This window comes from Romboutsia hominis (assembly GCF_900002575.1).
GTDB lineage: Bacteria > Bacillota > Clostridia > Peptostreptococcales > Peptostreptococcaceae > Romboutsia_C > Romboutsia_C hominis.
Map to the genome: position 1 here is coordinate 1211101 of NZ_LN650648.1, position 57671 is coordinate 1268771.

Consider the following 57671-nt stretch of genomic DNA (forward strand, 5'->3'; position numbering starts at 1 on the left):
AAGTGATAAAGAGATAATAAAAACTAAAGGATGTAGTTATAAAAAAATAGATGAAGATATTTACCTTATACATTCAACTAATACTGATTTTAGTATAACAACAGGAGGTAAATAATATGAGGATATGTTTAATCGCAGAAGGAAGCTATCCATATGTAACAGGTGGAGTTTCAAGCTGGATTCAAATGCTAGTTAGTAGTATGAAAGAAATTGAATTTGTAATATATGCAATAAGTGCTAAAAATGATGAAGGTCTTACCTATAAGTATGAAATACCAGATAATGTTGTAGAAATTAAAGATATATACTTAGATATAGACGATAATAAAAAGGTTAAAAGTAAAGTAAAATTTAATCTTACAGATATAGAAAAAGAAGTTATAGGTAAGTTTATAGTAGGTGAATACTTTAACTGGAAAGATTTATTTGACTGCATAAATAGACTTAAAAATGTAAATACAGTGGATATATTAATGAGTGAAGATTTTTTTGATGTAGTAAGCGATATAGCAAGTAAATATTATCCACATATAATATTTAACCATTTCTTTTGGACTATAAGGTCTATGATGATGACTGTATTTGAAGTTCTAAAAAGTGATATACCAAAATGTGATATATATCATAGTGTATCTACTGGATATGCAGGATTAGTGGGAGCTTTAGGGAAATACTACAACAAAGATTCTAAGTTTATATTAACAGAACATGGAATATATACAAGAGAAAGAGAAGAAGAGATAATAAAGGCAGATTGGGTTAAAGGTTACTTTAAAGATAACTGGATAAGGTATTTTTACAATTTATCAAGAGCTGCGTATACTTACAGTGATGAGGTTTATAGTTTATTTGAAAAAAATAAAAAGCTTCAAATAGAATTAGGATGTGATAGGAATAAAATAAAAATTGTTCCAAATGGCGTAAAGCTTGATAGATTTAAAAATATAGATACTAAAAAAGATGATGAAAGTATTATATATATAGGTGCTATAGTAAGGGTAGTACCTATAAAGGATGTAAAAACTATAATACAAGCTTTTGTAAATGCAAATGAAGAAATGAAAAATATTAGGCTATATATTATAGGACCTATGGATGAAGATGAAGACTATACTAAAGAATGTATAGACTTAGTAGAATCGCTAGGTAATAAAAATATATTATTTACAGGAAGAGTAGATATATCAAAATATATAGGTAAAATGGACATGTTACTTCTTGGAAGTATAAGTGAAGGTCAGCCACTATCAGTACTTGAAGGTATGGCAGCTAAAAAGCCTTATATAACTACAGATGTAGGAGCATGTAAGGAGCTTTTATATGGAAATGATGATAACATAGGACACTGTGGAATAGTAGTACCTGTCATGGGATATTCTCAAATGGCAGATGCAATAATAAAGCTAGCAAAAGATGAAAAATTAAGAAAAGAAATGGGCGAAAATGGATATAAAAGAGTATCTACATATTATACGCAAGAACAGTTTATAGAAAACTATAGAAAAATATATGGAGAAATATAAATATGGCAGGAATTGGATTTGAACTTAAAAAGATAATAGACAAAGACGGATACTTTTCTAAAACTAGAACCTATTTTATGTCTTCTTTAATAACCATAGGTCCAATGATCATCTCAATATTGTCATTTTTAATTATGCAAGATATATTAAAAAAAGTTGGAGAAACCTACTTAAATATACAATTGTTTAGCTCTATAATAATATATGCATTTTTTATATCATATATATTATCTAATGGTATAAGTATGTTTATATCAAGATTTGTTTCAGATTGCATATATGAAAAAAAGATAGGATATATATTTGAATCTTTAATAGGAAGTATAATTATATATAGTATAAGTGCATTAATAATAACATCATTATTATTTATAAATTCGACTTTAGATATATATATAAAGTTGGCGACAGTTATGATAACCATAATAATAGGAATAATATGGATAGAAGTGGTATATCTATCAGCTGTAAAAGACTATTTAAAAATAGTTTTAGGGTTTGTAATAGGTATGTTAATTATAACTTTAGGAACAATATTTGGAATAAAGTTTATAAATATGCCTAAGTTATACATAGCACTTTTAGCTACTTTAATAGGGTATATATTTATATCTATAATGTTTATAGGGATAATTTATAGAGCATTTGGATTTGATAGTTTAAAATTATCAAGGTGCATGAAATTTATGGAGAGTTTAGACAAGTATTTTGAACTATTTTTAATAGGAATATTTTTAGCACTAGGTGCATATTCTCATAATCTTATAATTTGGATGACAGATAGCGCCACAGTAGTTGACAATACTTTTAGAGTAGCCTCATTTTATGATGTTCCTAGTTTTTATGCTTTTTTAAGTGTTATACCAGCAGTTGTAATATTTACTGTAAAAGTTGAAACTTTAATATATCCAAAGTATAAAGAATTTTATAACTTTGTAAGAGATACTGGAAGTATCAATGAAATAAAAAGAGCTAAAAAAGAATTGATAGATTGTGTAGTAATGCATATGACTCATATGATAGAGGTACAGTTTATAGGAAGCTTCGCATGTATAGTATTAGGATTTAAGCTACTTCCATATATGGGCTTTTTAAGTGACTCTATTGAGATATTTGGAATATTAACACTAGGAGCACTAGCATATATATGTATGAATTTTCTAATTATAATGTTACTTTATTTTGATGCAAGAAGTGAAAGTTTAAAAATAGCAACAGTATTTTTAATAACTACAATAGTATTATCAACAATTACTGTATTTATTGGGAAAGACTTTTATGGATATGGATTTTTCTTTTCAAGTATAATATCTATGGTATTTGCTTTTAATGAAATAAATAAATTCTTTAATAGGATAGAATATCATATATTCGCAGACCAACCAATGTTTAATATAAAGAAAAAGGGCATATTTAGTAGTATATATGGTCTATTTAATAAAAATAAAGTAGTATAAATAAAATAACCTATAAAGTGGGTAACATAAAGAATCCACTTTATAGGTTATTTTTATAAATATATATTATCTAAGTTTTAATATATTAATTAACAGTTATTTCTCCTAATTTAAAGTAATTAGGTATTATTTCATTATTATTAGCAAATTTAATACTAGGTTTATTATTAGATGGATCTAATATAGATAAAGCTATATTATAATTTCCACTAGATATATGTGAAGGTAATTTTATAGACGTATTAAAGTTTATATTTCCAGGTAACCAAGTTGTGATATCTTCATCAATATTTAAACTATAAATAATATTATTATTTTTGTCTATTAATGAAATATTTACAGGCCATTTATAATAAAAAGGAGCCACACCTTCATTTTTTATATTAATATTAAGTTTAAGATTATCATTAGGATTTAAGTTATTATTAAATTTTACAGTATCTATAACATATCTATACCCTAAGGTTTTTAGTACTTTATCAAAATTATACTGAAATTTCCCTTTTTTATCAGCAGGACAGTTAGGGCCTATATAGGTTATATGAGTATCTTGTATTTGCTTTATAGTATTATCTATAGAAAAATCTTTTAAAAAATTCATTCCAGAGTTACCACTTGCAAATTCACCACCAGAAGGTGCATTTTTCCAAAAATCTTTCATAGAAGGTTGATCAACCTTTGTTAGCCAATCTGTATATCCATCATTTAGCCAAGATATAAATTCTTTTGTAGAATGTTTATTACCAAGCATATCATTAAATAATCCCATATTATTATCTCTAGCTACTTTGAATGGCCTTCTCATTAATAATTTTTTATTATCAAAGTATTTTACATAATGAGAAGCATAAATATTTGCTATTTCTTGTCTAGGAAATGGTATGAAAAAATCATTTGATTGATAAGTATGCCATTCTCCCCAATGACCTATACTACCTAGAGCTACAAATGCTATGTCAGAAGATTTATTGTATCTATTTGATAAAGCTTTTATGGCTTCTTCGTGATACTTGATTAATTTTTTATTTTCATAGTTTGGGCTAAATCCACTACCATAAGATATATTATACCAAGTACCGTCCTTATCAATTTCTTTATACAACCAGTTAGGGATATACATTTTGTTTTCACTGTTAGGTAAGTCCATAACTAGTCTTATTATTATTTTTACATCTTTGCTTTTCCAATAATCAAAGTTATATTTTTTTTCTATATAATCAAAATCGTATACTCCTTTTTTAGGTTCTAGTTCGCTAAAATATATATTTGCATAAACTAGTTTGTGTGGTTGAGTGTAATCTGTATATTGTGCATCAGGTGCCCATCCCATAAAAGGATTATTTAAAACTGCATCTGATTTAGGTGGAGTATATGTATTTTTAGTATTAGTTTTACAAGATACAGCAGTAGTTGATATAAGTATAAGTGACAATGATGTTAAAAGTGCTTTTATGCGTAGATTCATAATTTCCTCCAAATATTAGGTTCTATAGTTTATTATACCTAATATTTAATAAATTTAGGAATATAAAAATAAGAGTTAAATAGCTATAAATATAAAATATGTTGAAGTTTGTTAAAAAAAATACTATCATTAAATTAGCAGGATTTATAATATAAAGTCATAAGGGTTTTAATCTATAATAGATTTGTCTTTATGGCTTTTTGTATTAAAATTAATTTTTTGTTTATCAGAGGTGGAGTATGGAGAATTTAGAGTATTGGAAAAAGGAATGGATTAAAGTAGGTAAAGAATATATTTTAAACAAAAACACAGAAGATAAAAATATAAAGGTTTGGGATGAATCTTCAAAAAATTATGATGAAACAATTTGTAATAATAGAGTTAAGGATGTTATAGAAAATTTAAAATTAAAGGGATATATTAATGAAAATAGTGAGGTATTAGATATTGGCTGTGGTACAGGCTCATATTCTATAGAATTAAGTAAAATATGCAAAAAAGTATATGCACTTGATTATTCAGATTGTATGCTTAATATTTTAAAAGAAAAGATAAAAAGCAATAATATAGATAATATAGAAATTATTAAAGCTAATTGGAATGATATAAACTTAAACAAAGAGAATATGTATAAAAAATTTGACTTAGTAATAAGTAGCTTAAACCCAGGATGTTATAACCCAAATAGTTTATTAAAAATAAATGAAGCTTCAAACAAAAGTTGTTGTTATATAGCAACAGATGGAAAGTCAAAAGATGATGTTTTAGAAAAGGCAGATGAATTCATATTAGGAAAAAGGCTAGAATTTTGTGGAGTAAGTGATATTATATATCCATTTAATATATTATATTTTAGTGGTTATAGACCTAGTATTTTTTATACAGGTACTACTTGGAAATATAAAACAAGTTATGAAGGTTCAGTAAATAAATTAAAAAATAGATATAAAGATTACTTAGATAAGCATGAAATCATAGATAAAATAGAAAAATTTGTTAATAGAGAAATTAAAGATGGTACATTTTATCATGAAAGCAAAGTAACTTTAGGGGTTATTACTTGGGAAGTTATGTAAAAATATAAAAGAAAAATTAAATATCTAAATAATAATTACAAAATTTAGTATAATAGCAAATTTTAATTAGAAATTATAATTTTAGAAAAAAAATATAAAAAAACTAATAATATGTTTATGATGATATTTTATGGGTATCTATAAACTATCAACAAGAAAGTTGAACTTACATAAAATATTAGTCAGGAGATGTTAAAAATGACATTTAAATCAGAAGTAAAACATATTGAAGAAGAATTAAAAAAAGATGCTGAATGTTTAAAGTATGAACATGAAAGCAGAAAAGAGTTTAAAGAAGAAAAGCACGAAGCACATAAATTTGCAAAAGAATTAAAGCATCAAATGAAAGAAGAAGATAAAGAAGCAAAAAAAGAAGCAAAAGAAATAATAAGAGAAGTTAAAAAAGAAGAAAAAGAACTAGTAAAAGAAGTAAATAAAGAATTAAAAGATGAGCTATTATAATTAAATGGATAATATATAATGAGCAACTTCATATTAATTGAAGTTGCTCATTTTTTAGTATTAAGAATTATTTATGATAGAAAAATTTTGGACTTTTATTTATATAGTAAATTTATGTTATTTTACTTTTATTAAGTAGATGCATTTTATTAAATATAGATAATTAATAAAAAAATTATAATTTCGTAAAAAAGATAATAAATATAAAGCTTTAAAGGAAATTTATAGAAATATAAAGAATATATATAAAAAGTTTTAGTTATTAATATTAGATAATATGTAAATAATTAAATCATATAAATTTAAGAGGTGATAATATGAGCCATATAAGTGCTAAAAATGCTTATAAAAGCTTAGAGGAAAGATTAAATAAATTTCCGCAAGGGGTACCACCATCTAAAACACTTTATGACATATTAAAGGTACTATTTACAGAAAGGGAAGCAACTTTAGTAGCACAACTTCCAATAAGACCATTTAGAGTAAAAACAGCAGCTAAAATATGGAGTGTAAGTGATAGTGAAGCTTTAAAAATATTAGACTCACTTGCTGCAAAGGCAATACTTTTAGATCTAGAAGATGATAAAGGTAAAAAATATATTCTGCCACCTCCTATGGCAGGTTTTTTTGAGTTTGCACTAATGAGAACAAGAAATGATATAGACCAAAAACTTTTAGGTGAACTTTACTATCAATATATGAATGTAGAAGAAGATTTTATAAAAGATTTATTTTATTCGGCAGAAACTAAATTAGGAAGAGTTTATGTACAGGAAGAAGTTTTAACTAATGATGATGAAATAACTATACTTGATTATGAAAGAGCAACACATATAATAGAAACTGCAAGCCATATAGGGGTTAGTATGTGTTATTGTAGACATAAAATGGAACATGTAGGAAAGGCTTGTGATGCACCTATGGATATATGTATGACCTTTAATAATACTGCAAATTCTTTAATTAAAAATAACTTTGCAAGAAGAATAGATGTATCAGAGTGTAAGGAATTACTTCACCAAGCTTATGAAAGTAATTTAGTACAATGTGGAGAAAATGTACAAAAAGGAGTAAATTTTATATGCAATTGTTGTGGATGTTGCTGTGAAGCATTAGTTGCTGCAAGAGAGTATGGAAGTTTACAACCAGTAGCTACTAGTAGCTTTATACCGTATATAGATTATGATGAGTGTATAAACTGTAAAAAATGTCTAAATACTTGTCCTATATATTCAATAGTAGAAGTAAAAGATAAAGACAAAACTACTATAAAAATAGATGAGGATATATGTCTAGGATGTGGAGTGTGTGCAAGAAGCTGTCCTAAAAAATGTATACATCTAAAAAAGCGAAAAGAAAAAATAATAACTCCAGCATCATCAGCTCATAGAGTGGTACTTATGGCTATTGAAAAAGGACAATTACAAAATTTAATATTTGATAAAGGAGCGCTTCATAGTCACAGAGCTATGGCTTCAATACTTTCTAGTATACTTAAGCTATCTCCTATACATAAAGCTATGGCAAGTGATCAGATGAAATCTATATATTTAGATAGATTACTTAGAGTAAAAAAATAAAAATTATACTTAGTAATCTTAAGATTATTACTTAAAATAAAAGAAAAAATAGATATAATTATTATATAAATAAAAGGGTAAGGGGATAAGGTAAATGCAAAAATCAAAAGTATATTTTACTAATTTAAGAACAGACCAAAATACAAGTTTACTTATGAAATTAGAAAATCTTATAAAAAAAGCAGGGATAGAAAACATTGACTTTAATGGAAAATTTAGTGCTATTAAAATACATTTTGGAGAACCTGGAAATCTTGCATATTTAAGACCAAACTATTCTAAGGTAGTTGTAGATTTAATAAAGAAAAATGGAGGAAAGCCATTTTTAACAGATTGCAATACTTTATATGTAGGAAGAAGAAAAAATGCACTAGAACATTTAGATGCAGCATATGAAAATGGATACAATCCATTTACAACAGGATGTCATATAATAATAGGTGATGGGCTTAAAGGAACAGATGAAGTCAATGTTAAAATAGATAAAGAGTACATAAAAGAGGCAAAAATAGGTCAGGCAATAATGGATGCTGATATAATAATATCTATGAATCACTTTAAAGGTCATGAATCAACAGGATTTGGTGGTGCGCTTAAAAATATAGGTATGGGGTGTGGTTCTAGAGCAGGTAAAATGGAAATGCACTGTAGTGGTAAGCCTAAAATTAAAGAAATAAAATGTGTATCTTGTGGTGCCTGTAAAAAAGTATGTGCACATGATGCTATTAGTTTTAACGAAAGCAAAAAAGCAGCTATAAATCATGATAAATGTGTAGGATGTGGTAGATGTATAGGAAATTGTAATTTTGATGCAGTAGGTACTACAACATTTGAAGCTAATGATATATTAAATAAAAAGATAGCAGAGTATACTTATGCAGTACTTAAAGATAGACAACATTTTCATATAAGTTTTGTAATAGATGTAAGTCCTAATTGTGATTGTCATTTTGAAAATGATTTAGCTATAATACCTGATGTAGGTATATTTGCATCATTTGATCCAGTAGCACTTGATATGGCTTGTGTAGATATGGCAAATAAACAAAGTGTAATAAGTGGAAGTTATTTAGATGAGAAAAAACATAATACACACGATCATTTTATAAATACACACCCTGAAACTAATTGGGAAGTATGTGTTGACCATAGTGTAAGTCTTGGTATAGGAAATAAAGAATATGAATTAATAGAAGTATAAAACAATAAACTAGCTTAAAGTCTATACTAGATTTGAGCTAGTTTTTTATTTTATTAATTCTTATATATACAAAATAAATGATAAAATTAAATATTTTAAGATAATTATATAAAAAACTATTTACTCTAACATAATGTTATAGAATAGAATTTCATTAGGAGGTGTAAAAATGTATAAAATAAGTGAAGTATCAAAATTAACAGGCATAAGTGTAAGAATGTTACACCACTATGATAGTATAGGTATATTAAGTCCAAGTAGAGAAAATGAATCTAACTATAGATATTACAGTGAAGATGATATATTAAGACTTTATCAAATACTAGTATTTAAGGAATTAGACTTTAAATTAAGCGAAATAAAAAATATATTAGATGATAAAAATTTTGATATAGAAAATGCCTTAAGGGTACAAAGAAAACTTATAATGAAAAAGAAAGAAAGGCTAGAAAATATAATAGATTCTATTGATGAAACAATAAAAAATTTAGGAGAGAATAATATGAGTAAAAAGAATTTTAACGCTTTTAGTTATGATGATATTAAAAAGCATGAAGAAAAGTACAAAGAAGAGACAGAAAGAAGATATAAAGATAGTGATGCTTATAAAGAAAGTAGGGAAAAGACATCAAAGTATTCAAAAGAAGACTGGGAAAAAATAAGTGAAGAAGCTAATAATATATATATTGAGCTAGCAAATTTAATGGATAAAAATCCAGATGATGAAGAAGTTCAAGTATTAGTACAAAAATGGAGAGATCATATAAGCAATAATTACTATAACTGTACGGTAGAAATATTTAGAGGATTAGCTCTTATGTATGTAGCAGATGAAAGATTTACTAAAAATATAGATAAGTATAAAGAAGGGCTTGCTAAATTTTTAAGTGATGCTATGAATGTTTATTGTGATAATAAAAAGTAGTGATAATTTTAAAATACTAAAAATATTAATAAATAAAATGTTTGTTGACAAATAATGCATAAATATATACTATTTATATTGAAAAAAGAATTATTAAATTTAGAAATTAAGCCATGAAGGTTTACACGAATAATATAAGTGTATCTTCATGGTTTTTGTTTTTGGGGGAGAAAACTTATGAAAACTTGGGAAGAAGTAATCAAATTTCATGGACATGAATGTCCAGGGCTAGCTATAGGGTATTTAGCTTCTAAAGGAGCTAAAGAATACTTAGAATTAGAATTTTCTGAGGATGAAGAGATTGTTTGTATAGCTGAAAATGATGCATGTGGATTAGATGCAATACAATTAATGCTTGGATGTACTATAGGTAAGGGGAATTTACTTATAAGACTTAGAGGAAAAAGTGTTTATCATTTTTATAATAGAAAAAATAATAAATCTGTTAGAATGTCATTAAAAAACAAAAGTAAGAACTTATCAAGAGAGGAATATAAAAATTTTTTGATAAAGGCTGATCCAAAAGATTTATTTGAATTTAAACCAACTAATATAAAACTTCCAGAAAAGGCTAGATTATTTTTATCCGATACTTGTGAAATATGTAAAGAGAAATCATCGGAACAATTTATAAGACTTCAAGAGGGAAAGAAGGTTTGCTTAGATTGTTACAGTGATTATAAAAGATTTTTTTAGATATTACTAAGATGGAAATAATTTATCAAATGGAGGAGATATTCTATGAATCAAGTACAGTTTTTTGATAGTATAGCAAAAGATTGGGACAACATAATAGAAGTAAATGAATTAAAAATAAATACTCTTTTATCTAAGATAAATATTAAAGATAATCAAAGTATATTAGATGTAGGAACAGGAACTGGCGTATTAATACCTTTTTTAAAAAAATTAAATAAAACTGGATTTATAAAAGGTGTTGATATATCTATTCAAATGCTAGGTATAGCAAAAGAAAAGTTTAAGGATACTAAAAATTTATCTTTTGAGGTATTAAATGTTGAAAACGATAAGGTATATGAAAAGTTTGATAAAATAATTTTATATTCAATGTTTCCACATTTACAAAATAAAACGTTAACTATTAAGTCATTAGTAGAAAATAATTTAAAAGAAAATGGGCAACTTATGATAGCTCATTCTAATAGTAGAGAGTTTTTAAATAATATGCATAAAGAAAAAGATGAAACTGTTAAAAATGATAGGCTTATATGTGTTAAAAAACAAAAGTCATTATTTGAAGATGTAGGGTTAAATGTAAGTGAAGCTTTTGAAAATGATGAAATTTATTATTTAATAATAGATAAAAATTAATAATTTAACTTTTAGGGGGATATTTTTATGAAAACAAAAAAAATAATTTTATCGGGAATATTTATTGCATTTGGAATTATATTACCTATGTTTTTCCATACATTTAATATGGCAGGATCAATATTTTTACCAATGCATATACCAGTTTTAATAGGTGGATTTTTATTAGGACCACTTTATGGAGGATTAGTAGGATTATTGACACCTATATTAAGTGGGTTTATGACAGGTATGCCACCATTAGTTCCAGTTATGCCTATAATGGCTTTTGAATTATGTGCATACGGAGTTATAAGTGGATTTTTATTTGAAAAAACTAATAAAATATATATAAGTCTTATAGGTGCTATGATAGGTGGTAGATTATTTGCTGTTTTGGGGGCATTCATTGTTTCTTTAACTATAGCACCAAAAGTTAGTCCATTTATGTTTGTATTTGGAGATTTAGCTAAAGCTATTCCTGGAATGCTTATACAACTAATATTTATTCCAATTTTAATTAAGTTTACAACTAAAAATCCAGAGATAAAGAGAAGCTTAGCTTCTTAAAAATTATATAAGATAAAAAAATAGATTTTCAAAATATTAAAAATAAAAGAGTAGGTAAAAATTTACCTACTCTTTTATTTTATAAAATATAAAAATTTATATATATCTATTAATTTTGAATACTCTCACTACCAATATTTTTAATTTTACTTTCAGGCATTTCACTAGAAAAATTCCAAGGATCTCTTACGATTAATTTGTTTGCAAATGGTATGAAAGTTGAAAGTAGTGTTGAAACCAATAACAATTGACAGAACCAAACTAAAGGCATAACTTGCATAGGAGATACTTTTCCATTTGTGAAACTAGTTAAAATCAACATTTGAGCACCATAAGGTAAAAATCCTTGTAAAATAGAAGAAACAGTACTTAAAATAGCAGCGCTTCGTCTAGGGTCAACTTTGTATCTATAACAAAGCTTTTTAGCTACAGGTCCATTTATTATAATGGCAACTGTATTATTTGCAACAGCTATATCTGTTAAGGCAACCAAAACACCTATACCAATTTCTGCTGATTTTTTATCTTTAATAAACTTTTGAACAGCTACAAGAAGTGCCTCTATACCACCAGCATGAGTTACCATTTCGGCAAGACCACCTGTTAAAAGAGATAACAAGAAGATATCTGTCATATTTGTAAAACCTGTATAAATACTTTTTACAAAAGTTAATATTGTTAAATCCCCATAATACATTCCTATTGCTCCAGCTAAAAATATTCCCCCAGTTAAAACTAAAAATACATTCATTCCAGCAACTGCTAATACCAATACAAATAAATAAGGTAAAACTTTAACTAAGTTAAAATCATAAGCTTGAATTGTAGTAGGAACTTCTGGCTTACCAAATACAAATAGTAAAACAATTGTAATAATGGCAGGAACCAAACTTAAATAAAAGTTTATTCTAAACTTATCTTTCATATCACATCCTTGAGTTCTTGTAGAAGCTATTGTAGTATCTGAAATTATAGAAAGGTTATCTCCAAGCATGGCTCCACCTAAAACACAAGCCATTACAAGGGGAAGAGAAGCACCAGTTTTTTCAGCTACTGCAACTGCAATTGGACCAATTGCTGCAATACATCCTACTGAAGTACCTGTAGCAGTAGATATGAAACCAGAAATTAAAAATATACCAATTACGATAAATTGTGAAGGTATGTATGTTAAACCTAAGTTTACTGTTGAATCAACGCCTCCCATTTGTTGGCAGACACTAGCAAAGGCTCCAGCTAATAAATATATTACACACATTATTATAATGTTTGAGTTACCACAACCTTTAACGAAAATATCAAATTTTTCATCAATGGAACCTTTAATTAAGAAAAAAGCTGCTAAGACACCACAACTGACAGCTACTGGGGCTGGGAATTGATAAAAGGCCATTTCTACGCCTTGAGCTTGAAGAATTATACCACTTCCTAAATAAACTGCTATAAAAACTAAAAATGGAATTAAAGCTTTAAAACTCGGTTTGACTTTTTCTTCTTTTCTCATAAGAATTCTCCTTTTGAATTAAAATTGTGACAATTAAGACTTTAAAAAAATTGAACCTAGCTTAATTAAACTAGGTTCAATTTTAAAGCTTAAAGTAAATCTAAGGCTTGTTTTAAATCATCTATTATATCTTCAGGGTCTTCAAGACCTACAGAAATTCTTATTAATCCATCTGAGATTCCAGCTTCAGCTCTTTCCTCAGCTGTATAAGGAGAGTGAGTCATTGAAGCAGGATGTTGTATTAATGTCTCGCAATCACCTAAGCTAACTGCAAGAGTACATAATTCTAAAGAGTTAAGTAATTTTTTACCTGCCTCTAAGCCACCTTTAACTTCAAATGCTATCATACCACCTGGTAAATGCATTTGTTTTTTAGCTAATTCACGTTGAGGGAAGCTTTCAAGTCCAGGATAGTTAACTTTTACTACATTTTTATGTCCTTCTAGGAATTTAGCAACTTCTAGTGCATTTTTACTATGTTTATCCATTCTGATTTGTAAAGTTTTCATACCTCTTAATATTAAGTAAGCATCAAATGCGCTAAGTACAGCACCTGTCATATCTTTAACACCAAATAATCTTACTTGGTTTATAAAGTCTTGTTTACCAACAACAAAACCTGCTATAACGTCTCCATGTCCGTTTAAGTACTTAGTTGCAGAGTGAAGTACAACATCAGCTCCCCATTCTAGAGGTCTTTGTATGTAAGGTGTACAGAAAGTATTATCTACCATAACTATACAATCTTTCTTTTCATGAGCTATTTTAGCAACAGCTTCTATATCTATTAATTTTAAGTCTGGATTTGCTGGAGTTTCTAAATAAACAACTCTAGTATTTTCTTTCATAGCAGCTTTAACTTCTTCTAAATTAGTAGCATCTACAAAAGTTACTTCAACTCCATATCTTGTTAAGCCATGATTTAATAATGCAAATGTACATCCATATAATGTCTTAGACGCAACTACATGGTCTCCTGCTTTTAAGGCTGTCCATAATGCTGAAGATATAGCTCCTATTCCTGATGCAGTAGACATACAAGCCTCTGCGCCTTCTAGTAAAGCTACTTTTTCTTCTAATTGAGCATTAGTTGGATTTCCTAATCTTGAGTATATGTATCCACCTTCTTGAAGTGCAAATCTTCTTCCACCTTGTTCAGCACTATCAAATACAAATGTTGATGTTTGGCATATTGGTGTAGTTAATGCTCCAGATACAGGATCTTTATGATGTCCTCCATGTATCGCTTTTGTAGCAAATCTTTTGTTTTTTAAGTTTTCCATAGTAATTCTCCTCCTAGATTTTGATTAATATAGTAGTGTCTTACTTCATGAAAACGATTGCTGCTGTTTTCTTTTTTAATATAACACTATTGTAATTTATTGGCAAATTAAAAAATAGGTATGAAACTTAAAATAATAAAAATTTTTTAAACTTAATTTAGATAAATCTTGACTATAGATTATTTAGGCTTAAAAAAAAATTTATATATATAAATTTTACTTTATTTATTTAAAAATTAATATAAATTTTACTTTAGTTATTTAAAAATTATTCAAAAATTTAAAAATTATTTAAAAATTTAAAAATATATATTAAAAATATAACTATGATAAGCACATAAATAGTAAGCTGGAGAGATATTAAATGAAAAAAATTATAATAATATCATTTAGAAGATTAGAAAATATTGATAATTTAATTTATAATAATAATTGGACACAGTGCATAATATTGAGAAATAGGTTTAATTATGAAACATTTAAAACATCCACTCAAATAATAAAAGATGAATTAAATAAGATACATAAATTTATAGATATTCTGGACATGTTTATATTTATGACACTATCAAGTAGACACTCATAAAAAAAGCTTATGCGGCATGTGTTTCATATTCAATTGAACTCATGCCGCTATTTATTTGTTACTACTAAAAGTAGTTAGTCTTAAAAATATATGAGGGATATTAAAACATGTTTTCTATATTTTTAAGACTAAAGCAATAATAATTAATAAAAAACAAACTTATGTTCTATGAAAAGGCAAAAAAATAATTAATTACAGTATTGTTGTTATCTTATTACCAAAACTTATTTAATCTTTTTCTAAAATTATTAAGTTTAAGTTCAACAAACCTTTCAGGAACTTTTTCACAACTTGCTATAAATCCATTGTTTCTACCCATATATTTATAATATATATCATCACTTAGTAAAAGCTCAGAAGCTAAAGTATCAGCTTCTATTTCTAGAGTACCAAGTCTAAAATATGTATAAGTAGCTAAAAATAAAGTATTAGTAGTAGGATGAAGTATAGCATGTCCTAACTCATGAGCATAAACCTCACGACGAACTTCATCATTTAAATCAGGATGAATAAGAATGACTTTATCCCCATTAATCATGCCATAACATCCTTTTAATTTATTTATATCTGTATCATTAGGTAAAAAACCTAATTTAATCCCCATTGCATCTATAAGTTCTTTTGGATCAGAAGTATCATAACAGTATGTAATTCTTCTAATTGCCTCTCTTATATGATTTATATTCACTAAAAGTCCTCCCCCTTTATAATCAATATATAAGTTTACTTATCTTAAGCTATATGCTGGTTATATAATTAATAATGACTTTATTTAAGTAGGTATGTAGATATATACATACCCACTTAAAATTAATCATTATCTTTTTCTAGGGCCATTAACATACCAACCTTCATAGCTTTTAGTATGTGATCTATATCTTCTTTAGTAGCAGGTTTACCATAAAGCATTAAACCGTCTTGCTTTAACATTTCTTTAGTATTTTCATATATACTTTCAACGTTTTTGTTCATATCGTCTTTTAAAGTCTTATAATTTCTAATATCTGTTATACCAAGTAAATAGTCAGTAGATACTTCTAAAATTTCTGCTAACTTTGAAAGTGTAGCAGCTTTAGGTTCTCTAAGTCCATTTTCATATCTTGATAGAGTTGCTTCATTTATTTCAGCTTTTTCGCACAATTCCTTTTGATTCATACCTAAATAACGTCTTGCCTTTGTTATTCTTTCTCCGATGCTTTCCATTAATATCACCTCTAAAAATATTATAGTATATATTTACCAGTAAGGAAAGAAAAATTAACAAATGGTAAGATACAAATATATATTACCATAAAGTAATATATATTTACTAAATGGTAAAATAAAGCGTAAATTTATACAAATGGTAAAGTTTTTTCTTGACTATGGATATTACTTCCAGTTAATATTAAATTACAGAAAGGCAGTAAAGTTATGGAGGGGATAAAATTGAAATTAAGATTACTTAAATCAAAGAGGGTACTTAAGGGGTTATACCAATATGAGCTAGCAGAGAAGATGGGAATTTCTCATAAGACATACAACTTTAAGGAAAATGGCAAAATAGTGTTTACTGTTGAAGAGATATTAAAAGTAATTGAATGTTTGGATTTAACACTTGATGAAGCTAATGATATTTTTTTCTTTAATAAATTACCAAAAAGCTAAAAAATTTTTAAAATATGCTTATATAGAAAATAAGGGGGATACAGATGAATGATTTAAAGATTTTTTCAAATGAAGAATTTGGAGAAATAAATGTAGTAGTAATAAATAAAAAAGAATATTTTGAGGCTATACCAATAGCAAGGGCATTAGGATACTCAAATCAAAGAGATGCAATAATTAGATTATGCAAAAAAGAGGGTGTCGAGTTTTTAGACGTAGGGGTAAAATATGCACCACTTAGTATTGATAATGATATGTTTTTAGTAGATAATTCACTAGATACTATAGAAATTGAAGGAGAAAGTTTAAATTAAGGGGGGGATTTTATATGGCAATATTTAGACATGTAAGAACTGAATTTTGGAAAGATGAAAAAGTATTAGAAGAGATGACACCAGAGGACAAGCTATTTTTCTTATATATTTTAACTAATACAAACACAACACAAATAGGAATATATAAAATACCTAAAAAGCAAATAGCTTTTGAATTGGGGTACTCAGTAGAAAGTATAAATACACTTATAGATAGATTTGAAAATTACTACAAAATTATAAGATATAATCAACAAACACGTGAATTAGCCATAAGACGATGGGGAAAGTACAATTTAGTAAAAGGTGGAAAGCCAATAATAGACTGTGTAAAAAAAGAAGTCAAGGAAGTTAAGGATAAGAGCCTATTAGCTTATATAGCACAACATATAGATAAAGAAGAGATAAAAAGAGAGTTTGAAAATTATATAGACGATACGTGTAACGATTCGTTGGATAGTATATCTACCATAGGTGCGCAAAAAGAAAAAGAAAAAGAAAAAGAAAATAAAAAAGAAAAAGAAGAAGAAAAAGAAAATGAACACTTATCGTATTCTTCATCTTTAAGTAAGTTTAAAAAATTATATGAAGAAAATATAGGACTTATAAACGGTATAGTAGCACAGTGGTTAATAGATATTACAGAAACTATAGATTATGAATTATTTAAAAGAGCTATAGAGATTGCTACAGATAGAGGTAAATGTAACAAAGGATATGTAAATGGAATAATAAATCAATGGAATGATAACAACATAAAAAGTTATAGTGATTTATTAGCATATGAAAAAAGCTTAAAGAACAGGGGAGATAAATATGGAAAGGGTAGTAACAACTATAGAAACAATGAATATGCCATATGGTATGAAGGAGAGGATGAAGACATTTATAGAAAGCCAACACCAGAAGAAATTGCAGAAGTTGAACGAGAGTTTGGAAGGTTTAGAAGCTAAAGTTAGTGAGTATAGATGTAATAAGTGTAGAGATATGACATTTATTATAGATGAAGGTGTTGCAATTCCTTGTGCATGTAGGCAAGTAAGGATAGCTGAAGATATTTTAATAAAAAGTGGTATAAGTGAAGAGTTTAGAAACAAGAAATTTAGCAACTTTGTTTATGATATAGAAAAGCAAATTATATATGCTTATAAAAAAGCTTGTAATTATTCAAGAAACTTTAAAGATATTGAAAAGGATAGATATAACTCTATAATGTTTATGGGACAAGTTGGGTGTGGTAAAACCCATCTTTCCCTGGCTATAGCTAATGAGCTTATGGATGATGGGGTAGGTGTTGTGTATATGAGTTATAGAGAAGTTGTGACTAAACTTAAGCAAAATATTATGGATGAGGCTTATTATAATAGGGTGATGAACAGATATAAAAATGCTAGGGTGCTTTTGATTGATGATTTGTTTAAGGGCAGGATTAGTGATAGTGATGTTAATATTATCTTTGAGATTGTTAATCATAGGTATTTTAATAATTTGCCACTTATTGTTAGTTCGGAGAAGAGTGTTGAGGAACTTATAGGTATTGATGAGGCTATTGGTAGTAGGCTTATTGAAATGAGTAAAAATTATTTAGTAAAGATTATTGGAAAAAAATTAAATTTTAGAATATATGGAAAATAAAATTATAATTATAGGTTGAAATTTGTTATAATTAGAATTAGGATATATAGACTAAACATAAGGGGAGATTAAAATGAACGAAAAATTAAAGCAAGAAGTAATGGATGAATTTATAAATTTATTTAAAGAACTTGATAAAGGTGAAATGAAAAAAGTGATTGAATACATAGAAAAATTAATGGTAGGAGATCTAGCTGATTTAATAGAAAAAGGTAAAGAAGAAGGGATTCTCACAAAAGTAGAGATAGTAAATGCTTTTAAAAAAGCTAATCTTGATGAAGTACAAATGAACTACTTATATAATAGAATAGTTGATTTAGGAATAACAATAAGTGAATAATATATAAAACTTAAGGAATATAAAAAAGACAGGCTTTTGTTGCCTGTCTTTTGATTTATTAAGTCATTTTAAATATAAAAAGTACAAAGTAGATTTATATTAGTAGGATATTTAGAGCATTTCCTAAAATGGAATAATTATATATTTATTATAAAAATTATTTCATACCAATAATAGTTTTAGATAATTCATTAATACTATCAGATAGAACCTGAAGCTTTCCCTCAATCCTTACAAGTAAGTACATACTAAGGGCTATAGGAAAGCCAACAGAAGCTATAAGCGTTTGTAATTCAGAATTCACAAAAACACATCCCTTCAATAAATTAAAAGCTATGCTAAAAATAGCATAGCCTTATTAACTATAAAACCAAGTCGTATTCAGTAGTTCCAGTTTCAACAACCTTAGCTTCTACTAAAGATGCAAAGTTTTCTCCAGCTGGTTTAAATATATTTTTAGAAAGTATAGTAGTCATAGCTGTCTTTATCTCTGTTTCAGTTAAATTTTCCCTAGGGTCATCTACTGATATAGAAACCTTCTTTCCAGATGTTGTCATAAAACTCATTAACAATTTCTTTGAAACTTCCATAATACACCTCCATATAATTTAGATAAATTTAAGCAACGGATATACCTGAAGCGAGAGCGAAGGTATATCGTTGGCGCAGGAGCGAAGCGAATTCTTATTCTGATAATGTAGTATTGTCTATTATAGCTACTTCAAGTAGTGTATTGTTTTGAAGTGATGCTATAACAGCTCCAACAGCATATACATCATCATTTGTTGCTTCTGGATCTACATTAGAGTAAGTTCTACTTTTTACTTTTGTTTTTCCAGTTACATCATCAAGCCCACAGTCAAATCTTATTTTTAATCCTGATGGATTTTTAGTTGCAGTTACTGCCATAAGTATTCCTCCTTTATTTTTAGTAACGGGCCTGTTTTTTAGGCCGTTGACGCTATGAAATAGTTCGCCCACACAGTGGCTCAAGCATAGCGAATTTTTTAGTGAAGTTTTATACTTCTTGATAATAAGTATAGGTAAAGTGGATTTTTAAAGATATTAAAGTTTTTTATGAAAATATTTAAATACTCTATGTCTTAAAATGCGACGTAGGGTATTTTGAGTATGAAAGCACGACGTAGGGGTACTAGATTATATAAGTGTCATTAAAGCCTTTGGATATTGCTTTATTCTTAAGATTTACAGCATTAGTTTTATTTTTAAATGCTCCTATACATACTCTATAAAAATTCGAGTTATTCATTTTATCTATTATTGATTTATCCACAAATGAAAGTAGACTAGATGATATGGAGTCTGCTATGTCTTTTATATACTTAGGAGAAGCTAAGTTATTTTCAACAACAGAGTTTGATATAAAGTCTATCTCTATTAAAAGAGCAGGCATTTTAGTTTTTCTAAGTACAAAGAAGTCTTTTGATATTTTAACACCACGGTTAGGTGTATTTATAGTTTTTGATATGTTTGAGCATATGGTTTTAGCTAGGGGATATACTTTACTGTTTTTATCATATACCCATACTTCACATCCTTTGGCTGATTTGTTAGTTGATGAGTTCATGTGAAGGCTTATAAAGTAGTCACAGTTACATTTGTTTGCATTTTGACTTCTACAGTCTAGAGAGTAGTATTTATCAGTTTCTCTAGTTGTTATTACTTTTTCGAAAGCTTCTTCTAGGTTGTTTTTTATGAGCATTCCTATTTTTAATACTGTATCACTTTCTTTGGTTGAGTTATATCCTAATGCTCCAGGGTCTTTACCACCGTGGCCAAAGTCTAAGTACCATTTCATATTATTTACCTCCATTATTTTTATTTACAATTTAAGATAAACAATATAAAAAAGTATAATAAAGAATTTAAAATATTAGATAATTCTTATTCATAAATGAAATATGTAGATAGACCTAATTGAATATAATAGTGAAACATAGAGAATATAATGGTAACTATAAAGAGCTATCGAGAAAGTTTGGTATAAGTGAAGTACAAGTTAGAAATATCATCAATTCAAATATAACATATTAAATACAAAGAGGAACGTTTCGTTCCTCTTTACTTGTAAACTTAAAATATAAAAATTTCCTGGTAGAAATATATCATAATAAGCTTTAATACAATTTCTTCCAAATTAAAATAAAGAAAAATGAATTTAAATATGTTAAAATAAAGTAAAATCTTAAATTAAGATTTTTAATGATAATTTTGTTAAAATATTATTGTATAAGAGTAATTGTCAACAAATAGATAATAGATAATTATTTAGCATTATAAAATAATTAATTTAAGGGGAGAACTATGAGTAACTTTAACTTTCTAAATGAAAAATATCCAGAGCTTGCCAAGTTAGGCGAGTTTGCTGAAAAATACATATACCAAGACTCAAATACAGCTTTCATAAAGCTAGGAATATTTGGAGAAACAATAGTAAAATATATCATAAAACTAGAAGATATAGACGAAATATATATAAGTCATGACAAAAGTCAAATAAACAGAATAAAACTTCTAAAAAAAGAAGACCTACTACCAGAAGAAATAGAAAGCATATTACAAATACTAAGAAAGAAAAGAAACCCAGCAGCACACGAAGGATACGAAAATGTAGAAGAAGCAAAAGTAAATTTAAGACTTGCACACAAACTAGCAAACTGGTTTATGGAAGTATATGGGGATTACTACTTTGAGCCAGTAGAATTTGTAATGCCAGAGGAAAACAGCATAGAAAGTAGTAGTGAAAATCTTAAAAAACTAGAAGAAGAATATGAAGCCAAAATAAAAGAATACGAAAGTCAACTTAATAATCTAAAATCACTTAATGAAGATAAAACAGAAGATACAATTAAAAAAGAAAAATATCTAAGAAAAGAACGTTCTAAAAAAATCGCTAAAAACATGGATTTAAGTGAAGAAGAAACAAGAATGATAATAGATGAACAACTAAGAAATGCAGGATGGGAAGCAGACACTAAAAACTTAAGATATTCAAAAGGAACAAGACCTGTAAAAAACAAAAATATGGCAATAGCAGAATGGCCAACATCATCTAAATACAAAAAGAGTGGATATGTAGACTATGCACTATTTTGTGGAGAAAAATTAGTAGGATTTATAGAAGCTAAAAAATACTCACAAGATGTAGGTAGCCATATGATAGAAAATAAAATATACGCTAAAGGTGTAAAAGAAGAACACATAGACTATGTAGTTGGCGGATGGGAAGAATACAACGTACCATTTTTATTTACATCAAATGGTAGAAAATATATAGAAGAAATAAAAGAAAAAAGTGGAGTACATTTTCTAGATTGTAGAAAGCCTACAAATAACCCTAAAGTACTTCAAAACTTCTACACACCACAAAATATAATGGAACTTTTACAAAGTGACTTAGAAAAATCAAATGAAGAATTAGACAAACTATCATTTGACTTTTTACAAGATCCTAAAGGAGTAGGACTTAGATATTACCAAGTAGATGCCATAAAAGCAGTAGAGCGTGCTATAAAAGAAGAAAAAGAATCAGCTCTTATAACAATGGCAACAGGAACAGGAAAAACAAGAACAGTACTAGGCCTTATATATAGACTACTTAAAACAAATAGATTTAAACGTATACTATTTTTAGTAGATAGAACAAGTTTGGGAAACCAAGCTAGTGAAACATTTGAAGAGGTAAAGATAACAGACTTATTAACACTTAATCAAATATATAACATAAACAAACTAGAAGATAAAAAAATAGACAAAGAAACAAAAGTACATATAGCAACAGTACAAGCAATGGTAAAACGTATAATGTACAATAGTGATGAATCTCAAATACCAGGAGTAGGAGATTATGACGCTATAATAATAGACGAAGCTCATAGAGGATATATACTAGACAAAGAAGTATTAGAAGAAGAATTAGAATACAAAGATGAAAAAGACTTCTTAAGTAAATACAAAAAAGTAATAGACTACTTTGATGCATTTAAAATAGCACTAACAGCAACACCAGCACTACATACAACACAAATATTTGGGGCACCAGTATACAGTTATACTTATAGAAATGCTGTAATAGATGGATACTTAGTAGATCATGAGCCACCACATATTATAAAAACTAAACTATTAGAAGAAGGAATACATCTAAAAAAAGGTGATAGTGTAGTAAAATATGATCCAACAACAGGAGAAGTATTAAACGGTGCATATCTTGAAGATGATGTAGACTTTGAAATAGATTCATTTAATAAAAAAATAATAGTAGAAAGCCATACAAGAGAAGCACTAAATGAAGTAGCTAAATACATAAGCCCTGATGAAGATGGAAAAACTTTAATATTTGCAACAAATGATTATCATGCAGATATGATAGTAAGAATACTAAAAGAGATATACACAGACTTACTAGGTGAAGTAGATGATGATAGTATACTTAAAATAACTGGAAAACTAAAAGATCCAGAACTAGCTATAAAACAATATAAAAATGAAAAATATCCAAATATAGCAGTAACAGTAGACCTATTATCAACAGGAATAGACGTACCTAAAATAAATAAAATAGTATTTATGAGAAGAGTAAAATCAAGAATACTATATGAACAAATGTTGGGAAGAGCCACAAGACTTTGTGATGAAATAAATAAAACACACTTTGAAATATATGACTGTGTAAATCTATACGAAGCATTAGAAGATGTTACTAATATGAAACCAGTAGTAGTAGATTCTAAAGATAGCTTCAAAAAACTTAGAAACCAATTAAGTGAAGATATAAGCATAGAAGCTAAAGAAAATATAGTAAATAAAGTAGTAGCAAAACTACAAAGAAAGAAAAAGCTAATAAAAGAAGAAGCAGTGTTTAAATCATTAGCAAATAATAAATCTCCAGGAGAATTTATAAAAGAGCTTAAAGAACTAAACACAGAAGAAGCTATAAAAACAATAATAGAAAATGATAGGTTAATGACTTATCTAGATGAAAAAGCACTAGATAAAAATCTATTAATAATAGCAAAAGAAGAAGACGTATTAACAGAACATAGCAGAGGATATGGAAAAGGAAAACGTCCAGAAGACTATATAAATGAATTTGAAGCCTATATAAAAGAAAATATGAATGAAATAGTAGCTTTAAACGTATTGTGCACAAAACCAAAATCAATGACTAGAAATGATTTAAAGGCTATAAAACAAATACTAGATGGAGCTGGATTTAATGAAGAATATCTAAAAACAGCCTATAAGGATATGACTAATGAAGAAATAACAGCAGATATAATAGCATTCATAAGACAAAAGGCCATAGGAAGTGTGCTTATATCAAAAGAAGATAGAGTTAAAAAGGCTATGAGTAAAATCAAAAAAGAGTTTAACTTTACACCACTTCAAGTCAAATGGTTAGAAAAAATAGAGAAATATATGATAAAAGAAGTTATAATAGATAAGGATGTATTTAGTATGGGTAACTTCAAAAGAGAAGGTGGCTTTAATAGATATAACAAAATCTTTGATGAAAGATTAGATGAAGTCATAGACAAACTAAAAGAGCATATGTTTAATGAAAATGAACTAGCATAATACAAATATAAAAATTCATAATAACTTACAGTGCATATAGGGAGATAGATATGAAAAAAAGTAAAGATATTAAATTTGAGGAAACACAACTATTAGATTTATATGCCATAATGTTTGGAATGGCATATGCAGATGGTGAGTTAGAAAAAGATGAATTACAAGCAATATATGAAGTTATAAACACAGAGGGTTTTAGTGAGGACGGTAAAAGAGCAATTCAAGACTATATAGTTTTAGCTCCAGATATAGATGTACATATAAATAATATAAAAAGAGAAATAGAAGAATTGAGATTTACATGCTATGTAAATGCCGTAGAAGTAGCATATTCAAACTATATAATAGAGGAATCAGAAGAAAGATTATTAAAAAGACTAAAGACATCTTTTGGAATAACAGAAAAGCAAGATATTGAAATAAGAAAATTTGTAAAAGAAGCTAGAAGGATAAAAGATAGAGGAATTGATGATAAATATGCGGAAGATGCATTAAAATCAGCTATGGCAGGTCTAGGAGCAGTTGGAGTACCTGTAGCAGCAGTTTATTTCTGTGGTTCTGTTGTAGGATTAAGTGCGGCAGGTATAACTAGTGGGCTAGCAGCTTTAGGCTTAGGTATGGGTATGGTACCTGGTATAGGAATGGCTATTGTAATAGGAGCAGGTATATTCATAGCAGTTAGCAAACTTTTAGATGTAGGCGGAAAGAGAAAGAAAGAAAAAGCTCTTAAGGAAAAAGAGAGGAGAGCTCAGCAAGTAATAAAAAATCTTCAAGAGTCTATAAATCATCTAGTAGATAAAATAAAAGAATTAGAAATCAAAGCTAAGGATGCTGATGCTAATAAAGAAGCTGTAAAAGAGTTAAGTAAGAGATTAAAAATGTTACAGCAAGTTGTTATGAATAAAAAGGCAAGTGTATAAATTATGTTAAGTAGTGAAGAACTTAAAGATTTACAATCTATACTAGCTGTTCAACATGATATAATCTATAAAATTAATAATAAAATAGATCATATAGAAAAATCATTTGAAAATAACAATGAAGTAAAAATAGAATTAGCAGAATTAGATGATATTTTAGCTTTTTTAGAGGAAAATAGCGAGTACATTAGCCCTGAAGATATTGATGAATTTGATGAAAGTAATATAAGTGAACTATATAATAGAAATATTGAATTAGTAAAAAATGACTTGAAAAAAATAGATTATATAGACTGGAATTCATATGTATGCGAATGTATAAAATACTCTGCAGAAAATGATTTGGACATATTTACGCCATATGAAGCATTTTTAAGTGAAGATGATTTAAAGATAATAAAAAGTGAATCTTATAAAAATAAATATAGATGGGATAAGATTGATTATGTAGTTGTAGGTGTAGCTGGTTTTTTAGCCGCATTAACTGATATACTTATAGTCTCTATTCCAAAGGATATGAATACGGGAAAGTACAAAGGTCAGAAAGGAAGTGAAGTAACTAAATGGTTACATAGTTTAAAACTTCCTGAATGGTTACAAGAATGGTCTGAGAACTTTGCTAAAGTATCATATGATAATACTGGTGGATCAAATCATAGAATAGACACACCTGGTCATGATCCTATTTTAGGATTAGTCTTTGGTGTATTAGACATTATGCTTGGCAATGCTACTGTTATAAAAGGCGGAGATATAAGTACTAGAAATATATCAAATGGGACTAATATTTTAGAAGCAATAATAAAGCAGATGATACATCTATTATCTGATGTGGCAACTAAAAGAGGGCTTCCAGTACCTTTTGCATCTTTATTTAGATTGATAAATATAGGTAGTTTCGAAAGAGGTAATGGAAAAACTGGAACAGTAAGTGATTTAGCTGGTTGGATGTATCATCATGGTTATGATCTTAGGCATTTTGTTACTATGAGTATAACTCCTGCAACTATAGAAATTATTATTAGGGCTTATATTATGATAAGACACTATGCTGAAGATAAAGATGAAGATATTAAAATACATAAAGATCCCAAATACAGATCTATGTTATTAAGTGCACATGCTATAGCTTCTGCAATGAATGCAGGTAAAGTAACATTAGCACAAGGTAATCCATTAGCTATAAATTATTCTGAATGGTTAGCCTTATTAAGATATTTACTCCCAACCATGAAATATTGGGTATTTGATAAACATAAGTTAGAAATACAACACTTAGAAAACATAAATGATGATTTATGGAATGAATTAACTATAAATAGCTATGAAATACTAGATAGGATAAATTATGATGATATGCCTAATTTTGAACTTGGAAGTAATCAAGTTTAAATAAAAATATGAACTGTAGTTATACAATCAGAACAACTTAGCATACATCAAACGAGATTAACAATTAGCAATAAAGGTATTTTAGTTTCTGCTTGTAGGATTAACATACTTTTAATATTTATAAAAATAGGTTAACATATAATAAGACATAAAGATAATGTAAACTTAATTATCATAATTATTTATATGATTTGATAAAAGCCAGTCTTATGACTGGTTTTTTATACATAATAAGGAGATTACAGATGAATACACAAGAAATAGTAAACAAACTTTGGAACCTTTGTAACGTACTTAGAGATGACGGTATAACATATCATCAATATGTTACAGAGCTAACTTATATTCTTTTCCTAAAGATGGCAAAAGAAACAGGAGTAGAAGACAATATACCAGAAGGATATAGATGGGACGACCTAACTACTAAATCAGGTATAGAACTTAAAAAATTCTACAAAGAACTATTAGCATACTTAGGAGAAGAGTGTGACGGTAGAGTTAGAGAAATATACAATGGAGCTTCTACTAATATAGAAGAGCCTAAAAACTTAGAAAAAATAATAAAAAGTATAGATGACTTAGACTGGTATTCTGCAAAAGAAGAAGGACTAGGAGACTTATACGAGGGACTACTTGAAAAGAATGCATCTGAGAAAAAATCAGGAGCAGGACAATACTTTACACCAAGAGTACTAATAGACATTATGGTTAAATTAATAGATCCAAAACCAGGAGAAAAATGTAATGACCCTGCATGTGGTACATTTGGATTTATGATAGCAGCAGACCACTATGTAAAATCTAAAACTGATAACTTAGATGATTTAGACATAGATGAACAAGAATTCCAAAGAGCAGAAGCTTTCACAGGATGTGAGCTAGTACATGACACTCATAGACTAGCTATGATGAATGCTATGCTTCATGATATAGACAGTAATATATATTTAGGAGATACATTGTCTAATTTAGGTAAGCAAATGAAAAACTTTGATGTTGTATTATCTAATCCACCATTTGGTACTAAAAAAGGTGGAGAGAGAACTACAAGAGATGACTTAGTTTATCAGACATCAAACAAGCAGTTAAACTTCTTACAACATATATATAGATCACTTAAAGCAGACGGAAAAGCAAGATGTGCAGTAGTTCTTCCTGATAATGTATTATTCCAAGAGGGAGACGGTACTAAGATAAGAACGGACTTAATGGACAAGTGTAACTTACACACTATACTTAGACTTCCTACAGGAATATTCTACGCACAAGGGGTTAAGACTAATGTATTATTCTTTACTAGAGGTATGGATGAGAAGGACAATACTAAGGATGTATGGTTCTATGATTTAAGAACTAACATGCCTAACTTTGGCAAGACTAATCCACTTAAGGAAAGTCATTTTGATGATTTTATAAAAGCTTATACTGCTGATGATAGAGAAGCTATAGAAGACGAGAGATGGAACAAGATCACAAGAGATGAGATAAGAGAGAAAAATGATAACCTTGATTTAGGTCTTATTAAGGATGATAGTATACTAGATTATGAGGATTTACCTGATCCTGTTGAAAGTGCTGAGGAAGCTGTAGCAAAATTAGAGGAAGCTACTGATTTACTTATGAGTGTTATTAAGGAATTAAAGGCTTTAGGTGGTGAGTAGGATGGCTAAGAAGAAGTTGACATTAGAGGATGTGCTTGTGCCTAAGGAGGAGATTCCTTATGAGGTTCCTGAGAATTGGTGTTGGAGCAATATAAATAGTATAAGTGAAAGATTTACAGATGGGGATTGGATATTAAGTAGTAATTTTGATGATAATGGAAATGTAAGAGTACTTCAGTTAGCTGATATAGGTATTGGAAGATTTATAGATAAATCAAATAGATTTTTAAATGAAAGTACATTCAATGAATTAGGATGTACAGAAATATACACAGGAGATCTTCTTATTTCACGTATGGCAGAGCCAATAGGAAGAAGTATGATAGTACCTAAGTTAAATCATAAACTTGTAACAGCAGTAGATGTTTCTATACTAACACCTAATGAAAAGATAGTTAAGAAAGAGTATTTAAATTATTTATTTAATAGTAATTATTTTAGAGAGTCATGTGAAAAATTAGCAAGAGGTACAACAAGACTTAGAATCACTAGAAAAAATTTAGGATTAATACCTATACCACTACCTCCTGTATCTGAGCAAGAAAGGATTGTTAATAGGATTGAGGGCCTTTTTGAGAAGATTGACAAGGCAAGTGAGCTTATTGATGAGGCTAGGAGAGATTTTGAGAAGAGAAGGGCTGCTATTTTGGAGAGGGCTTTTTGCGGTGAGTTGACTAATACGTGGCGTGAAGAGAATGGTATTGGGTTTAGTTTAGAGATGAAAGAATTTAAAGATATTGCTACTGTTAAAAGTAACTTAGTAAAACCTCAAGAGTATATGAATTATCCACATATAGCACCAGATAATATAGAAAAAAAGACAGGAAGACTTTTGGAGTATAGAACGGTAGAAGAAGATAATGTAAAAAGTGCCAAGCATAAATTTTATCCTAGTCAAATTCTATATTCAAAAATAAGACCATATTTATCAAAAGTTGTAATAGTTGATTTTGAAGGATTATGTAGTGCGGATATGTACCCTATAGAAACAGAGTTAGAAACTAAATATTTATATTGGTACATGCTATCTCAAAAGTTTTTAGATTATGCTTCCAACTGTGGATCAAGATCTGTATTACCTAAGATAAATCAAAAAGAACTTGGTAAGATTCCAGTACCTGTAGTTACTAGAGAAGAACAAAAAGAAGTAGTTAAGATTATAGATAAATTAATTGAAGCAGAAAAAAGTGTAGAACAGATTTCAGATGTAAGTGAATATACGGATATAATAAAAAAATCTATTCTTGCTAAGGCTTTTAGAGGTGAACTTTCATAAGAATAGACTATAGGAAAAAATTAATACAAGGTTATATAAAATATAGAGAGTGAGGATTTTATGTGAATACTATAAAAAATATTGTTATAGAAGTAAATATAGATGGAGATATAGAATTATTTGAGTTTAAGTATATTAAAAGTGATAAAATGTATTCTAGTAAAAATACAATAAAACTACAAATAACCTTAGATGAGTATAAGAGATGTGATACTGTCAAAAGAAAAGATGAGAGTACTTTGTTTATAAGTTATACACAAACTATTGAAGAGCTATTCAAAGAAAAGTACAATGCAACAGTTGACAAACTGAATGAGGAAATGGCGGATGGGGTTGAGTTTACAGAATCAGAAATAGAAAGAAATGATGAAATAATTGTACCCTATGATCCAAATTTAATAAGGGTGTCTCAAGCTAGATTCTCTTTAAAAGAAATATTTGATATGTTAGTTGGAGATGAATATGATGAAGAGCCTATACTGGATTTATCTCCAGATTTTCAAAGACGATATGTGTGGGATAATACTAGAAAGTCAAGACTTATAGAATCTATATTGCTAAAAATACCACTACCCGTGTTTTATTTATCAAGAGATTATGATGGTAAGTATCAGGTTGTAGATGGTGTCCAACGATTATCTGTTATTAAAGAGTTTTTCTCAAATGGATTTAAATTGAAAAATTTAGAATATCTTACTGATGAATGTGAGAATAGATATTTCCACAATAAAAAGTCTGAGTCATTGCATCCTAGATTTGTAAGAACACTTAGGTCATATCAAATCGATTGTAATGTTATAGAGCCAGAAACACCTCATAAAGTAAAACTAGATATATTTAAGAGACTTAATACAGGAGGAAAAAATCTAAATAATCAAGAAATAAGAAATTCTATTTTAAAACCCTCACCAAGAGATTTTATAAGGAAGTTAGCTAATTCAAAAGAATTTATATTAGCAACTAATAACAGTATAAGTACAACGAGAATGATGGACCAAGAGATGATAGTAAGATATATAGGTTTTTACTTTATATATAAAAGACAAGATTTATTTCCAAACTTAAAATATAATGGGAAAATGAATGAATTTCTAGACTTAACAATAGAATTATTAAATGAGAACTTTAAATATATTCCATTTGATGAAATTGAGAATAATTTCTATAAAGCGATGATAAATGCAAGGAATATTTTTAATGAATATGCTTTTAGAAAAGTTGAAAATAGGTATTTATATAAAGATAAAAATAAAATAAATAAATCATTATTTACTATATTTTCTATATTACTATCAGATTATGAAGTTAAAGATATTAAATCAAAAGGAATTATATTAGATCAATTTGCAGAGTTCCTGCAAGATGATAAATATATATATGAGTCTATAACATACTTAAGTGCGGAAAAAACTAGTATAGATACAACATACTTAAGATTAAAGTTTTTCTTAAATGAAATTTATGGAGGAAAAAATGATTAATTATATAAAACTAAAAAATTTTAAATGCTTTGAGAATGAACAAATAAAACTATCTAAGTCAACATTATTATTGGGTGTTAATTCAGGTGGGAAATCATCATTAATACAATCCTTGCTATTATTCAATTCATCAATATTTAATTTACAAGATAAAGATATAAGTAGTTTAGATTTAATTAATAATAAATATAATTTGAATTTATATTCATTTGATGAGATTCTTAATAATAAATACGATGATGATTTTTTCGAGATAAGTATATTTAATGGTAATGAAGAAACAAAAATAGAGTATACACCAACAGATGATAATAATATTATAGATTTAAATATAGATACAAACACAAATATGGAACCTTTAGATATTATTTACTTAGGAGCAGAAAGATCAATAACCTCATTTCAAAGGAATGGGAATATAAACAATATAGAATTGGGACGAAACAATGAATATATAGGATATATAATAGAGAAAGGTAAAAAAAGAGCAGTAAAAGCTTATGAGGATAGAAATCATTGGACATTTAAAGATACTGCGTTATTTGATTTTCAAGTGAATAAATGGTTAGACTATATTTTACCAAGTAACAAAGTATCGGCGAGTAGTATTGGTATAGATAATTATATTTCATTAACTTTTGGTGAAAAACTGAATTTACATCAAACTAATATAGGCTATGGAGTGTCATTTATATTGCCTATAATTGTAGGTGGATTAATAGCTAAACCAGAATCAATACTTATAGTAGAAAATCCAGAGTTACATTTACATCCAAGCGCACAATCTAAAATTGCAGAGTTCTTAGGTCTTATATCTATGGCAGGAGTACAAGTAATTGTAGAAACTCACAGTGAACATGTAGTAAATGGATTTAGAAAATCTGTTTTAAATAAAGAACATCCATTACAAAATGTTGACTTAGTTATAAACTATTTTGACAATGATGGTTCTTGTGAGATTAAAAGAATAGAGCTAAATGAAAGAGCTGAAATAAAGTACTGGCCTAAAGGTTTCATGGATCAAGAAGAAAAAGATTTATTTGAAATGAGGAAAATGAGGCTAGGAATACAATGAAAAATATAATTTTAGATAACAATAGTATGCTTAAGTTTCTAGAAAATGAGGATACCTTAAATGATGATTTTACATTGATGCTGGAGCTAATAAAAAAATTATCATTTACTGTTGATATTAATCACAGCGATCAGGATACTTTAATAAAAATATATGAAGAACTGTATATGACTGAGGATTATAATGAAAATAAAAAGAGCATAAGTATACTATTAGAAAAATATTCAAACTGTATATATCAGGATGAGTACACAGAACGTATAAATGAACTTAATTTACTTATAAATACAGAGTCAAAAGAATTTAAAGATATACTTAAAGACACATTTATATTTGATATAGGTAAAGGATTAATTGGTTTTGATATAGACGAAGTAAATTCTGGAATAAGGCATGCAAAAGATATAAATGAAATGAAAGAAGTATTGCTTATCTTATCGTTAAGACATGAAGAAATAGAAAAATTTATGTTAGATGTAGAAAATATACTAGATACTCTAATATTTGATGAAGATATCATTGATGGGATAGCAAAATTAAATGATGGGTTTGAAAATAGAAAAAAAGAAATAATTTATCATTTGTACTGTATAGATACACAGATTCCTAAAATAATTGCAATGAATGTAAAGGGATTTAGAGAAATTGGAGAACAAATGACATTACCATGTACGCCTGAAAGTGGAAGATATGAAGAATTAGTAAAGGTTATTAATGGAAAACGTGTAAATTGTGAATTACATACAAAAATGAAAAGAATGTCTGCTAAAGCACCTGATAGAATTTATTTTTGTCCATCTCTTCCAGAAGGTGTATTTAAAGAAGATAGTAGAAGTATTTTTATTTATAAGATAACTAAGCATGTATGATCAAATTATGTGCATATACTTCTTTAATACTAATAAAAAATTATCAACAATAAAATAAATGATAAATTTAAATAAATTAATAATGACCATATAAAACCTACTAAAAACTATAATAATTAGTATATAAGAAAAATTCAGAGGGAAAGAACTTGGTTATTTGTATCAAGTTCTTTATATTATATGTTATAAGCTTGATAAGATAAACATACATAAATGTATATAATTTTACAGCATAAAATAAATATAAGTGAGAAGTATCATATGTAGCAAATGTCTAGTGATATTAAAGTAATATTGTATTATTTTCAATAATTATTGTAAATAAGGGTGAAGGATCACTAAGACAATTAGCTGAAAACTAAATCACTATAATACGAACCTCAAAATAAGGGTCTGATTAATAAAAATGTCCTTTTAATTCTGTAAATAATGATACATATGTGTATATAAGTAGTTATTATCATAATTCTAGTAGCTGCAAATTCTTAAATGGAGCTTGAGCTACAAAAGTTGATATAAACTCTGTAAATTGAAAACACCCTTATAATTGTGTAAAATACTAGAACTATAAAGTTAAACTACAATTAATAAATTTAACTAAATGTAACTAAGCCTCTAATATTAGGGGCTTTTCTAATGTCTAAAAATAATATAAAATCCTAATAGGAACAAAATGTTCCTCCAAAACAACAAGGAGAGAAACAAATGACAATTTCAAATAAACTAATAACAAACACACAAAACCAAAATCTACTAAACGAACTAAAAAATCCCTAAAAAAATGTAAATCACCTTCATAAACTTTAGCGGACTACAAACTACTACTAGACACATTAAAAGAACTAGAAGACAAAAGCGTACGTGGTAAAATAATAACATCAACATACCTAAACTTCACAGACCCAAAAGCACTAGACAAAATAAGAAGCTCCATTTATACAAGACGTAATAAAAAAATACAACAACCTTTGGCAATAAGTGAAAATGTAGATTATGAATTCCTAGAAAAGTATGAAGCTTTTAATATACAATAAATCCCCCTACGTTTAAAAATAGACGTAGGGGGATTAATATTTATTTTTAGCAACGGACGAAGTCGTTGGCGACATAAGCGAAGCGAATTTTTTATAAAGAAGTTTCTTTTAAAACTATATTTTCGTTTCTCTCAATTAGAGTTCTAATAGACCATTCATTTTGGAATAACACTACTGGATTGCTATTTTTATCCTCAACTAATAATGTATCCATTGGCATTGAAAGCTTACCATATTTGGAAAGATCATTTTCAATCCAACGTACATAGCGATAAGGTAGTGAATTCATTAGCATCTCAACACCATATTCTTGTTTTAGACGATATTCTAAAACTTCAAATTGTAAAACTCCAACTACACCTATAATAAGTTCTTCCATACCAGAATTAGGTTGTTTGAATACCTGTATAGCACCTTCTTCTGATAATTGTGTAATACCCTTTACGAACTGTTTTCTTTTAAGAGCATTTTTTGTAGATACTCTTGCAAAATATTCAGGCGCAAATTGTGGTATACCACTGTATTGTAAATTTGATTGCTTTTCACTTAATGTATCACCAATATTAAATATGCCTGGGTCATGTATACCTATAATGTCACCTGGGTAAGCAGTATCTATTATAACACGGTCTTGTGCTACAAACTGTTGAGGTTGAGAAAGTTTTATCTTTTTCTTTCTTTGTACATGATTTACTGTCATACCTTTTTCAAATTTACCAGAGCAAATTCGAAGGAATGCAATTCTATCTCTATGAGATTTATCCATATTGGCTTGAATTTTAAATATAAATCCTGAGAAGTTATCCGAACTAGGGTCAATATCACCTAAATTACTACTACGAGGAGTTGGTGGTGGTGTTATTTCTAGGAACGATTCTAAGAATGGTTCTACACCAAAGTTAGTAAGGGCACTTCCGAAGAACACAGGTGTTAATTCACCATTTAATATTTTATCTAAGTCAAAATTATCTCCAGCAATATCTAAAAGTTCAATATCTTCTAGTAATTTTGAATGAAGAGCATCACCTAATAAAGTATTAAATTTTTCATCAGATACATCTCCAGTTATAGAATTAGCAATAGATTGTCCATGGTTACCATCATCAAATAATTCAACTTGATTTTTATGGCGATTAAACACACCTTTAAATTCTTTACCAGAACCAATTGGCCAGTTTACTGGACAAGAACGAATTCCTAAAACATTTTCAATATCTTCAAGTAGCTCAAATGGATCTTTTCCTTGACGGTCCATTTTATTGATGAAAGTGAATATTGGAATTCCTCTCATTTTACAAACATGGAATAATTTCTTTGTCTGATCCTCAACACCTTTAGCAGAGTCAATAACCATTACTGCACAGTCTGCTGCCATAAGAGTTCTATAAGTGTCTTCACTGAAATCTTGATGCCCAGGAGTATCAAGAATATTTATACAAAAGTTATTATATTCAAATTGAAGAACACTTGATGCAACTGATATACCTCTTTGTTTTTCAATTTCCATCCAGTCAGATACTGCATGTTTTTGAGATCTTCTTGATTTAACTGATCCTGCTTCACGAATGGCACCACCATATAATAGAAACTTTTCAGTTAATGTAGTCTTTCCTGCATCGGGATGGGAAATGATTGCAAAGGTTCTTCTTCTTTTAACCTCATCAATCAAGCTTAAATTTTGTTGTGTCATTTTTTATCATCCTTTATTTTAATTTTATGATTATATAAATATAAAAAGTTATACTTAATAGTTTTAAAATGAACATAATTTTCTATGTACTATAAAAAACTACAGTCTTTTTGATATTATAACTTTATTTAAAAACTGTCAATATAGAAACTAACTAAATGCTACATACTGTAACACTTTCTTTGTGAAAATATTATGAAAATAGTTTTACTATTTTACTGTATAACACAAAGTCCTCTTTAAGATTAAGAGGATTTTTTTATATAAAAACTAGACTATATAATATAGGATGATGATAAGTTGTAAGAATATTTTTAGTATGGTAATATCTTATTTGAAATTTAATAAAATCTAAATAATAAATGAGGATGAGAAATATATGAAACGAATAAATATACTAGAAGAAATATCAGATGGAAAATTATATGACATTGAAGACACAGTAAAAGCAGATACATGTGGTTGCGATGGATGTAGTGATTGTTGTTGTGATGTTGGAGAACTAGTAGTGCTTACACCTTTTGATATATATGAAATGGTGAATTATTTAGGTGTAGGATTTGATGAATTACTAGGAAACCATATTAAATTACGTGAAAACAACAAAATTTTATTACCATATTTAAATATGCAAGATGATAATAAGAAAAGATGTAGCTTTTTAAATGAAGAAGGGCGATGTACTATTCATGCTAAACGACCAAATATTTGTCGTTTATTCCCTCTTGGAAGAGTGTACAAAGATGATGATTTTAAGTACTTTTTACAGGTAGGAAATTGCCCTAAAGAAAATTTAAAAGATGTTAAGGTTAAAAAGTGGGTAGGAATTGAAAACTATGATGAAAATAAGAAGTTTATTTTAGAGTGGCATAAATTTATTAAGGCATTAACTTTCCGTTTAAAGTTTGTAAGAGATGAGAGTGAAATAAAAGAAATAAATGAAATTTTACTAGATGAATTTTATCGTATTAAGATAGATGAAGGAGAGAATTTTTACTTTGTATTTACAAAAAATTTACCTAATATAAAGAATAGATTGGGGATTATTTAAAAAGAGTATAGAAAAAATAAATCAATATAAATAGCAAAGTCATTATTATATATTAATACTATAGTTAAAAAAATAAGACTAAGTATTAAATAATTAAAAATATAGTCCTATAATAAAATAAGAAATCAAGCTTTTAGCGTTAGTTAGGAGCTTGATTTTTTAAAAATACTTTTAATTATTATTATTGAAAGATAAGTTTTCATCTTTTGATTTTCCTAAAATGATTATAGAACGTATATTAATATATAGCTAGACCCAATTGAATATAATAGTGAAGCATAGCGAATATGATTAAAATAAATATTATGTTGAAATAAGCAGAATAAATAACGTTTATATAGGTATATATAGGTGGTAAAATAATTATAAGTATTACAATCTATATTTATTATATGGAGGGATATTATGCTTAAGTATTTAACTAAAGAAGATTTACCAGAGTCTTTAATTGATATTGAAGAAGTAATAGGACTTGATAATGTTAAGGAACTTATAAAATTAGCTGGTGGAAGTAGTGTTTATATACCTAGTGAAAATAGTGTATTAAAACCTATTAGAAATAAGATAATTAGAAAATCTTTTAATGGTAACTATAAAGAGCTATCTAGAAAGTTTGGTATAAGTGAAGTACAAGTTAGAAATATCATCAATTCAAATATAACATATTAAATACAAAGAGGAACGTTTCGTTCCTCTTTACTTGTAAACTTAAAATATAAAAATTTCCTGGTAGGAATATATAGATTATAATTTATATGTTTCGTATTAAAAATAAAATAATAACATATATATAATTAAATATAAAACTAGGGGGGATAATCTATGGAGTATGCTGATTTAGACTGGAAAAACCTAGGATTTAAATATAGAGAAACAGATTATAGTTATATATCTAGATATATAGCTAATGATTGGGATGAAGGTAAAGTAAAACAAAATATACTAAGTATAGATGAAAAAAAATTAGATGTAGATTATATAAAACAGTATTTCGAAGGACTAAAAGCATATAGAAGTAAAGATGGAGATATATACTTATTTAGACCTTATGAAAATATAGTGAGATTAAATAGAAATTGTGAAAAGCTATTAATCCCAAATATACCAAAAGAAAAGTTTATAAAAGCATTAAAAGATGTAGTGAGAGCTAATGAAAGATTTGTACCACCATATGATAGCAAAGCTAGCTTATATATAAGACCATTTATAAGTGAAGTATCAAACCAATCGAACCTTAAAATACCAAAAGAATACATATTTTCTATATATGTAACGCCAGTAGGGCCTACACCTATGAATCTTTCAAATATTATAATAACCAAAGATAGGAAAAGAATAGATGAAGTTAGTAATAGTACTAAAAGTTTAAAAGATAAAGAACTTATATATATAAATAAAAATAACAAACTTGAAGATATAAATAATACAAATCTTTTTGTTATAACTAAAAATGATGTGTTTGTAAGTTTAAAATCTTCATCAGGACTACCTAGTATAACTAAAAATTCCCTTATGTATATTGCTAAAAATTATTTAAATATGAAGGTAGAAGAAAGAGATATATATTTAGATGAAATAGATAACTTTTGTGAAATTGGAACTTGTTCTACTAAATATATGATAAAGCCTATAAAAAGTATTATATATGAAGATAAAGAGTATATAGTGCAAAAGAATAAGATTGGACCTATTACTAATGAACTTTATGATATATTAAGAGGAATACAATATAAAGATATACAAGGACCAAAAGATTGGGTCATTAAAGTTTAATCAGAATACTATCAAACTTTGATGTAGCTTATAAATATGTTATATAAAAATAGGGAGCTAAAAACTAGCTCTCTATTTTTATATAACATGGATGGATTTAGATTATTATTAAAAGATAAGAAGATAAAAGGACAAGCTAAATAGTAATTAATAAAAATAGCTTAAGAATAACTTAAAAAATGCATCATAAAATAATTACTAGTAAAGGTAGATTTTTAACTATAATAAGTAATTTCTACAAGGGGGATTTTTTATGAATGTAAATTTAATAGGTGTACCTACAAATCATGGATGTGACAGAAATGGAGCTCAATACGGGCCTAAAAAGCTTAGAGAAGCTAATATAGTAAACATAATGAAAAAAAGCGAACTAAGTATATATGATATGGGAGATATCTATGTAGAAGATATTAGAGAGAAAGATAAGTTTTTAAGCGATAAAAATATAAAGTACTATAATAGCATATATAATGTTAATTTAAATTTAGCACACATGGTATATACATCTCTAAATAATAAAGATTTTCCAATTATAATAGGTGGAGACCATAGTATAGCATTAGGAAGTATATCAGGTGCAAGTTCATACTTTAAAAATTTAGGGGTAGTTTGGATAGATGCACATGGAGACTTTAACACAGAAGTAATATCAGAAAGTAAAAATTCTCATGGTATGCCTTTAGCTTTCTTATGTGGTTATGGAGATGAAAGATTAGTAAACTTATATAGGCATAAAACTAAACTACATGAAGAGAATGTATTTCATATAGGTGGAAGAGATATAGATATAGAGGAGAGAAAATTGTTAGACAATACTAAAGTTAGTATGTATGACAAAACTAAAATTAATAAATTAGGAATTGAAAAGATAATACATGAAATAATTGAAAAATGTAAAAAACAAAATGTAGATGCAATCCATATAAGTTTAGATATAGATTTTATGGATAAAGATATAGTTAAAGGAACAGGAACAAGAGTTAGTGATGGATATAGCATAGAGGATACAAAACTTATATTAAAAGAACTTATAAATAGTGGACTTGTTAAATCTATGGATTTTGTAGAATTTAACCCAATTTTAGATGAAAACGATGAAACTCTTAATATATGTACGAACTTATTAGAATATACATCTAACTTAATTAAAAAGTTAAAATAAATAAAATAATTACAGATATATAAGTTATAAATAAGAACGATTTGTAGATAGATGCAATAGTATAGTAAGGGGTGAAGATATGACAAAAGCATATTATTGTCCTTACTGTAAAAACAGACTACAAGTAAAAACTTGTTGAGGTGGAGCCGAATATAGTTGCAGGTTCTGCAATAAGATAATTGCAAATGCTTATGTTTTGACAGAGGAAAAGTTAAGAGAAGAATTAGATAAAAAAGATAAATAAGTGTATAAATAATAAATAAAGCTACCTAATATTAGCTAAATTATAGGTAGCTTTATTTATTGTTTATTTTAAGCTCTAAAACTTCTTTTTAAAGATAAATTGACAATATTATATAAAAATATACCAACAAATAAGTTTATAATACAAGTAGGTAGTACTATTGTTAAAAATAAAGGTAAAAATGGAGCAGGAAGTCCTACGATAGCTTTAGCAGAGATTAAAAATATTGTACCACTAACTAAAGTACCAAAAGGTAGTATAATCATAGCTAATACACTTTCTTTTTTACTTTTAAGAAATTTATCTAAAAGCTTTATTTTATAAAACATAAACATTAGTAAATATATATAATTAGCAGTTATAACTTTATCTAATAAATTTGGTATTTGGCCACCTGGAAACTTTGTAGTTAAAGCTGTAAATATTCCAGTGACAATTGCAGATATTACACAAGTTTTATAATCATCTTTATTAAGCATCATTACTATAAATAACATAGCAAGTGCAAAATCAGGTTGCATAGGTAAACCTAAAGCAGGGGTGATTTGATGAAGTATTAAACCTATAGCTAAAAGTATTGAATTTGTTGTTATTTTTTTTGTTTTCATAAACGAAAAACCTCCTAAATTTTGATATTTTAATAAAATCTAACCAATGAGCACTATTATCACAATCAATCTTTCATACCATAGAAATCACCTCCTTAAATGTATTTGTATATAAAATTTTATTTTATAAAATAAAAAAACTCCGTCCTAAATAAATAGGACGAAGTTTTCTCCGCGATGCCACCTAAATTGCAATTTATATACAGTGTGATATCAAATATAAATATATTTAACATAACACTAAATATAAAAATGCCTCTTAAATCAAGTACTAACATACTCTACCTTCTATAACGTGAAGGACACGGTAAATAGTACTCTCTAAATAGATTTCCCTTTACTCCTCAAAGGCCCATTCATTAAGTTTTTTCATGCTAAGATTCCACCATCCTTAGCTCTCTATAACGAACCTAAACTTAATTACTACCCCTTATCAATGGATTAATATTTATTTATATTATGATATTAATAAATTTCAAATTTGTCAATATGAAGAAATAATTATATAAAAAAAATAAGTTATATAAGAAATATATTTAATGTAAACCTAAAATAAAAAATAGGTTGACGTAAATAAAAAAGTAAACTACTATATAATTAGTACCAGGTAATAAAAGGAGAATACAAAATGTTATATGAAATGACAAATAAAATAAAAAATGGACATTTAATAAATAGAAAAGAAGCAATAAAACTATTAGACTATGACTTTGAAAGTTTAGGAAAGTTTGCAAATGAAATAAGAGAATATTTTTTACAAAATGAATTTGATATTTGCTCAATAGTTAATGGTAAAAGTGGAAAATGTAGTGAAGACTGTAAGTTCTGTGCACAGTCATCTTATCATACTACAGATATAGAAGTTTACCCATTAAAAGATACAGAATACTTTGTAGAAGATGCAAAATATCATAAAGATAAAGGGATAAAAAGATATTCAATAGTAACATCAGGAAAAAAATTAAGCAATATAGAAATAGATAAAATAGTAAACTCTTATAAGGCTATAAACAAATATGTAGACATAAAAACATGCGCGTCACATGGTTTGCTTAGTGAAGAAGATCTAAGAAAACTTAAAGAAGCTGGTGTCAAAAGATATCATAATAATTTAGAAACATCAAGAAATTACTTTGACAATATATGCACAACACACACTTATGATGAAAAAATAAAAACTATAAAAGACGCACAAAGTGTAGGACTAGAAGTTTGTAGTGGAGGTATATTTGGTCTTGGAGAAAGTGAAATAGATAGAATTGATATGGCTTTTGAGATTAGAGATTTAGGGATAAAGTCAATACCACTTAATGTACTAGATTATATAAAAGGAACAAAAATAGAGAGTAAATCTATTAAGGAAGAAGATTTTTTAAAGATGGTAGCTATATATAGATTTATAAACCCAAGTGCTCAAATAAGATTAGCAGGTGGTAGAAATTTACTAACAAACTATGGAGAATTAGCTTTTAAATGTGGTGCTAATGCTACTATAAGTGGTGATTTATTGACAACTTGCGGAAATAGCATAGCTGATGATATAAAAATGATAGAAAAATTAGGATTTGAAATTAGATAATTTAAAAGGTTGGATGATAAATATGGGAAAAGGCATATTTGTAATAGGAACTAACACAGACATAGGAAAGACTTTTGTAAGTGGAGCTATAACTTATAAATTAAAAAAACATAATAAAAATGTAATACCATATAAGCCAGTACAAAGTGGAGGTATAGAAGAAAATATAAAAATAATACCGCCAGATATTAAATATATAAGAGATATTTGTGACTTAGATATAGATTATAAAACTATGAATACTTACTGCCTAAAAACAGAAGTGTCACCTCATTTAGCGTGTAATATAGAAAATGTATATATAAATAAAGAAAATATAATAAATCATTATAACAAACTTTTAAAAACATATGATTATGTTGTAGTTGAAGGTGCTGGAGGTATAGTTGTTCCAATAACTAATGATTATTTTTTATATGACCTTATAAAAGACTTAAATATGGATGTAGTAATAGTAGCAAGTGCATCTGTTGGAACTATAAACCATAGTGTATTAACCTATGAGTTTTTAAAGTCTAAGAATATAAAATGTAGAGGAATATTTATAAATAATTACAATAATCAGTTTTATGAAGATGACAATATAAAAATGATAGAAAAAATAACCAACCTTAAGGTACTAGGTGTTTTAAATAAAATTAAAGAGTTTAATAAAGAAAGTATATGTAAAGAATACGACAAACTTGATTTAGAAAATATACTTTCATTGTTTGAGTAAAAATTGTATTAAACATAGATGATTTTTATAAAAGTAAGGGAGAAAAAGTATGAGTATGAAAAAACTTCAAGAAAAAGATTTAAAATATATATGGCATCCTTGCTCTCAGATGAAGGACTATGAAACTTTTAAACCTATAGTAATAGAAAAAGGTAAAGGTGTATTTTTAGAAGATGTCAATGGAAAAAAATATTTAGATGCAGTTTCATCTTGGTGGGTAAATTTATTTGGTCACTCAAACGAAAGAATAAATAAGGCCTTATACAATCAAGCAAATACTTTAGAACATACTATATTTGCAAACTTTAGCCATAAACCAGCCATAAATCTATGTGAAAAAATTATAAATATAACTCCAGATAGATTAGATAAAGTATTTTTTGGAGATAATGGATCTTCAGCTATAGAGATAGCTTTAAAACTAAGCTTTCAATATCATCAACAGATAGGAAAGTGCAAAAAAACAAAGTTTGTAAAAATTAGTGATGCTTACCATGGAGAAACAACAGGAGCTTTAGCAGTTTCTGATATGGATTTATACAGTAAAATATATAAACCAATGTTACTTGATACTGTAAAAGTAGAAGGACCAGATTGCTTTAGATGTAAGTTTGATAAAAATAGAGACACCTGTAATGCAGAGTGTTTTATAAATATGGAAAACACTATAAAAGAAATTCATGAAGAAGTAAGTGCAATAATAGTAGAACCTATAGTTCAATGTGCGGCAGGAATGAAGATATATTCACCTAAGTATTTAGTTCATCTAAGAAAATTATGCGATAAGTATGATATAAATCTAATAGCTGATGAAATAGCAGTAGGTTTTGGGCGTACTGGTAAAATGTTTGCTTGTGAGCATAGTGATATTTCACCAGATATAATGTGTTTATCAAAAGGACTTACAGCAGGTTATATGCCACTATCATTAGTTTTAATGAGTAACAAAATATATAATGCTTTTTATGATGAATATAATACAATGAAGGCATTTTTACACAGTCATAGTTATTCAGGAAATGCACTAGGATGTAGTGTAGCAGTTGAGACTTTAAAAATATTTGAAGAAGAGAATGTATTAGATAAAAATAAAGATAAAAGTGATTATTTAAGAAAAAAGGTGGAAAGTGTATTAAAAGACATACCATATGTTGGTGAGTACAGACAAATAGGTATGATAGGTGCTATAGAATTAGTTAAAAATAAAGATACTAAAGAACCATTTGAAAGTGAAAAAAGAGTAGGGTACAACATATATCAAAATGCCTTAGAAAAGGGAGTTTTACTTAGAGCTTTAGGAAATATAATATACTTTATGCCACCATATATTATAAGCAAAGAAGAAATAGACTTTATGGTAGAAGTAGCTAGAGATAGTATAATAAAATACTTTAAGGAAAATCCAGTTATTGATAAGGAGATATAATATGAACAATAAAACTAGAGAAATAACACTAGTAGCATTATTATCAGTAATAATAGCAATATCAGGAACATTTAAATTACCAGGAATTATACCAGGAACAGAATTTCAAATGTCAGCGCCAATTGCTATAGGTATATGTTCTACTTTTGGATTTAAAAGATATATAAGTGCAGGAATAATAGCTAGTATGATAAACCTTATTATGGGAACTCATACAATTTTAAATGTAATAGTAGCTATGATATTTAGAGTAGTAGCAGGTTCACTAATAGGTATTTTAGGTAGCAATATAATAGTAGTATCAACAGCTGGTATAGTAGGTACAGCAGTAGGTAGAGTAGTAATGGCAAGTATTACAGGTACACCATTTAAAGCATTAATTTTATCAGCACTACCCGGGATGATTTACACATTATTGTCTTCATATTTTATATATAAGACAATAGAAAAAATAGTAAAAGTAACACCTTATAAGTCATTTATAAAAAAGTATGATAAAAAAGAAAATGCAGTAGTAAATATTAAAGAAGAATTAGTATAAACCTATAAAAATAAATTAGAGATTAGTAAATCATAAATTAAAATAGTTTTAAAATATAAAATGCTATATTCAGAAGTAATATTTTATCTGAATATAGCATTTTAATTATAACTCTAAAATCATATAAAGGATGATAACAAATGAATTTATATAGTATAAAGATGAGAGGGTCAAAAGAGCATAATCATATATCTGGAGCTGAAAGTATAGTAAGTGAAAAAGATTTACAAAATGCAGTTAGTGTTTTAATAAAAAGAGCATTAACTCATTCAAAAGGAAAAAGTGATTTTATTAATATAAAAATAGAAGAGGTTAAAAAAGAAGAATTAAAATATATAGATCCACTTTATGTTACAACCTTAAATACCAAAAATAAAAAAGAAAGCTATGAGTTTCTATATAATAATTTATTGAAATTAAATATAAATAGTAAAAACGCTATATATATTATAGATTTATTTAAAAGTATAAAAAATATGAGAGGTGCAGTACTTCTTGATGTTAATAATCTTAAAAGACTAGAAAAAGATAAGTTAAGAGGAATAAGAGCCACTTATATGGATTTTGAAGATTCAAAAGTAGATATGTTAGATAAACAATATGAATGTACTGATAACTTAAATAAAAATGAAAAACTACTTCAAAATACACATTTTATAGAAGCATTATGCCTATCATCTAAGGTATGTAATGCTCCTAATATAATAGGTGAAATGTGTTGTTCTGATGATAAAAATTATACAACAGGATATATAGCAAGTAAAAAATTTGGATATATAAGAGTTAAACATATGAAAGATATAGGTGAGGATAGAGGGGGAAGAATATTTTTATATGACCCTACTATAGATTCTAAATATACACTTGAAGATACTATAAAATATCTAGAAAATACCAAAGTGATAGTTAAAGACAAAGTCATATTTAAATAATAAATAAGGAGATATAATGGATAAAATAAAAGCAAAACTACAACAAATAAAAGAGAATAATCTTTATAGACAGATAAAATATTTAAATAAACCACAAGATAAATATACAACTATAAATAACAAAAAAGTACTTTTAATGTCTTCTAATAATTATCTTGGGATTTGCAATAATGAAGAGGTTAAAAAAAGCGCAATAGAATCTATTAACAAATATGGATTAGGTTCTGGAGGTTCAAGATTAACTACAGGTAGCTATGATTTACACAAAAAATTAGAAGAAAAAATAGCAAAGTTTAAAGGGTATGAAGATGCAATAATATTTAATACTGGGTATATGGCAAATATAGGAGTAATCTCAGCTATATGTGATGAAGATTATTATATATTTAGTGATGAATTAAACCATGCATCTATAATAGATGGGTGTAGATTATCAAAAGGAAAAACTATAGTATATAAACATAATGATATTAAAGATTTAACTAACAAGATAAATGAAATAAATCCAAAGCATGGGATAATAGTTACTGATAGTGTATTTAGTATGGATGGAGATATATGTAAACTAGATGAAATAGTTAAGATAGCTAAAAAACATAACCTTATATCTATAGTAGATGATGCACATGCTACAGGAGTAATAGGAAAAACTGGAAGAGGAAGTAGTGAGTATTTTAATATAAAACCAGATATAACAATAGGAACACTTTCTAAGGCAATAGGAAGTGAAGGAGGATTTGTATGTGCTAATAGTGATATTATTGATTATTTAATAAATAAATCAAGAAGCTTCATATTCTCAACAGCACTTTCTCCAGCAGTTATAGGAGCATCAATTAAAAGTTTTGAAATTATTGAAAATAATCCATACTTAGTTAAAAAACTAAAAGAAAATGTAGAATATCTATGTAAAGGTCTTAAGAATATTGGATTTGATATTAATAGAGAAACACCAATTATACCTATATTAATAGGAGATGAAAAAAAGGCAATTAAAATAAGTGAAAGTTTACTAGAAGAAGGTATACATATACCAGCAATAAGATATCCAACAGTAAAAAAAGGAGAAGCTATACTTAGAGTTACACTAATGGCAACTCATGATTTTTGTGATATAGATTTAGTAATAAATTCTATTAAAAAATTAATATAGTAAGAAAAATAACTATGATATGTTATAATGGATTAAAACGCCTAAGGAGGAAAATATGACAAATAGCCAAAACTTTAAGAGATATCTAAAAGAAAATGACTTAAAAGGATTAAAAACTATAAAAAAAGCAGAACTTCACAATCATTGTGGCTTAGGTATGAAATTTGATAATATACATAGTTATACAAAAGGTAAAATAAAAAGACCTTCTAAAGATATGAAGGGAATAAAAGGATTAGATGATTTTATATTTAATGAATATATGAATCATATAAAAACTAAAGAAGATTTTCTATGGACAATAGAAGCAACTATTAAAGATGCTATAGATGATAATATAGTAATACTTGAAGCTAGTGTAGACTGTCATGATATATTAAGATTTGAAAATGATAAAGATTTTTTTGATTGTATAGGAAGCTTAGTTGATAAGTACAAGGATAAAATAGATTTTAGACCAGAAATAGGTATAGCTAAAAGTATAAGTGATGAAAATCTTGAAAAACTAATACCTAAAATTATAGATAGTAAAGTGTTTAAGTCTATAGATTTATATGGAGATGAAGAAATAGTTGGATTTGATAGATATAAAATATACTATGATTATGCTAAAAAAAATGGACTAAAATTAAAAGTACATGCAGGAGAGTTTTTAGGTGCAGAAAATGTTAAAGAAGCTATAGAAATACTTAATATAGATGAACTTCAACATGGATTTAGAGCAGTTGAAAGTGATTATGTATTGGACATGATAAAAGAAAGAAATATAAGATTAAATATATGCCCTACTAGTAATATATATCTAGGGGCAGTAGATGATATAAAAAATCATCCAGTTAGAAAAATATATGATAAAAATATAAATATAAGTATAAACACTGATGATTTAATAGTATTTGATTCCACTGTAAGTGAAGAGTATTTAGTGCTTTATAATAATCATATATTTAATGAAGATGAACTTGATAAAATAAGAATAAATTCTTTAAGATAAATGCCATTTATATGGCATTTTTTTTATAAATATTTAGAGTACATTTATTATAAAGGTAGTTTTAATAAAAAAGCATAATTAAAATTACATTTTAGCAAAATAAAAAGTCTTTTATAAAAATTATAGTTTATTAACAAGTAAAATATTTGTATACTGAAATAGTAAGGTAAAATAATTAGAAATAGTAAAAGGATAGGGGAGTAAGATGAAAAACTATAATAAAACTAAATGGGGTATATGGTCTGTACTTACATTTTCTTTTGTAATAGCTTATTTTCTAAGGTTATCTACGGCAGTTATATCTGATAATTTATCCTTAGAATTAGGATTTAGTAATATAGAAATATCTAATATTGCATCATTTACTTTATATGCATATGCACTTATGCAAATACCAGGGGGAATACTTCTTGATAGATATGGACCTAGAAAAGTATGTAGTATAGGTATGCTTATAGGTGGAATTGGTTCTATATTGTTTGGATTTATAGAAGGGATAAAAGTAGCCTATCTATCTAGAGTAATGATAGGTGCGGGAGTATCTGTAACTTTACTTTCTGTGTTAAAGTTTCAAGGAAGTTGGTTTAAAAAAGAAGAGTTTACATCAGCTACAGCTAAGTTTTCTTTTATAGGGTGCTTAGGTGGTGTATTTGCAACATTTCCATTAGTATTTCTAAATGATATTATAGGTTGGAGAAATTCTTTTATATTAATAGGTATTATAGGAGTTTTATGTGGGATAGTAATATATTTAGTAGTTAGAGATACCCCAAAAGAATATGGATTTAAAGTTGATATAGAAGTTATAGAAGAAGAAAAATTAAATTTACTTAAAGGATTAAAGTCTGTATTTAGAAATAAAGCGACTTGGTATAATTCTTTAATTATGTTTTCTATGGTTGGTATAACTACCGCATTTAGTAGTTTGTGGATAGTATCGTATATTACAGATGTTTATGAAGTTAAAAAGAGTGTAGCAGCTTTTATTGCATCATTTTTGACTTATGGTCTTGTATTTGGTGCTTTATTTATGGATTATGTATTTGCTAGAATAAAAACTAATAAATTTAATGTTATAAAATTTGGCAACATAATAAATATATTCATATGGTCTTATATAATACTTATAAGTAATGTCAAGCCACCTATTTTCACTCTTCCGATATTATTTTTTATAGTCGGAACTATAAATATGAGTCATATACAAGCATTTAATGATGTTCAATATAAAAATGAAGAAAAATACTCAGGATTATCTACTAGCGTTGTAAATACTTGTGAATTTATAGGTAGCGGTATAATAAATTTATTTATAGCTTTTACTATAGATATGAATGCTAGTAATGTAGTACTTGGGTATAAAATAGGATTTGTGATATTTATAGCTATGAATATCATAGCTTTAATATCTGCTAACATGGGTATTAGAGAAGACAAAAAGGATTTAGCTATAAAGGTAAATTAATATTTAATTAAACAAAAACACTAATGTATAGGTAATTATAAATTCTTATACATTGGTGTTTTTTATTATATTAAAAATAATAACTTTATACATTTATTAGATAGTATAGGAATATTGTTTAATAAATAGAAACTTCTCTATTTAATAAAATTATGGAGTTGGTATAATGTTTGAATTATTTGAAAGTTTTACTAATTGGCTATGGACATATCCTGTTTTAGTTATATTAGTAGGTGGTGGTATAGTAATGACTTTCACGCTTAAGTTTTTTCAATTTACTAAGTTACCATTTATACTAAAACAGACTTTCGGGAAGATGTTCGCTAAAACTGATGGTGATGGGACTATAAGTCCATTTCAAGCAGCGACTTCAGCGCTTGCATCTACTATAGGAGCATCAAACATAATAGGAGTTCCACTTGCGGTAGCTACTGGAGGCCCTGGAGCTATTTTTTGGATGTGGCTTATAGCATTATTTGGATGCGCCCTTAAGTACTCAGAAATAATACTTGGTATAAAGTATAGGGTGAAAAATGAAGAAGGAGAGTATGTAGGTGGACCAATGTATTATATAAGAGATGGATTAAAATTGCCTTGGCTTGGTAGTTTATTTGCATTTTTCTTAATGATAGAAATAGCTCCTTCAATAGCAACGCAATCAGCATCTTTTGTTCAAAGTGCAGAAACTATAAATATAGCACCTATTGTATCTGGAATATTATTAGTTGCATTTGTAGGTTTTGTAGTATATGGTGGTATAAAAAGAATAGGAAAGATAACAGAAAAGTTAGTTCCTATAATGGCATGTCTATACATAGTTATGGCTTTAATAGTTATTGGTCTTAATTTTACTGAAATACCTAGAGCATTTATGCTAATAATAGAGAGTGCTTTTACACCTGTAGCAGCCTTTGGTGGATTCGCGGGTTCAGCAGTAGCATCTACCATAAAAGCAGGAGCAGCAAGAGGAGCTTATTCAAATGAAGCTGGTATGGGTACATCTACTATAGCACATAGTGCAGCAATAACTGACCATCCTGCAAGACAAGGTTTATGGGGAGTATTTGAAATAATAGTAGCTACATTAATAATATGTACTATGTCAGGATTTTTAGTATTAACAACAGATATATGGACGCAAGTTGGTGCTAGTAAGGCAGCAGCTATGCCAGCTATGGCAATGCAAACTGTATTTGGAAGTAGTTTTGGTGGAGGAATGTTAACTATTTGTATGCTTTTATTTGTATTCTCAACTATGATAGTAATAATATTTTACGGAGAAAAACAAGCTGAATATTTATTTGGAAGTAAGTTTGCTAAGGTTATGAGAATAGTTTACTTGGCATTTATAATGGTAGGTGCTTTAGTAGATTTAAGAAGTGTAATTGTATTATTAGATTTTACTTTAGCTGGAGTAATAGTTACTAATATGATAGGAGTTTTACTACTTAGAAAAGAAGTTAAAAAAGAGTCTGATAGCTTTTTTAACAATAAAGAGTTAATGAATAAATAGTTATTATAAATAAGTTTAGATTAAATGTTATTAACTGATTTATTTTTAAATGCATTACTATAATTTTTATATATAAAATTAGGGGGAATTTTTATGTGGTTAAACAGTGAAGAACTTAAAAGTTTGGCTATTGAGTTAGTAGGTCAAAATAGTGTATCAGGAACTAATAACGAAGAAAATATGGCAAAGTTAGTTTATAAAAAATTATCAGAACTAGACTATTACAAAGAAAATCCAAATCACCTATATTTAGTTCCTTTAAATGATAATTTAAATAGATATTTTGTGTGTGCACTTATGAAATCTAAAAAGCCGACTAAAAAAACATTACTTACAGTAGCGCATATGGATACAGTAGGAATAGAAGATGCAGGTAATTTAAAGGAATATATATTAAAACCATATGAGTATACTAAACGATTAAGAGATAATATAGATAATCTAGATGAAGATTCTAAAAAAGATTTATTATCTGGAGAATGGTTATTTGGTAGAGGTATAATGGATATGAAGACAGGTCTTTCTATACAAATGTCTTTAATAGAGTATTTTAGCAAATTAGAAGACTTTGAAGGAAATATAATGTTGCTTGCTGTACCAGATGAAGAAACAAATTCAGAAGGTGCAATAAATGCCATTCCTTTTGCTAATAAAATATTAGAAAAAGAAAATTTAGAAGCTATAACAGTACTTAATTGTGAACCAGATTTTGCATCTTATCCAGGTGATGACAATAAATATATATATCTAGGAACTTGCGGTAAACTACTTCCAGGTTTTTATGTAGTAGGAAAAGAAACTCATGTTGGAGAAAGTTTATCTGGAATAAATGCTAACTTAATAGCTAGTGAGCTTATAAGTAGATTAGATGTAAATACAGAATTTTGTGAAGACGTAAGCGGTGAAGTTACTATGCCTCCAACTTGTCTAAAATATAAAGACACTAAGGATTTATATAATGTCCAAACCCCAATATCTTCTATAATATATTATAATTTACAAACATTCAAAATGAATCCTAAAGAAGCCATAGATAAATTTAGGTATGTGTGTGAAGAATCTATAAATGAAGCTTATAATAAAGTTAAGAAATATCAAGAAATATACAAAAATAAAAGTAATTTGCCAGTAAAAGACATGGATTTAGATGTTAAAGTTCTTACTTTTGATGAATTTTATAGTCAAGTATTAAAAGATAATGGTGAGGATTTTAAAAGTCACTTAGACGAAATGATAAATATATGGATAGAAGATGAAACTTTAGATGAGAGAGATGTTAGTACAAATATTGTTAAAGAGGTTCATAAGTTTTCAAAAGATAGAAATCCTATGATAATAATATTCTTTGCACCACCATACTATCCGCATGTAGGACTTGATGAGAGCAGAGAATTTGATAAAAAGCTTATCAAAGTAGCTGATAAAATAATAGAAAAAGGCAAGAGAGAGTATAACGTAGATATTAAAAAACAAAAATACTTCCAAGGATTATCTGATTTAAGTTATTTTGCACTACAAGATGCAGATGATGTTATAGACTTTTTAAAACCTAATATGCCTTCACTTGGGTACAAATATAAGTTACCACTAGAAGATATTAAAAAATTAAATCTTCCTGTTATAAACTATGGACCTCATGGAAGAGATCCTCATAAGTTTACTGAAAGAATATTAGTAGACTATTCTTATGAGGTAGCTCCAAAACTTATAAGAGATCTAGTTTATGAGATATTTAATATAAAATAAAACAATAGAAATATAAAAAGCTATCTATTAATGATAGCTTTTTATATAAGCAAATTTATATATAGATGTAATATAAATTTGTTTATATAATTTTAAATTGTAGTAGAATATTAAATATAGACAAATAAAAAATGAGGAGCACATGGTATGGACAAAAGAAAAAAAATTATAATAAGCACCATAGTAGGAGTTTTAATCATAAGTGGCTTTTTTATATTTAATAAGAAAGAAGAAAAAGAAGTTACTATAACCCCTACTAAAAAAGAAGAAAATGTATCAAATAAAACAGAAAGCATAGAATTTTTAGAGGCAGTGGCTGGAATTAAAGCAAATAACGTAGAGATAATAAAAAATCCAGTAGGTATAAAAGGTGAATTTATAGTACCTAAAGAAGCTATTTTAAATGGAGTTAATTATTTTCTAGAAAAAACTAAAAATAATAAAATAAATAAATTAAGTATAAATATAGAAGATGGATATATAAAAGCAAGAGTAAATTATGAAATAATGAAAAATATAACCACTCCAATAGAAGTTAAAGTTATACCATCTTTAAATAAGGATAAAGATTTAGTATTAAATATAGAAGAAGTAAAATTACTTGATTTAAAGATAGCTAATTTTATAGTAGATATGGGATTAAATAGTTTTATAAAAGATTGGTTCCCAAAGGAAAAAGGTATATTAGTAGATTTTAATGAAGGAAATGTGATAGTACATAAAGAAAATTTCAAAGATATAAAATTAGAAAAGATTAAATTAAACTCTAAAGGACTTAATATTGATATGATAATAAACTTAGAAAATATAATGCTAAAAGAGTCAAAATAAAGCTTTGTATTAGGGTTATATGAGTTATAAAAAGGAGGCGATTATTTGTATAAACAAGGGGCAGTAATTTATTTTTCAGGAACAGGAAATACAGAGTACGTAGCAAAATTATTTAAGGAAAATTTTGAGTTAAGAAATATAAGTATAGATCTTATAGATATACAAAAGCATAATAAATTAGATAGAGAGTATGATTTTTATATATTTGGTGGACCAATACATGCTGATATGATACCTGATATTTTAATAGACTGGATAAAAAATATAAAAGATACAAATAAAAAATGTATAATATATTCAACACTTGCAGATAAAGAAGACAAACAAGGAAGAAAATATCTTGGTAAAGTAGTTAGTAAAAAAGGATTTGAAGTATTAGTGGATGAAGCTATTTCTATGCCAAATAATTACTATGTAGCTTTCTTTAAAAGAGATAGTGAAGAAGAAATAAAACAAAGCATAGTAAATGCAAAACCAAAGGTAGAGGCTATAGTAAATAAGTTTTTAGAAGAAAATTTAAAAATTATAAATTATAGTAAAAAGGTATTTAGCAGTAAAATAGTTTATGATATGTTTTTATTGTATACTAAAAAATTTCCTAAAAAGAAATTTTCATTGGATAAAGATAAGTGTATAGACTGTAATATATGTGAAAAAAATTGTCCTACTAATAATATATCTATGAATAATAAGCAATTGACATTTAAAAATCAGTGTATAGGATGTTTAAAGTGTATACATAGATGTCCTACTAATGCTATTTTATACAAAAAACAAAACTTTAAACAATACAATATAAACAAATATATGTAAAATAAAAGATATAGAAGCTAGCAAAAGCCTCTATATCTTTTTTTATATATCACTTATACTTTTAACCTTTTAACTATTTTCAGTGGTTTAATATATAATAAAAATATTGAGTAATTCTAAATTGAACTTTATATTTTTAAAGAAGAAAACAATTGCAAATTTATAGTTAAAAGTTTATCAATTTAGAAATGAAGTAATCACAGTAATAAAAATAAAAGAAAAATTATTTTTTTAAAATCTTCTTATTAATCTTTCGTTTGAATAAAATTTAATCAATTATTCAAAAAAATCAAAAATTGAAAAGTTATTAAAAATAATTAATGAATTAAATGATTAAATGATTTGAAAATACTAGTATCAAAATAAAGTAAACACATTGAAAAATGTAGTATTAGTATATGTTAATTTTGAAAAGGCAAATACTTATGCAAAGAAAAAAATATATAAAAATGAAAATTAAAATTAATAAAAAATCAATTTTTAGAAAAATAAAATAAGTTACAAAATAGAAAATATTGTGAAAACACTGCAGAGTATTGTCGAAATAGCTTGTCGAATGTTATAATTTTATCATCCCTTAAGTAATACAGATGAAATTACAAAAGGAATAATCAAAAATAAATATTATGAGGTGCAAAAATGGGAAACAACACAAGTAGTGCAAAGAAACTTACTTTAATGTCATTAATATTAATGATATTTACATCAGTGTTTGGTTTTGCTAACATGCCAAGATCATACTACTTAATGGGATATGGAGCTATACCTTGGTATATACTAAGTGCATTAGTATTCTTCATACCTTATGCATTCATGATGGCAGAATACGGATCATCTTTCAAAAATGAAAGTGGTGGTATGTATTCATGGATGGAAAAATCTGTAGGACCTAAGTATGCATTCATAGGAACATTCATGTGGTATGCTTCTTATATAATATGGATGGTTAACGTATCTTCAGGTATATGGATACCGTTTTCGAATGCCATATTTGGAGCAGATATAACTCAAAGTTGGAGTTTATTTGGATTAAGTTCAACTCAAACTATAGGAATACTTGGTGCTTTATGGATAGTATTTGTTACAGTAGTAGCAAGTAAAGGTGTTGAAAAGATAACAAAGGTTACTTCTATAGGTGGTACATTTGTTGCCTTATTAAACATAGTATTATTAGTTGGAGCATTAGCTGTAGTTATATTTAACGGTGGAGAATTAGCTCAACCAGTAAACAATTTTGCAGATGCATTTTTAACTTCTCCAAACCCTGCTTACCAAAGTCCATTAATGGTATTATCATTTGTTACATTTGCAATTTTTGCATTTGGAGGACTTGAAGTTTTAGGAGGATTAGTTGACCAAACTGAAAATGCTGAGAAAACATTCCCTAAAGGTCTTGCTATATCTGCTATAGTTATATCTATAGGATATGCTATTGGTATATTTGCATGTGGTATGTTCACTAACTGGGCTGATATACTATCAGACAAGAGCGTTCACATGGGTAACGTTGCATATGTTTTAATGCAAAACTTAGGATACCAATTAGGACATGCTATGGGAACTACTGATGCTGTAGCTATGCAAATGGGTGCTTGGACAGCTAGATTCGTTGGTTTATCAATGTTCTTAGCATTCATGGGAGCATTCTTTACATTAACATATTCACCACTTAAAACTTTAATATCTGGTTCACCTAAAGAAATATGGCCAGGTAAGTTTGCTGAGATGAAAAATGGTATGCCAGTAAACGCTATGAAAGTGCAAGCTATAATAGTTATAGTTATAATATTAGTAGTAGCATTTGGTGGTAAAGGAGCAGCTGACTTCTTTAATATATTAGTTCTTATGACTAACGTAGCTATGACTATACCATACTTATTCTTATCATCAGCATTCCCAGCTTTCAAGAAAAAGCAATTAAATGGTGAAGTTGATAAAGCATTCGTAGCTTACAAGAAACAAGGTGCTGCAACACTTGCTGCTTGGATAATAGGAATAATGGTTGGATTTGCTAACTTATTCTCAATAGTACAACCTGCAATAGATGGAAAGTTCTTTGATACAATAATGATGATATTAGGACCAACATTATTTGGTTTAATAGCGTTCTTATTATATAGTAGATATGAAAAGAATCATTTAAGCAAAAATAGTACAAAAAAAGCAAGCTAGAATATAACTGATTAGTAAAATAAATTTCATGTTTGAAACTTTTAAAATATAGCTATTTAAGTTTAACTTAAGTAGCTATATTTTTTGTATATAATTTAAAGAATCATCTAAATTATTAAATGTTTTTCTAGGTATTATAAGTCTTTCTATATTATTGCCAACAGTATAAAAATCAAATATTTTATCTATTCTTATTTCTATAAAATCATCAATATAACTTATATATATACATTTAGTATATTTAAAGTAGGTTTTAATAATTACTGCTTTAGTACTAGTAGTTTTTATTAAGGTATAGTCATATAGATTTAAGTTTTTTTCTAGATAATTTATATAGTCATCCATATAATTCCTCCTTAGAATATATTATAATTAGATTATTGACAAAAGATAAAAAAATAATCTATAAAACATTAAATTATATACTTAAATAGATTAAAATAGCTATTATTAATTTATGTTTCAATAACAAAAAGGTTGATTTGTCCATTTTGCCAATGGTTTTACAAAACTTGTAAAATAAATAACAATTGTGTATGATAAAATTATTAATATGAAATTCATGGAGGGCAAATATGAAATTAGTAGATTTAAACAATTACATATTAAATGATTTTGATAAGAATATCTTCAAAAGAATGACTAAAGATAGTGAAGTAAATTTAAATAATTATGTTTGTAGCGTTATATGTGATTTAGTAAACTTTATACCTATGGGGGAAGAATTAAAAAAAGAAACAAAAGAAAATATAAAAAACTGTGATGAAGTAGAAGTAGGTGAAATAGCCACTTACACAAGTTTAATACCTTATGTTCAATTAGAACTTAAAGATAATAAAGATGTGGCTATAATTGCTAATAGCTTAGTTGAAAAGCTTATAAGTTATATAGTGGGATACTTAAGCAAAGAAGAGTTTGATAAAAACTTAGAAAATATTCAAGGTATGTTAAATATTTCTTATATGTTTTATGATGGGCTAGTTAAATACTTTACTTTTAATAGAGAGTATATAGTAAGTACAATAGATAAAAATATTAAATAATAAAAATGCTGGATAAGGTAATGGGCCTTATC

General features: G+C 27.1%; 55 protein-coding genes and 1 other annotated feature (1 of these 56 running past the window's edge). Of the genes, 43 read left to right on the forward strand and 12 right to left on the reverse strand.

The genetic code is table 11. The features are described 5' to 3' along the window. The 3 genes in view from FRIFI_RS05785 to pelG are tightly spaced (at most 2 nt apart) and all read left to right on the forward strand, a layout consistent with a single transcriptional unit that may run on beyond the window. Positions 1–115: the 3' portion of a DUF2194 domain-containing protein gene (locus tag FRIFI_RS05785; protein WP_166505282.1), read on the forward strand. Its footprint begins 1706 nt before the window's first position; only the last 115 of its 1821 coding nucleotides appear in the window; its start codon lies beyond the left edge, outside the window; the stop codon is at positions 113–115. A gap of 1 nt (position 116) precedes the next feature. Further along, positions 117–1523: a GT4 family glycosyltransferase PelF gene (pelF, locus tag FRIFI_RS05790; protein ID WP_166505283.1), complete on the forward strand. Its 1407-nt coding sequence runs from the start codon at positions 117–119 to the stop codon at positions 1521–1523. Between the two features lie 2 nt (positions 1524–1525). Then, positions 1526–2980: an exopolysaccharide Pel transporter PelG gene (gene pelG / locus FRIFI_RS05795; protein ID WP_166505284.1), complete on the forward strand. Its 1455-nt coding sequence runs from the start codon at positions 1526–1528 to the stop codon at positions 2978–2980. Between the two features lie 85 nt (positions 2981–3065). Here pelG and FRIFI_RS05800 read toward each other — a convergent pair whose 3' ends face one another. Next, a complete protein-coding gene (locus FRIFI_RS05800; protein ID WP_166505285.1) occupies positions 3066–4445 on the reverse strand; it encodes a DUF4832 domain-containing protein in 1380 nt (459 codons plus the stop codon). Between the two features lie 239 nt (positions 4446–4684). Here FRIFI_RS05800 and FRIFI_RS05805 point away from each other — a divergent pair, with 239 nt between their 5' ends. The 8 genes from FRIFI_RS05805 (at position 4685) to FRIFI_RS05840 (ending at position 11570) form a co-directional block, all read left to right on the forward strand. Then, positions 4685–5521: a class I SAM-dependent methyltransferase gene (locus FRIFI_RS05805; RefSeq protein WP_166505286.1), complete on the forward strand. Its 837-nt coding sequence runs from the start codon at positions 4685–4687 to the stop codon at positions 5519–5521. Between the two features lie 198 nt (positions 5522–5719). Beyond that, positions 5720–5983, forward strand: a complete 264-nt coding sequence (locus FRIFI_RS05810) for a hypothetical protein (RefSeq protein WP_092926167.1) — start codon at positions 5720–5722, stop codon at positions 5981–5983. Positions 5984–6300: 317 nt separating this feature from the next. Beyond that, complete coding sequence (locus FRIFI_RS05815) at positions 6301–7563, forward strand: 4Fe-4S dicluster domain-containing protein (RefSeq protein ID WP_166505287.1); 1263 nt, start codon at positions 6301–6303, stop codon at positions 7561–7563. Positions 7564–7657: 94 nt separating this feature from the next. Then, positions 7658–8764: a DUF362 domain-containing protein gene (locus FRIFI_RS05820; protein ID WP_166505288.1), complete on the forward strand. Its 1107-nt coding sequence runs from the start codon at positions 7658–7660 to the stop codon at positions 8762–8764. 169 nt (positions 8765–8933) lie between these two features. Next, positions 8934–9689, forward strand: coding sequence for a MerR family transcriptional regulator (locus tag FRIFI_RS05825; RefSeq protein WP_166505289.1), 756 nt, complete (start codon positions 8934–8936; stop codon positions 9687–9689). 177 nt (positions 9690–9866) lie between these two features. Beyond that, positions 9867–10385, forward strand: coding sequence for an FmdE family protein (locus FRIFI_RS05830; RefSeq protein ID WP_166505290.1), 519 nt, complete (start codon positions 9867–9869; stop codon positions 10383–10385). Between the two features lie 45 nt (positions 10386–10430). Then, positions 10431–11021 carry a class I SAM-dependent methyltransferase gene (locus tag FRIFI_RS05835; protein WP_166505291.1) on the forward strand — a complete coding sequence of 197 codons (591 nt, stop codon included), beginning with the start codon at positions 10431–10433 and terminating at the stop codon, positions 11019–11021. A 27-nt stretch (positions 11022–11048) separates the two neighbouring features. Further along, positions 11049–11570, forward strand: coding sequence for an ECF transporter S component (locus tag FRIFI_RS05840; RefSeq protein WP_166505292.1), 522 nt, complete (start codon positions 11049–11051; stop codon positions 11568–11570). A gap of 109 nt (positions 11571–11679) precedes the next feature. Here the strand turns inward: FRIFI_RS05840 and FRIFI_RS05845 are convergent, their stop codons facing one another. Both FRIFI_RS05845 and megL read right to left on the reverse strand, forming a co-directional pair. Further along, on the reverse strand, positions 11680–13074 hold the full coding sequence (locus tag FRIFI_RS05845) for a Na+/H+ antiporter NhaC family protein (RefSeq protein WP_092926153.1): 1395 nt from the start codon (positions 13072–13074) through the stop codon (positions 11680–11682). A gap of 89 nt (positions 13075–13163) precedes the next feature. After that, positions 13164–14357 (reverse strand): methionine gamma-lyase, encoded by a 1194-nt coding sequence (megL, locus tag FRIFI_RS05850; protein WP_166505293.1) that lies wholly within the window; start codon positions 14355–14357, stop codon positions 13164–13166. A 364-nt stretch (positions 14358–14721) separates the two neighbouring features. Between megL and FRIFI_RS05855 the strand changes: the two genes are divergently transcribed. Then, positions 14722–14943: a hypothetical protein gene (locus tag FRIFI_RS05855; RefSeq protein ID WP_092926149.1), complete on the forward strand. Its 222-nt coding sequence runs from the start codon at positions 14722–14724 to the stop codon at positions 14941–14943. 214 nt (positions 14944–15157) lie between these two features. On the opposite strand, the gene FRIFI_RS05860 is transcribed toward FRIFI_RS05855, so the two are convergent. Together FRIFI_RS05860 and FRIFI_RS05865 are read right to left on the reverse strand one after the other, a co-directional pair. After that, the gene (locus FRIFI_RS05860; protein WP_092926147.1) at positions 15158–15631 is read right to left on the reverse strand and encodes an ImmA/IrrE family metallo-endopeptidase; all 474 of its coding nucleotides are present in this window, start codon (positions 15629–15631) and stop codon (positions 15158–15160) included. A gap of 122 nt (positions 15632–15753) precedes the next feature. Beyond that, entirely contained in the window at positions 15754–16146 is a 393-nt protein-coding gene (locus FRIFI_RS05865; RefSeq protein ID WP_092926145.1) for a helix-turn-helix domain-containing protein, read from the reverse strand. A gap of 225 nt (positions 16147–16371) precedes the next feature. Here FRIFI_RS05865 and FRIFI_RS05870 point away from each other — a divergent pair, with 225 nt between their 5' ends. The 5 genes from FRIFI_RS05870 (at position 16372) to FRIFI_RS05890 (ending at position 18879) form a co-directional block, all read left to right on the forward strand. Continuing rightward, the gene (locus FRIFI_RS05870; RefSeq protein WP_242871327.1) at positions 16372–16590 is read left to right on the forward strand and encodes a helix-turn-helix transcriptional regulator; all 219 of its coding nucleotides are present in this window, start codon (positions 16372–16374) and stop codon (positions 16588–16590) included. 44 nt (positions 16591–16634) lie between these two features. Beyond that, positions 16635–16904, forward strand: coding sequence for a BRO family protein (locus tag FRIFI_RS05875; RefSeq protein WP_092926141.1), 270 nt, complete (start codon positions 16635–16637; stop codon positions 16902–16904). Positions 16905–16918: 14 nt separating this feature from the next. Further along, the gene (locus tag FRIFI_RS05880; protein WP_166505294.1) at positions 16919–17857 is read left to right on the forward strand and encodes a DnaD domain protein; all 939 of its coding nucleotides are present in this window, start codon (positions 16919–16921) and stop codon (positions 17855–17857) included. After that, entirely contained in the window at positions 17838–18539 is a 702-nt protein-coding gene (locus tag FRIFI_RS05885; protein ID WP_242977284.1) for a DnaA ATPase domain-containing protein, read from the forward strand. The genes FRIFI_RS05880 and FRIFI_RS05885 overlap by 20 nt, the downstream gene beginning before the upstream one ends. 73 nt (positions 18540–18612) lie before the next feature. Continuing rightward, the gene (locus FRIFI_RS05890; RefSeq protein WP_166505295.1) at positions 18613–18879 is read left to right on the forward strand and encodes an RNA polymerase sigma factor region1.1 domain-containing protein; all 267 of its coding nucleotides are present in this window, start codon (positions 18613–18615) and stop codon (positions 18877–18879) included. A gap of 157 nt (positions 18880–19036) precedes the next feature. Here the strand turns inward: FRIFI_RS05890 and FRIFI_RS15465 are convergent, their stop codons facing one another. The 4 genes from FRIFI_RS15465 to FRIFI_RS05910 all read right to left on the reverse strand — a co-directional run bounded on the left by FRIFI_RS15465 (position 19037) and on the right by FRIFI_RS05910 (position 20698). Beyond that, positions 19037–19183 carry a YvrJ family protein gene (locus tag FRIFI_RS15465; protein ID WP_166505296.1) on the reverse strand — a complete coding sequence of 49 codons (147 nt, stop codon included), beginning with the start codon at positions 19181–19183 and terminating at the stop codon, positions 19037–19039. A 58-nt stretch (positions 19184–19241) separates the two neighbouring features. Then, positions 19242–19469 carry a DUF2922 domain-containing protein gene (locus FRIFI_RS05900; RefSeq protein ID WP_166505297.1) on the reverse strand — a complete coding sequence of 76 codons (228 nt, stop codon included), beginning with the start codon at positions 19467–19469 and terminating at the stop codon, positions 19242–19244. Between the two features lie 94 nt (positions 19470–19563). Next, the gene (locus FRIFI_RS05905) at positions 19564–19788 is read right to left on the reverse strand and encodes a DUF1659 domain-containing protein (RefSeq protein WP_092926129.1); all 225 of its coding nucleotides are present in this window, start codon (positions 19786–19788) and stop codon (positions 19564–19566) included. 244 nt (positions 19789–20032) lie between these two features. After that, positions 20033–20698, reverse strand: coding sequence for an N-acetylmuramoyl-L-alanine amidase family protein (locus FRIFI_RS05910; protein WP_166505298.1), 666 nt, complete (start codon positions 20696–20698; stop codon positions 20033–20035). A gap of 506 nt (positions 20699–21204) precedes the next feature. Here FRIFI_RS05910 and hsdR point away from each other — a divergent pair. The 8 genes from hsdR (at position 21205) to FRIFI_RS05950 (ending at position 33151) form a co-directional block, all read left to right on the forward strand. Beyond that, positions 21205–24480, forward strand: coding sequence for a type I restriction-modification system endonuclease (gene hsdR, locus FRIFI_RS05915; protein WP_166505299.1), 3276 nt, complete (start codon positions 21205–21207; stop codon positions 24478–24480). Between the two features lie 50 nt (positions 24481–24530). Continuing rightward, the gene (locus FRIFI_RS05920; RefSeq protein ID WP_166505300.1) at positions 24531–25397 is read left to right on the forward strand and encodes a tellurite resistance TerB family protein; all 867 of its coding nucleotides are present in this window, start codon (positions 24531–24533) and stop codon (positions 25395–25397) included. A 3-nt stretch (positions 25398–25400) separates the two neighbouring features. After that, positions 25401–26789 carry a hypothetical protein gene (locus FRIFI_RS05925; RefSeq protein ID WP_166505301.1) on the forward strand — a complete coding sequence of 463 codons (1389 nt, stop codon included), beginning with the start codon at positions 25401–25403 and terminating at the stop codon, positions 26787–26789. A gap of 245 nt (positions 26790–27034) precedes the next feature. Further along, positions 27035–28450 (forward strand): class I SAM-dependent DNA methyltransferase, encoded by a 1416-nt coding sequence (locus FRIFI_RS05930; RefSeq protein WP_166505302.1) that lies wholly within the window; start codon positions 27035–27037, stop codon positions 28448–28450. Between the two features lies 1 nt (position 28451). Beyond that, complete coding sequence (locus FRIFI_RS05935) at positions 28452–29726, forward strand: restriction endonuclease subunit S (protein ID WP_166505303.1); 1275 nt, start codon at positions 28452–28454, stop codon at positions 29724–29726. A gap of 62 nt (positions 29727–29788) precedes the next feature. Beyond that, positions 29789–31207, forward strand: coding sequence for a DUF262 domain-containing protein (locus FRIFI_RS05940; protein ID WP_166505304.1), 1419 nt, complete (start codon positions 29789–29791; stop codon positions 31205–31207). Further along, positions 31200–32282 carry an AAA family ATPase gene (locus tag FRIFI_RS05945; RefSeq protein WP_166505305.1) on the forward strand — a complete coding sequence of 361 codons (1083 nt, stop codon included), beginning with the start codon at positions 31200–31202 and terminating at the stop codon, positions 32280–32282. The genes FRIFI_RS05940 and FRIFI_RS05945 overlap by 8 nt, the downstream gene beginning before the upstream one ends. Then, positions 32279–33151 carry a hypothetical protein gene (locus FRIFI_RS05950; RefSeq protein WP_166505306.1) on the forward strand — a complete coding sequence of 291 codons (873 nt, stop codon included), beginning with the start codon at positions 32279–32281 and terminating at the stop codon, positions 33149–33151. The genes FRIFI_RS05945 and FRIFI_RS05950 overlap by 4 nt, the downstream gene beginning before the upstream one ends. 1125 nt (positions 33152–34276) lie before the next feature. Here the strand turns inward: FRIFI_RS05950 and FRIFI_RS05955 are convergent. Next, a complete protein-coding gene (locus tag FRIFI_RS05955) occupies positions 34277–35875 on the reverse strand; it encodes a peptide chain release factor 3 (RefSeq protein WP_092926110.1) in 1599 nt (532 codons plus the stop codon). 379 nt (positions 35876–36254) lie between these two features. Between FRIFI_RS05955 and FRIFI_RS05960 the strand changes: the two genes are divergently transcribed. The 4 genes from FRIFI_RS05960 to rocF all read left to right on the forward strand — a co-directional run bounded on the left by FRIFI_RS05960 (position 36255) and on the right by rocF (position 39861). Continuing rightward, positions 36255–36926: a YkgJ family cysteine cluster protein gene (locus FRIFI_RS05960; RefSeq protein WP_166505307.1), complete on the forward strand. Its 672-nt coding sequence runs from the start codon at positions 36255–36257 to the stop codon at positions 36924–36926. Between the two features lie 405 nt (positions 36927–37331). Then, entirely contained in the window at positions 37332–37595 is a 264-nt protein-coding gene (locus FRIFI_RS05965) for a Mor transcription activator family protein (protein WP_092926106.1), read from the forward strand. A 153-nt stretch (positions 37596–37748) separates the two neighbouring features. Then, positions 37749–38699: an aminotransferase class IV gene (locus FRIFI_RS05970; RefSeq protein ID WP_166505308.1), complete on the forward strand. Its 951-nt coding sequence runs from the start codon at positions 37749–37751 to the stop codon at positions 38697–38699. Between the two features lie 253 nt (positions 38700–38952). Further along, positions 38953–39861, forward strand: coding sequence for an arginase (gene rocF, locus FRIFI_RS05975; RefSeq protein ID WP_166505309.1), 909 nt, complete (start codon positions 38953–38955; stop codon positions 39859–39861). Between the two features lie 312 nt (positions 39862–40173). Here the strand turns inward: rocF and FRIFI_RS05980 are convergent, their stop codons facing one another. Further along, positions 40174–40713, reverse strand: a complete 540-nt coding sequence (locus tag FRIFI_RS05980; RefSeq protein WP_166505310.1) for a tryptophan transporter — start codon at positions 40711–40713, stop codon at positions 40174–40176. Positions 40714–40866: 153 nt separating this feature from the next. Then, positions 40867–41159: a binding site (T-box leader), on the reverse strand. 182 nt (positions 41160–41341) lie between these two features. On the opposite strand from FRIFI_RS05980, the gene bioB reads away from it, so the two are divergent. From bioB to yjeM, 13 genes are all read left to right on the forward strand, one after another. After that, on the forward strand, positions 41342–42292 hold the full coding sequence (gene bioB / locus FRIFI_RS05985; RefSeq protein WP_166505311.1) for a biotin synthase BioB: 951 nt from the start codon (positions 41342–41344) through the stop codon (positions 42290–42292). Next, complete coding sequence (bioD, locus tag FRIFI_RS05990; protein ID WP_166505312.1) at positions 42279–43010, forward strand: dethiobiotin synthase; 732 nt, start codon at positions 42279–42281, stop codon at positions 43008–43010. The genes bioB and bioD overlap by 14 nt, the downstream gene beginning before the upstream one ends. A gap of 49 nt (positions 43011–43059) precedes the next feature. Further along, entirely contained in the window at positions 43060–44436 is a 1377-nt protein-coding gene (gene bioA, locus FRIFI_RS05995; RefSeq protein WP_330405594.1) for an adenosylmethionine--8-amino-7-oxononanoate transaminase, read from the forward strand. Between the two features lies 1 nt (position 44437). Next, complete coding sequence (locus FRIFI_RS06000; protein WP_166505313.1) at positions 44438–44977, forward strand: hypothetical protein; 540 nt, start codon at positions 44438–44440, stop codon at positions 44975–44977. Positions 44978–45117: 140 nt separating this feature from the next. Beyond that, complete coding sequence (locus FRIFI_RS06005) at positions 45118–45909, forward strand: 6-carboxyhexanoate--CoA ligase (protein WP_166505314.1); 792 nt, start codon at positions 45118–45120, stop codon at positions 45907–45909. A gap of 16 nt (positions 45910–45925) precedes the next feature. Beyond that, positions 45926–47062, forward strand: a complete 1137-nt coding sequence (bioF, locus tag FRIFI_RS06010; RefSeq protein ID WP_166505315.1) for an 8-amino-7-oxononanoate synthase — start codon at positions 45926–45928, stop codon at positions 47060–47062. Between the two features lie 55 nt (positions 47063–47117). Continuing rightward, positions 47118–48056: an amidohydrolase family protein gene (locus FRIFI_RS06015; protein ID WP_166505316.1), complete on the forward strand. Its 939-nt coding sequence runs from the start codon at positions 47118–47120 to the stop codon at positions 48054–48056. Positions 48057–48261: 205 nt separating this feature from the next. Further along, positions 48262–49521, forward strand: coding sequence for an MFS transporter (locus tag FRIFI_RS06020; protein ID WP_166505317.1), 1260 nt, complete (start codon positions 48262–48264; stop codon positions 49519–49521). Positions 49522–49687: 166 nt separating this feature from the next. Beyond that, positions 49688–51034, forward strand: a complete 1347-nt coding sequence (locus FRIFI_RS06025) for an alanine/glycine:cation symporter family protein (protein ID WP_166505318.1) — start codon at positions 49688–49690, stop codon at positions 51032–51034. Positions 51035–51127: 93 nt separating this feature from the next. Continuing rightward, on the forward strand, positions 51128–52780 hold the full coding sequence (locus tag FRIFI_RS06030; protein ID WP_166505319.1) for a M20/M25/M40 family metallo-hydrolase: 1653 nt from the start codon (positions 51128–51130) through the stop codon (positions 52778–52780). Between the two features lie 147 nt (positions 52781–52927). Beyond that, on the forward strand, positions 52928–53611 hold the full coding sequence (locus FRIFI_RS06035; protein WP_166505320.1) for a hypothetical protein: 684 nt from the start codon (positions 52928–52930) through the stop codon (positions 53609–53611). A 45-nt stretch (positions 53612–53656) separates the two neighbouring features. Beyond that, the gene (locus FRIFI_RS06040) at positions 53657–54424 is read left to right on the forward strand and encodes an EFR1 family ferrodoxin (protein ID WP_166505321.1); all 768 of its coding nucleotides are present in this window, start codon (positions 53657–53659) and stop codon (positions 54422–54424) included. A gap of 639 nt (positions 54425–55063) precedes the next feature. Beyond that, positions 55064–56596, forward strand: coding sequence for a glutamate/gamma-aminobutyrate family transporter YjeM (gene yjeM, locus FRIFI_RS06045; protein WP_092926076.1), 1533 nt, complete (start codon positions 55064–55066; stop codon positions 56594–56596). 75 nt (positions 56597–56671) lie between these two features. Here yjeM and FRIFI_RS06050 read toward each other — a convergent pair whose 3' ends face one another. Next, complete coding sequence (locus FRIFI_RS06050; RefSeq protein ID WP_166505322.1) at positions 56672–56941, reverse strand: hypothetical protein; 270 nt, start codon at positions 56939–56941, stop codon at positions 56672–56674. Positions 56942–57171: 230 nt separating this feature from the next. Here FRIFI_RS06050 and FRIFI_RS06055 point away from each other — a divergent pair, with 230 nt between their 5' ends. Continuing rightward, complete coding sequence (locus FRIFI_RS06055) at positions 57172–57639, forward strand: hypothetical protein (protein WP_166505323.1); 468 nt, start codon at positions 57172–57174, stop codon at positions 57637–57639. Positions 57640–57671: the final 32 nt, after the last annotated feature.

Excerpts from the sequence above, each read along its gene's own strand:
- pelF (WP_166505283.1), top strand. The coding sequence starts at position 117 with ATGAGGATATGTTTAATCGCAGAAGGAAGCTATCCATATGTAACAGGT.
- FRIFI_RS05840 (WP_166505292.1), top strand. The coding sequence starts at position 11,049 with ATGAAAACAAAAAAAATAATTTTATCGGGAATATTTATTGCATTTGGA.
- FRIFI_RS05805 (WP_166505286.1), top strand. The coding sequence starts at position 4,685 with ATGGAGAATTTAGAGTATTGGAAAAAGGAATGGATTAAAGTAGGTAAA.
- FRIFI_RS05825 (WP_166505289.1), top strand. The coding sequence starts at position 8,934 with ATGTATAAAATAAGTGAAGTATCAAAATTAACAGGCATAAGTGTAAGA.
- FRIFI_RS06000 (WP_166505313.1), top strand. The coding sequence starts at position 44,438 with ATGAACAATAAAACTAGAGAAATAACACTAGTAGCATTATTATCAGTA.
- FRIFI_RS05880 (WP_166505294.1), top strand. The coding sequence starts at position 16,919 with ATGGCAATATTTAGACATGTAAGAACTGAATTTTGGAAAGATGAAAAA.
- FRIFI_RS05830 (WP_166505290.1), top strand. The coding sequence starts at position 9,867 with ATGAAAACTTGGGAAGAAGTAATCAAATTTCATGGACATGAATGTCCA.
- FRIFI_RS05960 (WP_166505307.1), top strand. The coding sequence starts at position 36,255 with ATGAAACGAATAAATATACTAGAAGAAATATCAGATGGAAAATTATAT.
- FRIFI_RS05970 (WP_166505308.1), top strand. The coding sequence starts at position 37,749 with ATGGAGTATGCTGATTTAGACTGGAAAAACCTAGGATTTAAATATAGA.
- FRIFI_RS05810 (WP_092926167.1), top strand. The coding sequence starts at position 5,720 with ATGACATTTAAATCAGAAGTAAAACATATTGAAGAAGAATTAAAAAAA.
- FRIFI_RS05930 (WP_166505302.1), top strand. The coding sequence starts at position 27,035 with ATGAATACACAAGAAATAGTAAACAAACTTTGGAACCTTTGTAACGTA.
- FRIFI_RS05820 (WP_166505288.1), top strand. The coding sequence starts at position 7,658 with ATGCAAAAATCAAAAGTATATTTTACTAATTTAAGAACAGACCAAAAT.
- FRIFI_RS05875 (WP_092926141.1), top strand. The coding sequence starts at position 16,635 with ATGAATGATTTAAAGATTTTTTCAAATGAAGAATTTGGAGAAATAAAT.
- bioB (WP_166505311.1), top strand. The coding sequence starts at position 41,342 with ATGTTATATGAAATGACAAATAAAATAAAAAATGGACATTTAATAAAT.
- FRIFI_RS06020 (WP_166505317.1), top strand. The coding sequence starts at position 48,262 with ATGAAAAACTATAATAAAACTAAATGGGGTATATGGTCTGTACTTACA.
- FRIFI_RS06005 (WP_166505314.1), top strand. The coding sequence starts at position 45,118 with ATGAATTTATATAGTATAAAGATGAGAGGGTCAAAAGAGCATAATCAT.
- FRIFI_RS05855 (WP_092926149.1), top strand. The coding sequence starts at position 14,722 with ATGAAAAAAATTATAATAATATCATTTAGAAGATTAGAAAATATTGAT.
- FRIFI_RS06055 (WP_166505323.1), top strand. The coding sequence starts at position 57,172 with ATGAAATTAGTAGATTTAAACAATTACATATTAAATGATTTTGATAAG.
- FRIFI_RS05945 (WP_166505305.1), top strand. The coding sequence starts at position 31,200 with ATGATTAATTATATAAAACTAAAAAATTTTAAATGCTTTGAGAATGAA.
- FRIFI_RS06035 (WP_166505320.1), top strand. The coding sequence starts at position 52,928 with ATGGACAAAAGAAAAAAAATTATAATAAGCACCATAGTAGGAGTTTTA.
- FRIFI_RS05955 (WP_092926110.1), bottom strand. The coding sequence starts at position 35,875 with ATGACACAACAAAATTTAAGCTTGATTGATGAGGTTAAAAGAAGAAGA.
- bioA (WP_330405594.1), top strand. The coding sequence starts at position 43,060 with ATGAGTATGAAAAAACTTCAAGAAAAAGATTTAAAATATATATGGCAT.
- FRIFI_RS05950 (WP_166505306.1), top strand. The coding sequence starts at position 32,279 with ATGAAAAATATAATTTTAGATAACAATAGTATGCTTAAGTTTCTAGAA.
- pelG (WP_166505284.1), top strand. The coding sequence starts at position 1,526 with ATGGCAGGAATTGGATTTGAACTTAAAAAGATAATAGACAAAGACGGA.
- FRIFI_RS05890 (WP_166505295.1), top strand. The coding sequence starts at position 18,613 with ATGAACGAAAAATTAAAGCAAGAAGTAATGGATGAATTTATAAATTTA.
- FRIFI_RS05910 (WP_166505298.1), bottom strand. The coding sequence starts at position 20,698 with ATGAAATGGTACTTAGACTTTGGCCACGGTGGTAAAGACCCTGGAGCA.
- FRIFI_RS06030 (WP_166505319.1), top strand. The coding sequence starts at position 51,128 with ATGTGGTTAAACAGTGAAGAACTTAAAAGTTTGGCTATTGAGTTAGTA.
- yjeM (WP_092926076.1), top strand. The coding sequence starts at position 55,064 with ATGGGAAACAACACAAGTAGTGCAAAGAAACTTACTTTAATGTCATTA.
- FRIFI_RS05900 (WP_166505297.1), bottom strand. The coding sequence starts at position 19,469 with ATGGAAGTTTCAAAGAAATTGTTAATGAGTTTTATGACAACATCTGGA.
- FRIFI_RS05905 (WP_092926129.1), bottom strand. The coding sequence starts at position 19,788 with ATGGCAGTAACTGCAACTAAAAATCCATCAGGATTAAAAATAAGATTT.
- FRIFI_RS06015 (WP_166505316.1), top strand. The coding sequence starts at position 47,118 with ATGACAAATAGCCAAAACTTTAAGAGATATCTAAAAGAAAATGACTTA.
- megL (WP_166505293.1), bottom strand. The coding sequence starts at position 14,357 with ATGGAAAACTTAAAAAACAAAAGATTTGCTACAAAAGCGATACATGGA.
- bioF (WP_166505315.1), top strand. The coding sequence starts at position 45,926 with ATGGATAAAATAAAAGCAAAACTACAACAAATAAAAGAGAATAATCTT.
- FRIFI_RS05920 (WP_166505300.1), top strand. The coding sequence starts at position 24,531 with ATGAAAAAAAGTAAAGATATTAAATTTGAGGAAACACAACTATTAGAT.
- FRIFI_RS06050 (WP_166505322.1), bottom strand. The coding sequence starts at position 56,941 with ATGGATGACTATATAAATTATCTAGAAAAAAACTTAAATCTATATGAC.
- FRIFI_RS05845 (WP_092926153.1), bottom strand. The coding sequence starts at position 13,074 with ATGAGAAAAGAAGAAAAAGTCAAACCGAGTTTTAAAGCTTTAATTCCA.
- FRIFI_RS05835 (WP_166505291.1), top strand. The coding sequence starts at position 10,431 with ATGAATCAAGTACAGTTTTTTGATAGTATAGCAAAAGATTGGGACAAC.
- FRIFI_RS05925 (WP_166505301.1), top strand. The coding sequence starts at position 25,401 with ATGTTAAGTAGTGAAGAACTTAAAGATTTACAATCTATACTAGCTGTT.
- rocF (WP_166505309.1), top strand. The coding sequence starts at position 38,953 with ATGAATGTAAATTTAATAGGTGTACCTACAAATCATGGATGTGACAGA.
- FRIFI_RS05865 (WP_092926145.1), bottom strand. The coding sequence starts at position 16,146 with ATGGAAAGCATCGGAGAAAGAATAACAAAGGCAAGACGTTATTTAGGT.
- hsdR (WP_166505299.1), top strand. The coding sequence starts at position 21,205 with ATGAGTAACTTTAACTTTCTAAATGAAAAATATCCAGAGCTTGCCAAG.
- FRIFI_RS05815 (WP_166505287.1), top strand. The coding sequence starts at position 6,301 with ATGAGCCATATAAGTGCTAAAAATGCTTATAAAAGCTTAGAGGAAAGA.
- FRIFI_RS05800 (WP_166505285.1), bottom strand. The coding sequence starts at position 4,445 with ATGAATCTACGCATAAAAGCACTTTTAACATCATTGTCACTTATACTT.
- FRIFI_RS05980 (WP_166505310.1), bottom strand. The coding sequence starts at position 40,713 with ATGAAAACAAAAAAAATAACAACAAATTCAATACTTTTAGCTATAGGT.
- FRIFI_RS05935 (WP_166505303.1), top strand. The coding sequence starts at position 28,452 with ATGGCTAAGAAGAAGTTGACATTAGAGGATGTGCTTGTGCCTAAGGAG.
- FRIFI_RS05965 (WP_092926106.1), top strand. The coding sequence starts at position 37,332 with ATGCTTAAGTATTTAACTAAAGAAGATTTACCAGAGTCTTTAATTGAT.
- FRIFI_RS06025 (WP_166505318.1), top strand. The coding sequence starts at position 49,688 with ATGTTTGAATTATTTGAAAGTTTTACTAATTGGCTATGGACATATCCT.